Raw genomic sequence first — 43,147 nt, forward strand, 5'->3', positions numbered from 1 at the left:
ACCGTTTGTAGTACCGCAGGCCGACCTTCCGTCTTGCCAGGCAAACTCAAGAACATCCTCGAAAAATCAATTGAAAAACACCTTGAATTTGTTGGGAAGCCCTTGTAGTCAGACCTGACACCGGCGGCTGACACCGGGGGTGTGGTTATGGATGAGGCCGTGTCCGAATGTCAGACCTGACACCGGGGTGGGGGAGTGCATATGCAATCCGGTTGCATTTGAGCCCGGCTTGGGCTATGATTGTGTTTTGCAACACAGTTGCACCAAGCGGCAGCGATAGTCTGGTCAGGTCGATGATAAAACGAGTAATTGGAGTGGCGGACTACGCCGGGATGACGGCGGCCGCTTTGTGCCTGCTGCACTGCCTCGGGCCGCCGCTGTTGCTGGCCGCTTTTCCGCTGGTTAACTGGTTCCCGCATGACGATGGACTGCACGCGTGGCTGCTGATCCTCGTCGCGCTGCCGGCGCTGGTGGCTCTGGTGGCAGGCTTCCGCCAGCACCGGCGCTCGCTGGTCCTGGCCCTCGGTGCCTGCGGATTCGCCTGTTGCTGCGCGGCGGTGCTGGTCGCCGGTCCGCGGTACGGCCATGGCGCCGAAGCCGTCCTGACCAGCATCGGCGGTTTGTTCATCTTTGCCGCCCACCTCAAGAACCGCTCGTTCTGCAGCAGCTGCGTGATGGCCAAGAAGCCGGGCTGCTGCTGACCGCAGTCTAGCGAGCCTTCAACACGTCGCGCGGCGGGCGCCAGGATCGTTTGCCTGAAACCCCGGGAAGAATCTCAAACTCCAGCGCACCGCCCGCCGCAGGGCGTTCGGTACATCGTTGCCGGCACGGGGATAAGCGTGCCTCCGCGCGAACGAAACGCGCCGCGAAACGCCAGTATCCGACGACCGAGGCTGCCAGCCGTGCGATGTTCTTGTATGATAAGCGGCCTTGTTTTGCGGCCTGCACCGGTGGAGTATGCGGCGCCGTCACCTGACAATCTTTACAAGAAGAGGAAGCCTCGGATGGTGCGTGACCGACGTTGGATCGCCGCGGGATGTGTGATCGTGATTGCGTGCGGCATGGCCACGCGCAGATATCCCTCGGTGCTGTCGCACTACTTCGGCAACTACCCGGGCGATGCGCTGTGGGCTTTGCTGGTGTTTTTGCTGTGGGCGTTCTGCCTGCCGCGCGCTAAAACCGGCACCCTGGTCGTGCTCGCTCTGGGCACCGCCTTCGCGGTCGAGTTCTTGCAGCTGTACCAGGCCCCGTGGATCAGGCAGCTGCGTGCCACCAAGGTGGGCTACCTCGTGCTCGGCAGCGGCTTCGACTGGCGCGACCTGGTCGCCTACACGGTGGGGGTGGGCATCGGCGGCTTGCTGGACCGGGTGCGCGGGATGCTGCGCTAAGTAAGTGCGCAGAAATTCTTGTCATTTCCAGCTTCCATAAGCGGCGCCTTGCTGCGTTGCCCACCGCTAGCAGTGCTCGCACCGCGTCGCGGCGTGCGCCTTGCCAGGCATCCGCTTCTGTTCGCTATAAATCAGAATATATTCTGCACACTTACTTAGCCAGCCGCCTTGCCCTTGGCGGGCGGCTCCTGCAAACGCTGCTGCAAGAACGCCACCACGGCCGCTTCTTCGGGCTGCAAGTCGTGCAAATCCTCCACCAGCTCGCGCCGCGTGCTCTCGCGCATGGCGTCGAGCACGGTGCCATCGAGATACGCCTCCAGGATGGCCGGGTGCACATAGCACTTGCGGCAGATCGACGGCGTGTTGCCCAGCTTTTCGGCCACCGATTCAATCGCCCGCACGATATTTTTCTTGGCCTGCGCCTCGGAATCGAACTTTTCGAATTCCTGCAGCGCCAGCGCTGCCAGCACCGTGCCCGACCAGGTGCGGAAATCCTTGGCGGTGTACTCTTCGCCAGTGATCTCGCGCAGGTAATCGTTCACGTCGGACGAATCGACCGTGTGCGCATTGCCGTCGTCCTCGTAATGAAACAGCTCCTGCCCCGGCAGGTCGCGGATGCGGCGGATGATGCGCGCCAGGCGCTTGTCTTCGACCTTGACGTTATGGAACACGCCGCTCTTGCCCCGGAAACGGAACTCGACCGCCTTGCCGTCGATGCGCACATGGCGGTCGCGCAGGGTGGTCAGGCCGAAGGATTTGTTGGTGCGCGCATATTCCTCATTACCGATCCGCATCATGGTCGCTTCCAGCAGATACACGATGGTGGCGAGCACCTTTTCGCGCGGCAGGCCGGGGCGCTTGAGGTCGGCGTCAACGGTGCGGCGAATGGCGGGCAGGGCCTTGCCGAAGCTGATCATGCGTTCGTATTTGACTTCGTCGCGCAGGTTGCGCCACTTGGCGTGGTAGCGGTATTGCTTGCGCTGCTTGGCGTCGCGCCCGGTCGCTTGCAGGTGGCCGTTGGGCGACTTGCAGATCCATACGTCGTTCCAGGCCGGCGGAATGGCGAGCGAACGGATCCGCGCCAAGGTGTCTTCATCGGTCACCGGCTCGCCGGCGGCATCGAAGTAGACCACATTCTTGCCGCGCGCCTTGCGCGTGATGCCGGGCGCGCTGTCGCTGACATAGCGCAATCCGGCGGATTTGGCGGCGGCGAGCACATCGCCGGACGGGGCCGCACTCGCGGCGCTGGGTTCGTCTCTTTTCATCGTTGACTCGGTCGTGGTGGAAACATGCCGAATGGCCGTCGGCAGCAAGCCAAATACTACACGCGGCTGCCATGGACAAGCGCTTCGCTTGGCAGCAGTGCGCGGGGCGCCATGGCGGCGCCAGTCTCCACGGTGTGCTACATTGCTTCCCCGCCTTTTTGTGAAGTGTGCGCATGCGCGTAGGCGACCTTGACCTGAACGTCCGCTCGGCCGGCAGCGGTGCGCCTTTCCTTTGGGCGCACGGCATGCTGTCCTCCATGCAGGCGGAAGACGCGCTCGATCTTCTCCGGTGGCGCGCGTTTCCCGCCGCGCTGCGGCTGGTGCGCTACGACGCGCGCGGCCACGGCGCCAGTGCGGCGGGCGCGCCGCCGACCTGGCACGATCTCGGGCACGACATGCTGGCGCTGGCCGACGCCATCGGCGAGAACCGCTTCATCGGCGGCGGCTGGTCGATGGGCTGCGCCAGCGCGCTGCACGCCGCCCTGCAACAACCGGACCGCGTCGACGGCCTGGTGCTGGTCCTGCCACCCACCTTGTGGGAGGCCCGCGTCGCCCAGGCCGCGCTGTACCGGCGCGCCATCGCCCTGGCGCACGCGGCTGGCCCGGCGCGCTTCGCCAGGATGGTCGCCAGCCAAGGCGCCGGACTGCCGCCCTGGCTGCTCCACGCCGCGCCGCAGCTGGCCGCGGCCGGCGTGCGCTACCCGGAACCGTCAGCCATGCTGGCCCTGTACCAAGGCGCGGCATGGTCCGACCTGCCGCCGCGCGCGGCCCTGGCCGCGCTGTCCGCCACCCCGGCGCTGATCGTCGGATGGGCGGGCGACGCGGCCCACCCGCTGGCCTCGGCCCACGAACTGCACCGGCTGCTACCCATGTCAAGCTTGTTCATTGCGCATGATTATCAGGACGTGCTGAGCATTCCGGCGCGCCTGCGCCGGTTCGTCGAGGCCGTCGCCGCCCTTCGCTGATGATCCAGGATTGCGATTGGGCAATACCCATCCATGAAATTGTTGTTGTTCCGTCCCGTGGTGATATTTTCCATAGGAAATAATGTACACTTCAAAGCATGAGTACTTCGGCGCCACACTCCCGCGCCGGCAGTGCACGGGGCGTGCGCAGACGCGGCGGCTACCCGATTTCCCCCGGCCCAGCCCCGCCGATTCGTCGTCCATACCAACTCGTCCGACAATCGCCAAGCCCATGTTCAACCGTCGCCGCTGGATTCCTGGCCCTGTCTCGCTGAAAGCGCGTTTTTCGCTCGCGGTGGGCATGCTGATCGTCCTGACCGCCACCGTGCTGACCGTGGCGGCGGTGCTGATCGTGCAGCGCGGCATCGAAACGGTGGTCGGCGAGCGCGAAGTCTCGCTGATCAGCCAGGTCGCACGCGGCCTCGACAACAAATTCATGATCCGCCAGCAAGCCCTGGTGCGCCTCGCGCGCGACCTGGAGCGGCGCCGCCATCCGTCCTCGGCCTTCCAGGACAAGCTGGAGGAGCACCACAGCATGGATGGCTTTTTCAGCAACCTGTCGGTGCTCGACGCCCAGGGCGAGCATGTGGCCGACATGGACTATCCGGAGACGCGCGGCCAGGCTAACTTTTCCACGCGCGACTACTTTGTCGATACCATCCGCAGCGACGGCCCGATCATTTCGCGTCCCCTGCGCAGCCAGCTCAGCGGCCGCCCGGTGGTGATCATGACCGCGCCCATCCACGACCAGGAGGGCCGCATCAGCCACATCCTGATCGGCACCATCGACCTGGCCAAGGACAGCTTCATCAAGGAACTGTCGATCGGGCAGGTCGGCAAGACCGGCTACTTCTATATCCTGAGCCGCGACGGCGAGTTCGTCTCGCACCCCGACGAGCGGCGCATCCTGCAGCACATCGGCCAGGGCGGCAAGCGCGCGCCCTCGGTCGACCAGGCCATGGCCGGCTTCGAAGGCACCTTGCGCTCGACCGCCGAGGACGGCGCCGACGCGCTGGTCTCGTACAAGCGCCTGGCCAGCACCGGCTGGCTGCTGTGCGGCGTGTATCCGACCGCCGAAGCGTTCGCCTTTGCCAACCAGATCCGCTGGAACGCGGCCATCATCGCCGCCTTGCTGCTGCTGGTGATCGGGCCGGTGGCCTGGCTGCTGATCGATCGCCAGTTGCGGCCGCTCAAACGCCTGGGCCAGCAAATGGCGGCCGGGCGCGGCGCGGTGGGACCCGCCGGACCCTACGCGGACGATGAAATCGGCGAGCTGCGGCGCGCCTTCGACACCCTGATGGCCGAGCGCGACCGGGCCGAACGCGCCGTCGCCGACAGCGAACGCAACCTGCGCCTGGTGGCCGACAACGTGCCGGCCCTGGTCGGCTATGTCGACAAGCACGAGCGCTTCGTCTTCGGCAACGAGCGCTACAGCGCCTATTTCGGCATCTCCGCCGCCCAGATTCCCGGCAAGAGCGTGCGCGAGGTGATCGGCGAGGCGATCTACAAGGTCAGCAAACCCTACCTGGACGCGGCCCTGAGCGGACGCGCGGTGCGCTTCGAGCGCCAGGTGCAGCGCCACGGCGCGACCCAGTGGGACCGGGTCGCCTACAATCCCGACATCGACGCGCACGGCGTGGTGCAGGGCTACTTCGTGCTGGTCGACGACATCACCGAGCTGAAAGCGACCCAGCAGGTGCTGGCGCTCAGCGAAAAGCGCATCCGCACCATCGCCGACAACATGCCGGCCCTGATCGGCTATGTCGACACTGACTATCGCTACGCCTTCTGCAACCGCGCGTACGGCACCATCACCGGGATCGCGCCGGAGACGATCGTCGGGCGCAGCGTCAGCGAGGTGTTCGGGCCGAAGGTGTTCGCGGCGGTGGCGGCGCAGATGGCGGCGGCGCTGGCCGGACGGCGCATCTCGTTCGAGCGGCCCGCCGTCGAGCTCAAGGGCAACCGCTACCTGCAAACCGAGTACATCCCCGACATCGGCCTGGACGGCAAGGTGGCCGGCTTCTATACGATGGTGATGGACATCACCGAGCGCAAGGCGGCCGAGCTGGCCCTGGCCGCGCAGCAGCGCCTGCTGCACACGGTGACCGACAACCTGCCGGCGCTGGTCAACTTCATGGACCGGGACGGGCGCTTCGGCTTTGTGAACCGCCACCACGAAAGCTGGTTCGGCGTGCCGCTGGCGCGCATCCACGGCAGCCTGGTGAGCAGCCTGTTCAGTGAAGCGGAAGCCGAAGTCCACCAGCGCGCCTTCGACGAAGCGATGACCGGGCATACCGTCAAGTTCGATTTCGCGCGCATGCAGGGCGGCGACAAGCGCCACTACCACGCCACCTACATCCCGCAGGTCGATTGCTCCGGCCACGCGGTCGGCGTCACCGGCCTGGTCAACGACGTGACCGACGCCAAATTGCTCGAAGAACAACTGAGCGCGCTGGCCCGGTTCGACGCGCTCACGGGTTTGCCGAACCGCACCCATCTGACCGAGCGCATCGGCCGCGCCCAGACCCGCAGCGCCCGCAACGGCAGCGTGATGGCGGTCATGTACCTCGACCTCGACAAGTTCAAGTCGATCAACGACAGCTTCGGCCACAGCGGCGGCGACACCGTGCTGATCGAGTTTGGCCGCCGCCTGAGCGCCTGCGTGCGCCAGAGCGACACGGTGGGCCGCCTGGCCGGCGACGAATTCGTGATCCTGCTCGAAGGCTTGCAGAATGTGGCCGAATGCGCGGTGGTGGCGCGCAAAATCATCAAGGTCATGGAAAAACCGTTCGATATCGACGGCGTGGCGCGCATCGTCAGCACCAGCATTGGCGTGGCCACCGCCGAAAACGGCCTGGCCGGGGTCGACACCTTGCTCAAGCATGCCGACGACGCCCTGTACCGCGCCAAGGATTCCGGGCGCAACCGCTATGCGATAACGTCGGTGAAGTAAATGCAGCGGGTTTGCGATTATCCAGCCGGAATGATTTCTGATGTTTTCTGCAAGAAATTGGATATTCAGGCATGCTGCCATCCTGATCACCGGTTTGCAGGCTCCCCATGAATTACCTTGCCCATATTTACCTGGCCCGCTACAGCGACGAGGCCATGCTCGGCGCCTTGCTGGGCGACTTCGTCAAACCGAGCGCGGACGGCCAGTTCAGCGCCGTCACGCAAGCCGAAATTTTGATTCACCGCAAGGTCGATACCTTTACCGACAGTCACCCTGTGGTGTTGGCCGCCAAAAGCCTGTTCGATGGACCGGGGCGGCGCTATTCCGGCATTTTGCTCGATGTGTTTTACGACCATGTGCTGGCGCAGCAATGGGCGCGCTATTCCGAGGTGCCGCTGGCCGATTTTATCGCCGGCTTTTACGGCACCCTGAGGCGGCAAGCCGCCGTGCTGCCGCCCAAACTGGCCGAACTGGCGCCCCATATGATCGAACAGGACTGGCTCGGTTCGTATCAAAGCTATGCCGGCGTGGATCGGGCGGTGCGGCGCATATCGACCCGGCTGTCGAAAAACGGCGACCTGATGCGCGCTGCGCTGGACGACCTGGAACGGCATGCCGCGGCGATTGCCGGCGGCTTCGACGTGTTCTTCCCCGAATTATTCACTTTTGTAGAAAGCCAGCGCCATGAAAGACAATAAACACTACGCGGCGATTTGCCAGTTTTATGGGGATAAGCGCGCCGAGCGCTCGGGCGTCTTGCTGATCGCGCATATCGACGAAGGCCTGGCGCTGCTCGACGCCATCGGCGCGCCGCAACGGGCCAAGGAAGCGTTCTGCCTGCATCCGCTGCTGCAGGACGACGCAGCCTTACTGGGTGCGCTGGCGCCCGATTCGATGTTCGCCGAATCCCGGCCCGACCCGGTGGTGGTGTTGCTGGCGATGGAATACCGGCGCGTGGCCAACGACTATCTGTCGCACCATTGCGAAGGCGAGGGCGATCCGATCGCACTGAGCTGCGTGGACGAGGTGAACCAGATGCTGATCGCCGACAAAATCCAGAACCGCAAGGATTTCGAGCGTTTTCACCTCGGCACGCATGCGCGCAGCGATCTCCTGGCGCTGTATTTCGCCAACTGGCTGCGCCGGCTCGGCGTGTCGGAGCAGCGCTACGCGCAATTATGCGAGCGCGTGTCGCACGCCGCGCCGCAAGCGCTCATGTCGGACGTGGCGGCGGCACAGGGTTGAATTCCATCGACCGATCACCGAATTGATTTTCCACAATCCGGTGTCAGGTCTGACAATCGGACACGAACTCATGCATGGATTTCTCATGCATGTCGTCGAGCCCGTGTCCGAATGTCAGACCTGACACCGAAATGCCGACACCGAAATGCCTCAATGACACCGAAATAGGTGCCTATTTCGGACGTGGCGGCGGCAGCACAGGGTTGAATTCCATCGACCAGATCACCGAATTGATTTTCCAGCCCTCGTCGGTGCGCACCATGTGCCAGGCTTCCTGGCCCCAGTTCTGCTTGTAGCCGTCGCGCACGTAGCTGTAGTCGAACCAGATCTGGGCGACATCGCCGTTGGAATCGATGCGCACGTTGTCGACCGTTTCTTCGATCGCCTGCTCGCTCTCGACAATATGATCGATGAACTCGGTGGCGCTGCCGGTGCCCGACACCTTCCTGATACCGGGGAGGGACTTTGCCTTGCGCCGCTCGTTGGCCATCTTGACGCTGCTGTCGGTCGCCACGCCGATCCACGGAATCGTGGGCGAATACAGCAGGCCCATGAAGGCCGGTTTGTCCTTTTTGATGATGGCCACGCGAAAGGTGTCGACCACTTTTTCGAGCGCCGCGATATCGGCTTTGGGCGTGGTGCCGGTGGCCGTGGCCGGGGCGGCGAATGCCGGCGCGGACGAGAAAACCAGTGAGGCGAAAATCCAGTGTTTCATGACATCCTTTGCGTTCGAATCGCGATGGCGGATGCGCAATGTAGCATGAAGCTTGCCGGCAAGATTGACTTTCTGATATGCATATCTGGGCCGCTCATCGCCTCCGCACGCGGCGCGAAAAATTCAGCGCCACGGCCAGCAGCCCGAGCGCGCCGCCGGCCAGCAGCGCCGCCGTCCCCGCGTGCGCCAGCAGCAGCCCGGCCAGGCCCACGCCCATGGCCTGGCCCATGAAAAAACACGATGCAAAGGCCGACACCGCCGCGCCGCGCCGTTCGGGCGCCATCTGGGTCGCATTTGTCTGCAAGGTGTTGTGCAGCATGTAAAAGCCCAGGCCGGCGCAAAAACTGGCGGGCATGGCCAGCCACCACACGGGCGCCAGGCCGACGGCGGCCAGCGACACGGCCAGCAGCACGCCGCCCGAGCGCGCCAGGCCGCCTTCGCCGAGGCGGGCCAGCATCGCTTTCGAGCCCATGGCAAAGGCAAAGCCACCGAAACCGAACAGCATGATCACCGCCCCGGCCACGGCCAGCGAGATGCCGTGCCGCTGGTGCAGGTGGCTGGCGATGAAGGCAAACGGCCCGTACAGCAAGCCGCCTTCCAGGAAAGCCGTCAGCAGCACCAGCCTGGCCCAGGGCAGGGCGGCGATGTGGCGGAATTCGGCCAGCATGTGGCGCACGGCGCCGCCGGCGATCGGACGCACGCTGTTGGCATGCGGCGGCAGGCGCCGGTTGAGCGCCAGCAAACCCAGGCCAACCAGCAGGAAGATCGCCGCGACCAGCAGGAAAGGCAGGCGCCACTGATGGGCGTCGGCCGCGAAGCCGCCCACCAGCACGCCGGCCGAGACGCCCAGGATTTGTCCGATCAAGAAGCGCGCCAGCACCGGCTGGCGCTGTTCGTAGTCGATCACGTCGCCGATCCAGGCCATCGACAGCGGGATGATGGCGGCGGCGGTGGCGCCCGCCAGCAGGCGCACCGCCAGCAGCGCCGGCAGGCTGGTGGCGGCGGCGCACAGCAGGGCGGTGGCCGAACTGGCCAGCGCCGCCAGCGCGATCACCAGGTATTTACCGTAGCGGTCGCCCAGCGGGCCGAAGCCCAGCTGCGCGACGCCATAGGCGATCGAGAACACCGTGATCACCAGCGAAGCGTCGCCCAGCGGCACTCCGAACTCGCGCGACAGCAAGGGCAGCAGCGGGTCGGCGGCGCGCATCGAAATGCCGCTGCCGAAGGCGGCCAGCGACAGCAGCGGCACGGCGCTGGCGGGAATGGGGGAGGGCTGCGTCATCGGCTCGGCGTGCTACGGCTGTTTCAAACGTGCAATTATCCACCCAATCGGGCGCGCTTGCATCGGACCGCGGGCTGGCGCTAGACTGCTGCGTACGAGGACTGTGGCGGTGGAGGAGACGATGAACTTGCAGGGTGGATGTTGCTGCGGCGCGGTGCGCTACGAAACGTCGGGGCCGGTGTTCCATGAAACCATTTGCCACTGCCCGACCTGCCGGCGCGCCAGCGGGGCGCCGCGCGTGGCCTGGTTCAGCGTGGCGCGCGCCGCTTACCGCATCACGGCCGGCACCCCGGCCCAATTCGCGTCCAGTCCGGGCGTGACGCGCGGCTTTTGCCGCGCCTGCGGCACCCAGCTGACTTACGCGCGCAGCGACAGTCCGGACGAGATCGACATCACCACGTGCAGCCTGGACGATCCGGAAACGGTGGTCCCGCGCGACCACACCTTCAGCATGTATCGCTTGCGCTGGGACCGTGGCGACGACGGCAGGCCGCACTATGCGCGCCTGCGCGATCAGAACGAATAGACCAGCGTCAGCGAGGTCTGGGTATCGGTGTTTTTCTTGTCGGATGGCACGTTGGTATCGTTACGGGCGCTGAAGGCCGCCTTCATCTGCATGGTGCCGTTGATCTTGGTGCTCAGGGACGACTCGGCGATCGAGTGGACGTTCGAGGTACCGCGCTCGACGCTGACCACTTGCGAAAACTGGGCGCTCGGGCTGACCTGCCAGCGCATGGCGGCCGCGCCGCGCACGGTAAATCCGCTTTCCGGCTCGCCCGTGGCGCGTTCGCCGCTGAAATAGCCCGGGCCGATTTCGACATCGACACTGGCCGCCGGCGACTGGTACCAGCGCGTGCTGCGCCCGACCGCCATGGTGGTGTAGGTGGTGTAGGCCCCGAATTTGTCGCCCACGTGGGCCGCCAGCACGAACAGTTTTTCGTGGTCCTTGACCAGTTTGTAGGCCGCCTTGGCCGACAGCGAATAGCGTTCGGCCGAGCGGGCCGAGCTGCGCTTGCCCTCGCTGTCGTTGACTTCGTCTTCCTTGAAGTGGCCGGCCACGATGTACTGGTTGCTCCAGTCGTCGAGTTCCTGGCGCGCATCGATCTTGCCGGAGACGGAGGTGCCGGCGGTGTTGCCGGAGGTACTGATGGCGCCCAGTTCGGCGGAGGTGTGCCAGCTGTCGTCGATGCGGTCGCTGGCAAGGGCGGGGGCGCAGGCCACGGCCAGTGCGATGAGCGGTAAGAGTTTCATGAGCTTGATGCGGGTGAAAGATTGCCCACATTGTAACCGAGCCCGCTTTTGTCCGCCCGCCCGGCTACCGGTCCGGGCCGGGCCGAGCGGCAAAACCCCTTGGGTTATTGCAAGCTGGCCAGGCGCTGCGAACGGGCGGCCTGCGCCGCGCTGTCTTGCAGCATCAGGCTGTGGCGGGCCGCCTTGAGCGTGGCCACGTCGCGCGCCAGCGTGCCGCTCGCATGCTTGCGCACACCCGGCAAGTCGCGCTTGGTCCACACCGCCGCGCTGCTGTAGCGCTCGATCTTGGGCGCGCTCACGACGACCGCTGGCTCCGGCTCCGAAGCGTCGCCGCCGCTGAGCGCCAGCGCGTAGTCTTCCTCCGCCCCGGAGCCCGGTGCGTCGTCGGCCGTGGCCGGCTGCGCGCCGCCGGCCACCACCGCCACCACCATCTGCGCCGAGGCCGGGCAGCGGGCGTCGGTCAGGGTTACTTTGCCCTCGGCGTCGATGCATTTGACGATCTCGGCGTCGGCGAAGACGCTTGAGGACAACATCAGGCCGGCGAAGAAGATGCTGCGGGAAAGGGCTCGGTGAATCATGGTCATGCTCCTGTTTGCGAATGAATCCATTGTGCGCAGTTCGTCGTCCCTTATCTGTTCGTTACCACACGCTGTTGTTTTTGCATTGAACTTTCACCGATGAAATTATTATTCTGTCGCAAAAAGTCGCGCACGGTTGGGCGTGGCGACAAGGAGCCTGATAAGGAAAGTACAATGTTTACACAAGCGGACTCAGCTACCGCATTCATTACAGGCGGCAATTCGCATGCACATTCGCGCTTACCTGTTCCTGATGGCCGCCGGCATTCTGGTGCCGGTGATCGTGTTCGCCGGGCTGGCCCTGGGCATGCTGCAAAACGCCGAGCGCGACGCGGCCCTGCGCGGTCTCAAGGAAACCACGAACAGCATCGCCCTGCTGGTCGACCGCGAGCTCTACAGTGCTGAAGCGGGCTTGCGCGTGCTGGGCGGCTCGCCCTCGCTGGCCGAGGGCGACCTGAAAGCCTTCTATGCCCAGGCGCGGCGCGCCAACCGCGGCAGCACCGGCTGGACCGTCCTGTTCGATGCGCAGGGCCAGCAACTGATCAATACCTATCTTCCCTACGGCAGCGAACTGCCCAAGCCGCACGCCGCCGACCTGGTGCGGCAAGTCATCGCCACCCAGAAGACCTATGTGTCGGATGTGATTCCCGGCCCGGTTGCCAAGGGACTGGTGACCACGGTGACGGTGCCGGTGCCGCTCGACGATGGCAAGCGCTACGTGCTGACGGTGGCCTTTGCGACCGACCATTTCACGCGCCTGATCGCCAGCGTCGACGTGCCGCCCGGCTGGGTGGTGGGCATCATCGACAGCGAGGGGCGTTTCATCGCGCGCAGCCAGAATCCGGGGGCGCTGATCGGCAAGCAGGCGCGCCCGGAACTGGTGGCGGCGGCGGCCAGGGCGCACACCGGGCAGATCCGTCACAACACGCTGGAGGGCACCGAAGCCTACGACGTCTTCACCCATTCCGGCCTGTCCGGCTGGACCCTGGCCGTGGCCGCGCCGGTCGAGCTGATCGAGCGCTCGGCGCGGCACGCCTCGTTTGTGGCCGCCATGGGGCTGCTGGCGGCCATGCTGTGCGCGGCGGCGCTGGCCCTGTATTTCGGGCGCCAGCACGTGCGCTCGATCGCGCGCGCGGTCAAGGCCGCCACCGACCTCGGCGCCGGCCTGTCGCCGCAGCCGGTCCGTTCGCGGGTGGTGGAAATGAACGAATTGCACACGGCCCTGCACGCGGCCGGCGAGCAGATGCTGCAGGCGCAGGCCTACCGGCGCCATGCCGAGGCCGACCGCCAGGCCTTGCTGGAAGGCGAAAAGAAGGCGCGCCAGATGGCCGAGCAGCAAAACAGCGCCAAGGACCAGTTCCTGGCCATGCTCGGCCACGAGCTGCGCAATCCGCTGGCGCCGATCAGCACCGCCGCCCAGCTGCTGCGCCTGCAACCGGGCGACGCGCGCCGGGTGCGCTACGCCAGCGTGGTGATTTCGCGCCAGGTCGAGCACATGAACCGCTTGCTGGGCGACATGCTCGACGTCTCGCGCGTCACGCGCGGACTGGTCACCCTGAACCTGGAAGATATCGAACTCGACGCCGTCATCGAGCGCGCCCTGGAACAGACCCACAGCCTGGTCGAGTCGGCGCAGCACCGGGTCGAGCTCAACTTGCCGCCGACGCCGATTCGCATGCGCGGCGACAAGACGCGGCTGGTGCAGATCTTCGCCAACCTGCTGGGCAACGCCGCCAAGTACACCCCGCCCAACGGCCGCATCGGGATCGAGGCGCGCCTTGAGGGCGAGCACGTGGTGGTGGTGGTCAGCGACACCGGGGAAGGGCTGGCGCCGGAACTGGCGCCGCGCGTGTTCGAGCTGTTTTCGCAGGGCGAGCGCAAGCCGGACCGGGCCCAGGGCGGACTCGGCCTGGGGCTGGCCCTGGTGCGCAGCCTGGTCGAGCTGCACGGCGGCACGGTTGCGGCGGCCAGTCCGGGGCCGGGGCAGGGCAGCAGCTTCACCGTCACCCTGCCGTGCGAGCCGGCGGCGCTCGGACCGGTGATCCCCAAGCGCCGCCGCGGCGACGCGCGCGGCCCGTCGCTGCGCGTGATGATCGTGGACGACAATGTCGACGGCGCCATCAGCCTGTCGCTGTTCCTCGATGCGGCCGGCGGGCACAATGTGTGCACCTATTACGACGCCGGCGCCGCGCTGGCCTGGGCCGAATCGGAAGCGCCGGACGCCTTCATCCTCGACATCGGCCTGCCCGACATCACCGGCTACGAACTGGCGCGGCGCCTGCGCGCCATGCCGCGCTTCCGCACCTCCCTGTTCATCGCCCTGACCGGCTACGGCCAGCCGCAGGACCAGCAGCTGGCGCGCGACGCCGGTTTCGACCATCACCTGGCCAAGCCGGCCGATCCGCAGTACGTGCTGGAACTGCTGCGCCTGCCGCGCAAGGGGGGCACCCGCCGCGCCGCCGGCAAAAGGGCTTAGCAACGGCGCTGCCAATTTGTTACCATGTGCCCTCATTAGCCACCGATTCGTCTCCCCATGCCCAAAAACAAGCGCCCCGTCCCCCGCAAATCCGCCGTTCCGCCGCAGGAGGATGACGATGTGCTGGCCCAGCAACTGGCCAACGCCGCGCTGGCCCTTGCCAATGAAGAAGGCGATGCCGCCGCCATTGCCCTGCGCGACCTCGAGTTCGGCCGCCTGATACGCAATTCCTTGCGCAAGAAGAACGACGACGTCCTGTACGGCGCCATCGAGCGCGCGCGCTACACCGACCCGGTGGCCTACCAGTTGCTGCGCGAGCGGGTCGAAGAAGCGGCCGGCACCGTCGCCTTGCGGCGCGAAAACGGCCCGGAGATGGAAATCAACGCCTTCGCCCTGCCGGTCTTCGTGCACAGCACGGGCGGGCTGAAGGAAGCGGAAGGCTTCAGCGACGGCGACGCCTTCGAGCAACTGGTCGAGAGCATCAAGCAGGGCGGCCTCGAAAGTCCGCAGGCCACGGTGGTGATGATCAGCCACGCCTACGACCTGGACGAAGTCGACGCCATCACCTACAGCCACCTGAACGACATGGTGCGCGACGCGGCCGGCTCGATGACCGAGAAAAAACTGGTGGCGCGCCCGGCGCTCGAACGCAGCATGACCGGCTGGGCCGAGACCCATTTCGGTGCGGCCGACACGGCGGTCGAACTGCGCTTCCTGCTCGGCTTTGCGATGAAGCGCGCCGACGACCCGTTTTACGCCGCGCCGCAGGGCGAGGCGGCCGACGCCTGGTTCGAGGCGCGCATGGAACGCTACCGCGCCTGGACCGTGGCGGCGGGGCCGCTGGTCAAGCGCTGCCTGGCGCTTGACCCGGCCTCGGTCGCGCTGCACTTCCTGTACCAGGACCTGTTCTACGGCGCCAAGGAACAGGGCGTGGCCGAACTGGCGATGCTGCAAATGATCAGCGACGTCAATGCCGCGCTGGAAGAGAGCGGGGTGCCCGCCGCCGGGGTGCGCGCCGTGGTCGGTCCGGCCGCCGTGGAAGACGAAATGGTGATGCGGGTCAACCTGAGCGATGCGGTCGGCGTGTTGCTGGCGTCGCTGGAAAAGCCGCTCGACGTGGCCGCCGACCTGCGGGGCGAGGTGGACGATGTGTGCGATGCGCTGGCCTCGCTCGGGATCACCTCGGCCTGGGTCGCGCTGCGCTTCGGGGAAGACGGCCAGCCGATGGAAGCGACAGTCTGGGAAGCGTAAGCTTATTGCATCCTTGCATTGGCCAGGAAAGCCCAGGCGACCAGCATGACCACCATGCCGGTCGTGGTGAGGCAGGCGCAGGTGAAAAACCAGGCCGGCCACAGGCTGGCCTGCATCGACCGTTCGAACAGGCAACCCATGCCGAACCCAAACAGGGTCAGCACCGACCAGCGCCGCAGGTAGGTCGGGAAAAAGCGGCACATGGCGCGGTTGTGCTGGAGCGCCGCGTGCCGCTCGTAGACATTGCGCGCCGCGCCCAGGTCGGCGAACAGCCAGTCGAAGAACAGGAAGCGATACCAGAGCGTCAGGAAGGGGAGCTCGCCGTCGGCGCCATGCTCGGAGGTGGGCGTAGTTGCCATGGTGGGGCCTTTGCTGGACGGTCGACGCGGCGGATCGGGGTTTCCCGACTATATACCGATCCGCGCCGGCCCGGTGCGCGCCAGCTCAGGGCGTCAGCGGGCGCGGCTTGCCGACCCAGTAACCTTGCGCGAAATCGACTCCGATCGCTTTCAGGCTCGCCAGGATGGCCGAGTCGGTCACGTATTCGGCAATCGTCTTGCGCCCCATCATGTGGCTGATGTCGTTGGTAAAGCGCACCATTTCAAAATCGACCTGGCTGGACGACATCATCTGGATGAACGAGCCGTCGATCTTGATGTAGTTGACCGGCAATTGCTTCAAATACGAAAAGGACGTCATCCCGGTGCCGAAATCGTCCAGCGAAAAGCGGCAGCCGCGCGCCGACAGCGCTTCGATGAAGGAAATCGTCTTTTGCATATCTGCAATCGCACCGTTTTCCGTGATCTCGAAACACAGCTTGCCGGCCGGTACCTCGGATGCATCGATCAGCTCGGCCGCGAATTTGTGGAAACTGGGGTCGCCCAGCGACCGGCGCGACAGGTTGATGCTGCACATTTCCAGCGCCTCCGTATGGTCCGGGTTGCTGGACAGCCACTCCAGGGTGCGGGTCAGCACCCAGCGGTCGATCTTGACGATCACATCGTAGCGCTCGGCGGCCGGCAGGAAGATGCCCGGCCCGATCGGCCCGTTGCGGCCGTTGCGCATGCGCAGCAGGATTTCGTAGTGGAGTGGGCCGTCGCCGTCGTCGAGCGGCAGGATCGGCTGGTAGTACAGCTGCAACTGCTCATTCTGGAAGGCGTGCGTCAGGCGCGTGACCCAGTGCATGTCGCTGCGCCGCTGGGCAAAGTCGAGGTCGCCCTTGTAGTGCACGTAAATGCGGTTGCGCCCGCGGTCCTTGGCGATATAGCAGGCGTGGTCGGCGCGCCGCATGGCTTCCTCGACGCTGATGGTGCCGCCGTCGATCGGCGTGAGCCCGATCGACACGCCGAGCTGGAACACGCGCCCCTTGCACACGTAGCGAAAGGTGCGCGTGGCGTCGAGGATTTTTTGCGCCACCGCCATCGCTTCGTCGACGCCGCAGTGCTCGATGATGAGCGCGAACTCGTCGCCGCCGATGCGCGCCAGGGTATCGCGCTCGCGCACGTGCTCGCTGTAGGTGCCGGCCAGGCGCTTGAGCAGGTCGTCGCCGGCCTGGTGCCCGCAGGTATCGTTGACTACCTTGAACTGGTCCAGGTCCATGTACAGCAAGGCCGCGCAGGCCCCGCCCGGATGCTGGGCCCGCTCGATGGCGCGCTGCAGGCGCAGTTCGAACTCGCGCCGGTTGACCAGGCCGGTGAGGGCGTCGTGGCTGGCTTCGAAGCCGAGGCGGCGCAGCAGGCGTTTCGATTCGGTCACGTCGTGCATGATCAGTACCGCGCCGATCAGCTCGCCGTTATCGAGGATCACCGGGGCCACCGCGTTCTCGACCGCGAAACGGGTGCCGTCCTGGGACACCAGGGTGGCGTGCGGCAAGCCGTCGGTGGTCTGGTGCTGGCCCAGGCAGCGCTCGATGGCGCCGAACGTGGCCTCGGCCGCGGCCGGCTCCTCGATATGCAGCAGCTCGCGAAAGCGCAGCCCGCGCGCGGCGTCCCCGGGCACGCCGAGCATGCGCTCGGCGGCCGGATTGACGGTCATGATGGCGCCGCCGCGGTCGGCCGTGATCACGCCGTCGGTGAGCGCCGCCAGGGTGACCAGGGCGCGTTCCTTTTCGGCGGCGGCGGCCATTTCGGTGTGTTTCAGCTGGCTGACATCGTGCAGCACGGCAATGGCGACCCGCGCCACGCCATCGCTGTCGACGATCGCGGCGGTGGTGACATCGATATGCAGGCGTTCGCCGTCGGCGCGTTCGTAGATCAGTCCTTCGGTGCGCGGCCCGTCATGGCCGCGCACGGTACGCGCGAGCGGCAAGTCTTCCGATGCGATGCGCACGCCCTGGGCGTTGACGAACACATAGTCGCGGTAGTCGTGATAGCTGTCGACCCCGGAAAAATCGCGTCCCATCATGCTGGCGGCGGCCCGGTTCTGGTAGGTCAGGCGGCCGGACGGCACGTCGGCCAGCACCACGCCCGAGGGCATCTGCTCGAGAATGTCGGAAAAGCGCGAGCGTTCCTGGCGCAACTGCGACAGCAGGCGCTCCTTTTCTTCCTCGGCCGACTTGAGGCTGTCGATGCCGACGCAGGCGCCGAGGAACTGCATCGGCCCGTCCTCGATGCTGCGATGCCAGTTGGCACGCAGGAAAAACCACTGGCTGCGGCCGTCGTTGCGCAGCAGGCGCAGTTCGGTTTCGATGGGCGCCGTCAGTGGATCGCGGCAAGTCGCTTCGAGCAAGCCGCGAAAGCGCGCGCGATCGTCGCCGTGCACGATATCGAGCCAGGCGTCGAAGCCGAGCTGGCGCGGCTCGCCATCGTAGCCGAGCAGCACGCGCAGGTGGGGCGAGAGCTCGACCTGGCCGCTGTCGACATGCCACTTCCAGGTGCCGGCCTGGGCCGCGCGCAGGATCAGGTCGATTTCCTGTTTTTCTTTTTCGCACGCTTCGAGCAGCTTGTGATGGGTCAGGTCCATGGTGATCTTGGAAAACCCCAGCAGTTGCCGGTCGTCGCCGCGCAGGGCGGTGAGGGCGATGTGCGCCCAGAACAGGCTGCCGTCCTTGCGCTGGCGCCAGGTTTCCTCGCTGTAGAAGCCGTTCTCGGCGGCCTTGGCGAGGTTGTGCTGCGGCCAGTCGCGTTCGCGGTCCCGGTCTGTATACAAGAGCGACAGATGGCTGCCGATCGCCTCGTCGGCGGTATAGCCCTTCATGTCCTGCGCTCCCCGGTTCCACACGGTGATAAACCCGTTCGTATCCATCAGGAAGACGGCCACCTCGCGGATGCCAACCACCATCAACCGGTACAGCTCGGCGGCTTCATGCTGCGCTAATGCGGACGCCAGGAATCGTTCGGACATGCCTATCCCCCACCTTGCGAAGCTGCAAACAGCGTTGGAGAGAGGTCGATTGTGGTAAGTTCCCGGACTTCATAAATATTTTTTTGTTGTTGCACAATTGACTTTTATTCATCCTCGGCCTACATTGCGCTCTTGACCTGGGCGATCGCCACGAGGCACATCGGACACCCCATGCTCAACCAGAACAGCACGCCCCAGGCCCAGATCGAAGGCAGAATCAATATCCTGCTGGTGGACGACCAGAGCGCCAACCTGCAAGTGCTCGAAGCGGTACTCGCCGAACTCGACGAGGTGCTGGTCAGTGTATCCTCCGGCGAGCAGGCGCTGCGCGAGCTGCTGGTGCGCGAGTTCGCGGTGGTGCTGATGGACGTGCATATGCCGACCATGAGCGGCTTCGAAGCGGCCGCGCTGATCCGCAGCCACCCGCGTTCGCGCACCGTGCCGATCATCTTCCTGACCGCCGCCGGCGACGACCGCGCCCACATCGAGCAAGCCTATGCGCTGGGCGCGGTCGATTACCTGACCAAGCCGATCAGCCCGGTGATCCTGCGCGCCAAGGTGGCCGTGTTCATCGACCTGTACCGCAAAACCGCCGAGATCGCCCTGCATGCGCAAGCGACCCACCTGGCGGCGCTGCGCACGCGCGACGAGCGGATTCGCCTGATTCTCGACAACACCCGCGATTACGCCTTCATCGGCACCGATACCGACGGCATCGTCACCGAATGGGAAGGCGGCGCCGAAACCATCACGGGCTGGTTCGCGGCCAAGGCCTGCGGCGAGCCGAGCGCGATCATCTTCACGCCGGAAGACCGCGCCGCCGGCGTGCCGCAGCACGAAATGCGCATGGCGCGCGAGACCGGGCGCGCCGACGACAAGCGCTGGCACGTGCGGCGCGACGGCACCCGCTTTTTCGCCGACGGCGTGATGGTGCCGCTGTGGGACGATACCGGCAAGCTGCGCGGCTACGCCAAGATTTTCCGCGACGCCACGGCCGAGCGCCTGGCCGCCGAGCAGCTGGAAATGTCTGAGCTGCAACTGGGCGAATCGCGCCAGCGCTCCCAGCGCGCCGAGGAAGGCATGCGGCGCCTGGCGGCGGTGGCGGCGCAATCGTCCGACTTCATCGGCATCGCCAGTTCGGAAGCGCGCACCAGCTACGTCAACCCGGCCGGGCGCCGCCTGGCGGGGCTGGCCCCGGACGCGGCGCTAGGCGACGCGCTAGGCGGCGCCGTGGACGCCTACCGCATTGGCGACTTTTTCGCGCCCGACTGCCAGGCGTTTGTCGAGGCCGTGGTGTTGCCGGCCGTGCGCGGCCCGCAGGCGCGCTGGGAAGGTGAACTGCGCATGCGCAATTTTCAGAGCGGCGCGATCCTGCCCGTCTATTACAAGGGCTTTGCCGTGTTCGACGATGAAGGCCAGAACATCGGCCTGGCCTCGATCATGCGCGACATCACCGCCCAAAAGCAGGCCGAAAACGACCTGCGCCGGGTGGCGGCCGACCTGGCCGAGGCCGACCGGCGCAAGTCCGAGTTCCTGGCCACCCTGGCGCACGAGTTGCGCAACCCGCTGGCGCCCATCCGCACCGGGCTCGACCTGATTCGCATGGCGCTGCCCGGCGCCCGGAACATGGCCAAGGTGCACGAGATGATGGACCGCCAGCTCGGCCATCTGATTCACCTGGTCAACGACTTGCTGGACGTGGCGCGCATCACGCGCGGCAAGATCGAGCTCAAGCGCGAAGCGAGCGACGTCGCCACCCTGGCCGCGATGGCGATCGAAACGAGCATGGCCGCGCTCAACGCCGGCGGCCATACGCTGAGCGTCGAGGTGGCGCCTGAAGCGCTGCCGCTCGACGTCGACGTGACCCGCATCGTGCAGGTGCTCAGCAACCTGCTCAACAACGCCGCCAAGTACACCCGGGCCGGCGGGCGCATCGTGCTGCGCGCGGTGCGCGACGGCGACGACGCGCTGCTGTCGGTAAGCGACAACGGGGTCGGCATTTCGCAGGAAGACATGGCCACCCTGTTCGACATGTTTACCCAGGTCGGACGCAACCTCGACCGTTCGCAGGGCGGGCTCGGGATCGGGCTGTCGCTGGTGCGCCGCCTGGTCGAGCTGCACGGCGGCAGCGTCAGCGCCGCCAGCGCCGGCCGCGACCAGGGCAGCACCTTCACCGTGCGCCTGCCGCTGTACCTGGGTAACGCGACAGCGCTGGCGCCGCTGGTGTCCGGCGCCAGCGCCGGCGGCGCGCTGCGGGTGCTGGTGGTGGACGATAACGTCGATGCCGGCGAAACCCTCTCGACCCTGCTCGAAGCGCTCGGCCACAGCACCCGGGTGGCGCTCGACGGCGAACAAGGCCTGCTGCTGGCCTGCGCGTTCCGCCCGCACCTGGCGTTTCTCGATATCGGCCTGCCCGGCATGAGCGGACACCAGCTGGCGCGCGCGATCCGCGCCAACGGCGAGCTCGACGGCATGCTGCTGGTGGCCCTGACCGGCTGGGGTGCGCGCGCCGACGTGGTGATGTCGCAGCAGGCCGGCTTCGACCGCCACCTGACCAAGCCGGTCGACATCGCCGCCCTGACCAGCGTGCTGGCGGCCGCCGCGCATCCCGATCCATCCCTTGCCAAGGAGCAGCCATGAACAGCGGCATTCCCGTGATGGTCCCCGCGCGCGCGGCGCTGTCGGCCGTGTTCGGTCCCATCGACGACCTCAACGAGGCGCTGGGCGCCCATGCCATGAAGGAGGAGGAAATGCTGGCCCTGTTTGTGGAGGGCGACTGGTCCTGCACCGGGGCGGGGCCGATGCACATGGAAGAGCTTTTCGCCGAGCTGGTGGCGCAGGCGCCCGCCGACAAGATCGTCTGCGCGGTCGTCATCACGGGCAACCTGGATGCGCCCGCCGCCATCCTGGTCGACCGCGACACCGACTGGGCGCCCGCCCTGATTGTCGGCGGCAAGCTGGTCGCGCACAGCCTGTGCCTGGGCGGCGGCGCGACCCAGATCGTGGGCGACCTGGCGGTGCACGCCACCGTCTATGGCAAATACAACCACGGCTCGCTGGAGGTGGGAGGCGACACCCGTGCCGACACCATTTTCAGCTGCGATTTCGACATGACCTTTCACGGCGAGGTGGCGTGCCCGCACGTGATCAGCGCCCTCGGCCACATGAACATCCCGGCCCACTTCAGCGGCGCGGCGATCGGGCGCATTCTCGCGCCGCGCTTCGTCGACGACGACGGCGATCCCATCGACGAGCGGATCCTGGACGCGGTCAACGACGGCTTGTCCCTGCTGCGCTGATCCGATGAGTACGCCAAAGAAAATACAAACGGTGTCGTGCGGCACCCTGGTGGTGAATCCGTCCGGTCAATTGCTGCTGTGCCACGTGACCAACACGCCGAGCTGGGACATTCCGAAAGGCATGCAGGACCCGGGCGAAACCACCCTGGAATCGGCCATGCGCGAACTGCGCGAAGAAGCCGGCATTGCGTTTGCGCCGGAGCGTTTCGACGACCTGGGCGGGTTTGCCTACCGCAGCGACAAGCGCCTGCACCTGTACCGGGTGCGCGCCGGCGCCGAGTTGAGCAGCCTGGCGCACCTGGTGTGCACCAGTTTCTTTCCGCATCCAGTGACCGGCGAACCGACCCCCGAAACCGATGCGTTCCGCTGGGCCGCGCGCAGCGAACTGAGGCGCCTGTGCTGGCCGCGCATGGGCAAGTTGCTGGTCACGCTGGACTGGTAGCGGTTTGGCGCGCCGGACGCTTCAGCCGTTCGATGCCTCCGTCATCAGCGATCGCGGCCAGGATCGACGCCGGCGCGACCATATCGAAGCGAGGCGGGGATGTGCTGGCTGCGTTCCGGTTCGCGGCGCTGCTCGTCGTCATTGTTCATGGTGTCGCCAGCGCAGCGGCGCCGGCATGCTGCGCGTGTTCGGCCAGCAAATCGGCCAGGGAGGACAGGTCGACCGGCTTGGTCAGGTGCACATCGAAGCCGGCCGCGCGGGTGCGCTCGCGGTCCTCGCCGCTGCCCCAGCCGGTCAGCGCCACCAGCAGCACGCCGGCGTGGCGCCCGTCCTGGCGCAGCGCCTGCGCCAGCGCGTAGCCATCCATGCCGGGCATGCCGATGTCGAGGAACATGACGTGCGGGCGCAGCCGGGCCGCCATGGCCAGCGCGGCCGGGCCGTCGTTGGCCACGTCGACCTCGTGGCCGACCAGCATCAGCAGCTCCGCCAGGGTGGCGGCGGCGTCCAGATTGTCATCGACGACGATCACGCGCAGAGCCGTGCCGGCCGGCGCGGCGCTGCCGGCCGTGGCGGGCGCGTGTGTGGCGGCCGGCGCGCCGGGGGGAGCGAGCGGCAGGCGCACGCTGAACACGCTGCCCTTGCCCAGTCCGGCGCTGGCGGCGCCGACCTTGCCGCCGTGCTGTTCAGCCAGGCTGCGCACCAGCGACAGGCCGATGCCCAGCCCGCCCGACTGATGCGCGCTGCGCCCGACCTGGGTAAACATGTCGAATACGGCCGCGAGCTGGTCGGCGGCGATGCCGATGCCGTTGTCGCTCACCGAGATCAGCACGTCGGCGCCGTCCTGGCGCGCCGACAGGATGATGCGGCCGCCATGCGGGGTGTACCTGGCGGCATTGTTGAGCAGGTTGTTGACGATCTGGCGCACCCGGGTCGGGTCGGCATACAGCGCCAGCGGCTGCGCCGGCAGGTCGATGCGCAGCTGGTGCCCGGCGCCATCGATCAGCGGGCGGCTGGTGTCGACGGCGTCGGCGACGATCCGCTGCACGCTGGTCCACTCGGGCTTGAGCGCGATCTGGCCGCGCGTGATGCGCGCCACGTCGAGCAGGTCGTCCACCAGCGCCACCAGGTGGTCGAGCTGGCGGTCCATGATGTCCTGCACGCGCGCGGCCACCCTGGCGTCGCCCGCGTTCAGGCGCATCACTTGCAGGCCGCTGCGGATCGGCGCCAGCGGATTGCGCAGTTCGTGCGCCAGGGTCGCCAGGAATTCGGTCTTGCGGCGGTCGGCCTCGGACAGGTCGGCCGCCAGGCGGCGCAGTTCGGTGTCGGCCGCAACGCGCTCGCTGATGTCGGTAAACAGCACCGCCACCAGGCGGCTGCCGGGACCGCCGGCGCGGGTGGCGTACACATCGAACCAGCGCCCCATGGCGCGCGCTTCCTCGACCATGCGCACCGGCACGCCGCTGGTGGCGACCTGGCCGTAGGTGGCGAACCAGTGGCTGTCGTGGCCGGGGACCATCTCGAGCACGGTCTTGCCGGCCGCGTCGACCAGCCCGGTGTGCTTCACGAACGCCGGGTTGAGCTCGATGAAGCGGTAGTCGTATGCGGTCTCGCCCTCGAACAGGATTTCGATGATGCACACGCCGGTATCGATCGAATCGAACAGGGTGCGGTAGCGTTCCTCGCTGGCGCCGAGCCTGGCCTCGGCCTGCTTCTGGCGCGTGATGTCGATCACCACGCCGCGCAAGTGCCGGCCCGGCGTGGCGGCGTCGCCCACGACCTGGCCGCGCGCGATCACATTGTGGTACAGCCGGTCGCTGCCGCGCACCCGGTATTCGACATCGTACGGTTCGCCGCTGGCCAGCGCGTCGTCGATCCGGGCCGTGGCGTGGGCCAGGTCGTCCGGGTGGATCGCGTCCAGGTAATGCTGCACCGGGCCGCCGGCGGCAATCTCGGGCGGGACGTTGAACAGGCGCGCCATGGCGGCGTCGGCGGTGACGCGGTTGGCCGCGACATCCCAGGTCCAGGTGGCCAGTTCGGCCGCCGCCACGGTGATTTCGAGGCGGGCGCGGGTGTCGCGCAGGTCGCTGTCGCTGCGGCGCTGGCGCGTGGCGGTCTGGTGCGCGTCGATCAGGAAGGCCAGCTTGGCCTTGAGCGCCACCGCCAGCACCGGGCTGGGCAGCACATCGATGGCGCCGGCCGCGTACGCTTGCGCGAGCGGGAAGGATGGGTCGCCTTCCGGCGCGATGACGATCAGGGCCAGGCCGGCCAGGCCGGGCGCGGCGCGCAGACGGCCGATGAGCGCGACGACCTCGGCGGCATGGGCACTGGCGGCGCCGGCACCGGCAGGCGTCGCGCCGGCATCGAGGACGATCACGGCAAGGTCGGGACTGGCGGCATGGGCGGTGGCCGCGTGCGCATCGAGCCGCAAGGGCGCATGGCCGAGCTCGCTTAGGAGATGCGCCAATGCCTCGCTGGCGGCGTCTTGCTGGTTGACCAGCAAGACGCTCGCGGAGTTGCTTGCCCTCATCGTGCGATCCGCTCCGTGGCGATGGTCGTGTCGGGAGCGAATGGTATCGGCATTGCGTGCTTTTCGGTGGTGGAAGACAGTTTGTCAATGTTGGGGCGTCACTCTCCGAAAGTCAATCGAACACAGCCCGGTGTGGCGGGGCGACAGCAGACCGGCAGGCCGCAGGATGGCCATCGCCGCTCCGGCAGCCGGCCCGCATGCCCCATGCCGGCTGTGGGCACAGCGGCAGATTCACATCGGACTTGCGCGGCGGCGCCGTGTGGGCAGGCGCGCGTTTCGGGCGCGCGAAATCCGGCGTCAGGACAGTACGCTCTGGCTGCGGGGCGGGATCAGGGCGTGGCGTCCTTGGGGGGGACGGGCTGGGAACGGGCGCTCCCGTCGGAGCGCACCTCCGCCGCCTCGGGCTTTGCGCCCGTCGGCGCGTGCGCTTCGGTGCCGTGGTTGTCGCTGTGACTGGCTGGCATGATGGCTCCTTCCGCTTGCGATGATCTCGGTTAGAGACTGTGCCAGGCCGGAAGTTCAGGCCATTGCGCCCTATTCGACGGCCTTTTTGCGTGGCCAGTTCTTGCAAGCAATCGCCCACAGGATCAGGCAGTACGACAGCAGGCGCAGCAGGAAGTGGAAGGGCGAATCCTCGCTCATGCCGGGCTCCAGGCTGGCATAGATGCGATGCCCGCCTTCGATCAGGAAAGAGAGCGCGAAATACAGGAAGAAACGGTCGCCCGAAGTGCGCCAGAAGCGCAGGAAAAACAGCCCGATGACCATCGAACCCATGGCGCCGGCGCCGGCCAGCATCAGATCCATTGTTTACTCCTTCTCGTAGACCAGTCCGTACAACAGCAGGGCAACCGAGATCAGCGCCGTCACCAGGCGCAGGGTCAGCAGGTCCACCTTTGGGAACACCAGCTTGTCGAGGATCAGGATCAGATTATTCAGGGTCATGCCGCAAAAGCACAGGCCGCTCCAGAACAGCAGGCGGTGGCGGGTGCGCGCGTAGCTGGCCAGCAGCAGCCAGGCGCAGGCAAACGAGGTGAGCATGCAAAGGCCATAAATGAGGGTTGGCCGGGATTCGTGTAAAAATACCCAAATCATCTTGTAACCGATTGAATTTATGAGATAACTTCTGATTCTATCAGCTTGATTGGACAGCGCGATCGTGGCTCAGAATCATGTAGACCTACGGAGCCTATTTCTGCCTTATGGAGCAAATTGGGAGCGCCTTATTCCTGCGTTCTTGGCATGGGAAGCAAACTCAGCGCGTCGTCGTATTCCGCAGGACGTAACTTCCATTTTCCGCAGCGACTTCACTAACGTGAGTACTGCAATAGCGGCGCCCAGTTAATCTTGAAATTGCCTCAGTGAGCCTTGTCAACTCATTGGCCATCGCCGCCTCGTTCCGTATTTTCTTGCTCTGCCAAATGATTGCGCAACGCCGCAATAATCTCATTCTGCGATGCCAGAGTCGCTTGCGCCGTGGCGAGCGATACTTCCAACCCATGCGCACGCGTAAGCGAAGCTTGCACATCTTTTGCGGCTGCCTTCTGTTGCGTTCTGAGCGCCGAAACCTGCGCTTCCAGGGCCGCCAGCTGAACCGCCATGACCTTGGACTTCTGTGCGCCCTCCTGCAGGACCTCAATCTGCTGCGCCCGTTGGCGTCCCAGCAGTTCCTGATCGTACAGCGACTTCTGCGCATGGGCAATATCAGCCACCAGACGCGCCCCATCCTGGTTCAAACGGGTTATGTCCTCCTGTTTTACGACAAGGCCCTGCTGTAGCTGGCGCATTTCGGTGTGTAGTTGCTGAATCTGCTGCTCGTGCCGGCGCTGGTCCTGGTCACGCTGCTCCTTAACCGACTGGCGATAGTGCTCGAGCGCTTCACGCGCGTGAGTATGTTTTTCTTCGAGTGACTGCCTGTGCGCATCATTCTCAAGTAGGCGCAGCTTCAAGCCGGCCACCTGCTCCTCGGCAGTGTGACGGGCAATCGCCTCCGACTGCAACGCGGCGCGTGTTTGGCAGTGCTCAGCCAGTTCCAATTGCGCGGCGGCTTCGATAAACTCGCGTTTTGCGGTGGCTGCTTCCCTCTCCGTTTGTAAGGTGGCCAGCGCCTCGGCATTCACCCGGCTTGACTCCAAGGCGCGCACCTCAACTGCGTCGATCCGCGCATTTGCCTCTTCGTGGAGTCGCGCTGCCAGGCGCGAAACGAGATCCTGCAACGCTTCGCTGACCGCCCCCTTCTTCCCGGCGCCGCCGTCTTCCTCCTCCAGTTCTTTCAGGTACTTATGGATAGTTGTCTTAGACCCAGTGTTGCCTAATGCGACCCGCACGGCATCCACGGACGGGTGCCGTCCTTGCGCTGTGAGCGCGTCGCGCGCTTTCTTCACTTCCGATAGATACAGACCGGTGCGAGCCATCAGGCCTCCATGAAATAAGATACCATATTACATACCACGTAATTATGTACTAAGTTTCACTCTAAAAGTCGGCATTAATATAGTTTTGTGATATTTGATAATGAGCACTTATCCCATGTGATGGTCGAAAAAGCGTATTATTTGCATGATCCGACCTGTACGGGCCGCTCATCCTCAGCAAATTGCTATGAGTAAACTAGATGCTTACCTGCATGCCGCGACCCGCGACAACACCCGTCGCAGCTATCAAGCCGCGGCCCGTCACTTCGAAGTCGAATGGGGCGGTTTCTTGCCTGCGACGGCGGACGCGATTGCACGCTACCTCGTAGACTATGCTGAATCGTTGGCGATAAATACGCTACGCCAGCGTCTTGCAGCCTTGGCGCAGTGGCATCTCGACCAAGGCTTCCCTGATCCGACCAAGGCACCCGTTGTGCGCAAGGTGCTCCGCGGCATACAGGCACTGCACCCTGGTCGAGAAAAGCAAGCGCGTCCACTACAGCTCGATCAGCTCGAACAACTTGCGCAATGGCTGGATGCGGGAATTACAGAAGCGGTGGTGGCCGGCAACAGGCCTGCGCACCTGCGCCACACCCGCGACAAGGCTATGCTCTTGCTCGGCTTCTGGCGCGGCTTTCGCGGCGACGAACTTACGCGGCTGCAGGTCGAGTATATCGACGCGGTGCCGGGCGAAGGAATGACGTGCTTCCTACCGCATACCAAGGGAGATCGGCGATACAAGGGCACGAATTTTAAGGCGCCAGCGTTGGCGAAACTGTGCCCGGTCAGCGCGTATATCGAATGGGTTTCGCTGGCGGGTCTTACCGAAGGCGCAGTGTTCCGCGGCATAGACCGCTGGGGCCACGTGCGCAGTGGCGGCTTGCATATCAACAGCCTAGTGCCGCTGCTTCGCTCGCTTTTCTCGGACGCCGGCATTGCGGTCGCCGAGCAGTACAGCGGCCACTCGCTGCGGCGAGGCTTTGCCCAGTGGGCGACTTCGAATGGCTGGGACATCAAAATGCTGATGCAGTACGTGGGCTGGAAGAACGTTCAGTCCGCACTGCGCTATGTCGAGGGCGCAGATCCCTTTGCACGGCATCGGATCGGCGTAGATTCCCGTGTTGTGAATTAATTGCCATTTCCGCCCATGTTGAAATTGGTGCGTGGAAGTCGGTCCGCGTCCATCCTCTAACGGATCTTCGCCCGGCGAAGATCAAGCTTTCCTTAGAGAACTCGATGCGCCAACCGTGCTGGATGAGTTTTTACGCCAATCGGCGCAGATCATCCTCGTTGCGGGCACCACGCCCAATTTATGCTGTGCAGCGCCACCGTGTCGCCGTCGCACACAGATGACAGTAAGGGATCGAGCCATGGCGGTTGAGACGCAGGGGTATCCCGGGACTACGTGTGATTTGCAGGCACAATTGGAGGCTCGAATGCGCCGAAATCGCCGTGTTGGTAAGCCGCGATGGCGGCAGCAAGCGCCTCGGGCGAGGCAAGTGCCATCGGCCCTCGCCAGTACACAGGCTGCTGCAGTGGTAGACCAGAAAAGACGACGGCTTTGATTTTACCTTGCGTTGCTGCGAGCGAGATTGAATGTGGTGTTGCCTGTGCCGGAAAGACCGGCAGCATAAATTGGTCGAGTTCGTAGTGCTGGCCATTGACCGCCAGCTTGCCGTAGATCGGCATGACGAAAGCACTCTGACCTGCCGGGATAGGCACCGACAGTTCTGCACCTTCATCAAGGCATATATCGAGCAGGGATACCTTGGTCGGCGGTATCAGTGGCGACCCTACCTCTCCGAAACTGCCTAGCGGTACGCGAATCTTAATGCCTGGCAATTGCACGACCGGCACATCTTCCGGGGCCAGACTCAATGCACGTGGCGCATCGCTCTGCCTTTCCTGGGCGAGATTGACGAAGATTTGCAGCATGTGGACGGTCTTGCCCGTCTCGGAGGGAAACTCTTCGTGCACGACACCTCTGCCGGCGGCAGTCCAGTGCAGGCCGCCCGGCGCGATCAGGTGATGGTTGCCCAGCGAATCACGGTTATGGATGCCGGTTTCCGAGTCGAGAAACAGATACGAGACGGCCGAGAACCCGGCATGCGGATGCGGCGGAAAAGTGGGCGCGCTGATCCAGGCATGATCGACACCGAGGAAGGGGTCGATCGGTTCGGCCGCCTCGCCACCACGCAGCGCGTAGGCACGGAAGTGGCTGCCGGAATTCATCGGTTGCAAGCGAACGATGGTGGGCATGTTGAGATTCTCCATTACTGCGCCTGATTTGCGCCCAGGGCCGGGTAATCGGTATAGCCATTGGCACCCGGGGAATAGAACGTATTTTTGTCCGGCGTATTGAGCGCCGCGCCTTGGCGGAGCCGCTCGGGTAAGTCCGGATTGGCAAGGAAGGCTGAGCCAAATACCGTTGCATCGGCCTTACCTTCGGCAATCAGTGTCTCGGCTTGGGTTTGGTCAAGGCCGCCGCCTATCAGGTAGGCACCGTCGAAACGTGGCCGCAGTAGCGCGTGATAATCAGTGCTTGTGCCGAACAGGGCAACGTGCAGGTAGGCGAGCTTGAATTCGCGCAGTTGCTCGACCAGCGTGGTATAGGTTTCCTGCGGCGCGGCGTCGACGATATCGTTGAAACCCATCTCCGGCGAAATTTTGATGCCGACGCGATCGCTGCCGGCTTCGGCAACCATCGCGGCCAGCACTTCCAGAACGAAGCGCGTGCGCTTGGCAACAGAACCGCCGTATTCGTCCGTGCGGTTATTGCTACCCGAGGACAAAAACTGCTCTGGCAAGTAACCCGATGCGGCGTGCAGCTCGACACCATCGAATCCGGCGGCCATGGCGCGACGCGTCGCCAGGCCGTAATCGTAGACAATGCGGGCGATCCCGGCGACATCGAGGGCTTGCGGTATCATGAACTCTTGCATCCCGGCGCCGGTCCATGCCTGACCAGCTGGCTTGACGGCTGACGGTGCAAGGGGTTGCGCTCCTTCCGGGAGCAGGGAAGGATGGGAGATGCGTCCGCAGTGCATCAATTGCATAAAAATGCGACCGCCACGCGCATGTACAGCCTCGGTAACTTTCTTCCAAGCGGCGACCTGGGCATCGTTCTCGATTCCCGGGGTCCGCACATAGCCTTTGCCCATCGCGTTGGGATAGACGCCTTCGGTGATGATCAAGCCGGCGCTGGCACGCTGCGCATAGTAGGCAACGACCAAATCGCTGGGCACGCCAGCATCATCGGAACGCGAACGGGTCATCGGCGCCATGACCAGACGGTTGGGCAGTGCCAGTCGGCCAATATGGACAGGGGTGAATAGCTGAGTCATGTGGTGCTCCTTGGTGGTGACGAGCAATCATTGTGCGCCGCATCATTTTTTTGATAAATAGCGGAAAATACATTTCATTGATCCATTTGTGGCACAGTCACCATGAAAATACTGAATGACATGGCGCTTTTTGTTGAGGTCGTCAAAGCGATGAGTTTTCGCGGTGCAGCTGACGCGATCAATGTGCCAAGCTCAACCTTGTCCCGGCGCGTCAGCGCGCTGGAAAAGTCAATCGGGCTGCGGCTGCTGCATCGCACGACGCGCAAGATCGAGTTGACCGAAGCCGGACAGCTCTATTTCGAGCGCTGCAAGCGCATCGTCGATGAAGCCAGTCTGGCGCATGAGCAACTGGGCGAAATGCTGGCCCAGCCGAGCGGGGTATTGCGCGCTTCAATGCCGGAAGGTTTCGCCAACATCTTCCTGGCCCCGCTGGTCGCCGACTTCGCCCGCAGTTATCCCGGCATCCGTTTTGAACTCGACCTGTCCCCTCGGCCTGTCGATCTGGTCAGCGAGCCGGTCGATGTGGCGATTCGCATGGGGGCGCCGCCGAGTTCAAACCTGATCGCCCGCCAACTCGCCACGCTGCCGCGCTATCTCTACGCTTCGCCCGACTACTTGGCCAATGCCGGGGAGCCGAGCGAGCCGGCTGACCTGGCCCGGCATGAATGTCTCAGATTGCGAACCGTGGAGTCCGACAAGTGGGCGTTGCTGCAAGGAAGTGAAAATGTCGAGATCATGGTTGGTGGCCGCTTTCTGCTTAACAGTGTCGGCATGATCCAGCGTCTTGCCACGCTGCATATGGGCATTGCGGTACTGGCCAAGGATATTGTCATGGATGACGTGGCCAGCGGAAAACTGCGTCGCGTGCTGCCTGACTGGCAAGCCACGCCGATACCGGTCTACGCCATTACCGAGACGCGCTTGCTGCCAGCGAAGACGCAGCGCTTCATTGATTTCTTGCGGGAGCATCTGGCGAGGATTTAAGCGCGCTCGCTTACGGGGCGCGGCAAAGTTGGTGCTTCGCACTTGCTATAGGACGCGCCATTTTACGCCCGTTCGAAAAGAAATAGCCGTATGTTGTTTTCTATTTGTTGCTGATAAAGTTTTCTTGATGTTTGGGAAATTTCGGGCTAGCCTGACTTGCCCAGTTCAAGGATATTTTCGTTCATAAACGGAGACGTAAAATGCGCAGAGAACACCTTTTCATACCGCTTTTCTTGTTCGTTCCATTTATGGCACAAGCAGCGGACTCGCCCAAATTACTGCATTTGGCCAGCCTCGAATGGCCGCCGTTTGCCAGTGCGGCCTTGCCTAACAACGGTGCGAGCGGTGCGGTGGTCGACGCGGCAGCCAAGTTCATGGGCAGTACCGTGAAGGTAGAATATTTTCCATGGAAGGACACGGTAGCGAAAGGTTCAAACGATCCCGCCTTCATCGGATATTTCCCGGTGTTTATCACGGAAGAACGGGCCAAAAGCTGTTACTTTTCAGCGGTGATCGGGAAGAGTTCGACCGGCATTGGTTTTCTCAAGGACACGCCGATCACATGGAAAACGATACCCGATCTGGCATCGATCAAGCTAGGTGTTGTAGAAGCTTACGCCAACGGCGACGCCTTGGATGAAGCAATCAAACAGGGCAAGCAACAAGTTGAAGTAACCACCAGCGACACGAATAATGTGCGCAAGCTGGTGAGCAAAAAATTGCCTGCTATTGTCGTCGATAAAGCCGTCTTGCGCTACATGACACTCAATTCTGCGGCCAAGGACAGCGTTATGTTCCATGAGAAAATGTTATTGGAACGGAGTCTGAACGTTTGTTTCCAGCGTACCCCGGCAGGCAAAGCCGCCCAGGAATCCTTTGACGCCGCCCTCAAAAAAGTGAATGTCGCCAAGATCGAGGAAGCCTATTTCAAGTCTCTTGAGGAGAAAAAACAATAATCAATGGGCCGCAAAAAACGCCCGTTCAGCTCCGGCCTGCAAGATGGGAAATGGAATCAAGATTATCGGATTCCAAAGAGGAAGCGTGGGCATCTTTCCACGCGTTCTTGTCCCAAAATTCGCAAACGATAAACAATCCTCGAGGATGTGCATATGCAACGCCGTTCCCAGCTTGCCCGAGTCTGCTGTACTGCCCCATTGCGTTTGCTCATATTGATGATACCCCTGAATGCGTATGCCGCCGATGTCGTCATGTACGGCTATCTCGATCTCGGGGTAGTCAAAGAAACGGGCACATCGACGCGACTCGATCGCGGTTTCTTCAACTATCTGGGTGTTCGAGGCGAAGAAGATTTGGGCGCCAAATCTTCGGCGACGTTTAATTTGCAAATGCGTTTTAGTCCTGACACCGGCATGCAGGAACGCAGCACAACTTTGTTCCAGGGGGAATCCACAGTTGGTCTAAAAAACGCCGCACTCGGACATTTGCGCCTGGGCCGTGCCATGACTCCGCTGTGGCAGGAAAAATGGCGATACGATCCTTGGTATGACTCCGCGAGCATGGGCTCCCTTGAGGTTTATAACGGTGACTTCAATAGCGATGGCTTGCCCACGGTGGACTATCACAATTACTCGCGCGTGGGGAACGGCGTGTTCTACACCTCGCCCTCCGTTGGCGGGATCAGGTTTAACGGCATGGCGGAGGCACAGCTCGCCGCTGGAGCGACGGCGCGCTCGCGAGGCATGGCGGTGAACTTTGGGGAGGAGACACTCACCGCGATGATCTCCTACGAAAAGAATCACCTCTCCGACAACATCCTGTATGCGGCTGGCTCCTACCGGATGGATCAATTCACCATGATCGGTGCATACTCACGGACCGATTTTTCAGGGGGGGGCGCCAGTCAGCGCAGCATGTTGTTGGCCGGCACCTACGCCATCAACCTGAATCTACTACGCTTCGGTTATGGCCGCCTGAACGGCAGTCTTGGCCGGAAAACCAGCGTCGGGTACATCTACGGTTTGTCTAAACGCACCAACATATACAGTGACGTGTATCGAGAGAAAATTTCGAGCAGTAAAACCGGTTTGGCGATCGGTTTCACTCATTCGCTGTGACCATGTCCAAGCGGTCAATGCTGATAGGGGATTCATCAGCTGGCGCCAGCGAATCGGACGGTACCCGGCTCTCGGTGGCGCAATTGTATGACAAAAATTCAGCGACTTTTGCCGAGGCGGAGGGATGGGATTAACAACCATGATCAGGTCTGTAAAATCTGGCATATGGCTTTTATGCGGATGTCTTGGTTTTCCGGGCAGCGCGTTTGCGGCGCCGCAATTGAGCCTTTATACGTTGGAATGGCCCCCGTTCTCTTCCCATGACACAAAGCGGGGCAAGGTGATTGGTATATCGTCCAACATCGTAACTGAACTCTTTCGTCGTTCCGGAATGGCGGTTCCGAAACAATCGCTTGTGCCATGGGCGCGTGGCCTCGCGATAACCGCTTCGAGCAAGAACACATGCTTGATGCCGGTAGCACGGGTTCCTGAGCGCGAGGCCCGCTATCGTTGGATCGGTCCGATCGGGAGCAGCGAATGGGCGTTGTTTGCACGCACTGAGGACCGGATTATTCTCAATGAAATCGACGACGCAAGGCGCTACAGAATAGGAACATTAAATGGCGACTTGTCTGTATCCTATTTGATTGCGCACCAGATTCAGCCAGCCGTCGTGTCGGACGACAAACAAAACATACGAAAAATGCAAATGGGTCGTATCGATTTATGGTCCACTGGCCGCATTGCGGGACAGGAACTGATAAATCAGTTGGGCGTCAAAAATATCGAGCCGGTACTGACGTTTATGAACGTTCAACTATATCTAGCGTGCTCCCTAGATATGGGAGATATTGAAGTGGAGCGCCTGAATAGCTTACTAAAAGCGATGCTTTCCGATGGGACGATCAAGCAAATTTATCGCCAACACGGGTTTGGCGAATACGCTCCGGCAAGCACCTCTTCATTAAAATAGTTTTAGTTGGGGGGGCAAGGAGCGCTTCCGTGCCTGAAAATTCTGTCCGTCAATCAACAAGGAGCCGGAAGTGAAAGGCAACGCAAACCGTATGACATTTTCGAAGCTGGTTACATGGTTGACTGGCGTGGCAGTGGCCTGTCTTTTTTGCATGGTTGCGCTGTTTTGGGAGTCGCGCAACCTGGATCGGACACACCAGATTCAAGAAAACTCGGCCGCTTTAGCGAAGGAGTTTCGCCAAGCGTCGGACGATATGACCCGAACGGTTCGCCTGTTCGTTGTGACAGGCGATCAACGATATAAGACCGTCTACAACACGATCGCTGATATGCTCGACGGCAAGGTTCCGCGACCGACACAGCCTGAGCGCATTTATTGGCCTTTCTTTGAAGTTAGCGGGGTCAAACCCTTACCGGACGGCGCTGCGGCTGCAATGATTGATCTGATGAAAGAGGCTGGCTATACGTCGGCTGAGCTGGCCAAACTGGAGCAGGCCAAAGCCCTATCTGACAAACTGATCGTCATCGAAACAAAGGCCATGGAACTTGCCACAAAGAGCGATGAAGACAAGGCCATGGCGCGCGAACTCGTGCACGGAAAAGAGTATCAGCGACAAGTTGCCTTAATTGACAAGCCGGTAGATGAGTTCCTGGTCATGCTAGGAGTTCGCACGTCGCAGGCCGTGGCGAACTCCAAACGCAATCAGGTCGTACTTTCCATGCTGATGGGTGCCATGCTCTGCTTGCTCTTCGGTATGATGATCTATGCCTCGCGACTGTTGCGCAGTCAAGTGGGAGGCTCCTTGGACATCGCCAATGCCGCCATCCATGCCTTTGCTGCGGGCGATTTCAGACAAACCGTCGATGCGCAATCCCAGGGCAGTATGTTGGGTGGGCTGGAAACCATGCGGGTCAGCCTGTCACAGGTGGTGGCCCGAGTGCGGCTAGGAGCGCAAGGAGTCCTGAGCGCAAGTTCCGAAATTTCCCAAGGAAATCAGGACCTTTCATCGCGCACTGAAGCTCAGGCCAGCGCCCTGGAACAAACCGCCTCAAGCATGGAAGAACTGGGCGACACCGTCAAGCGAAATGCTGAGAATGCCGAGCAGGTAAACCTGCAGGCGCTCAGTGCGTCCTCGGTAGCGGAACAAGGGGGAAAGGTGGTCGGCGAAGTTGTGCAGACAATGATGGGAATCGAAGCGTCTTCACGCAAAATTGTCGACATCATTGGCGTTATCGATGGCATCGCGTTTCAGACCAATATTCTGGCGCTCAATGCCGCCGTTGAGGCCGCCCGCGCAGGCGAGCAAGGACGGGGGTTTGCCGTTGTCGCATCGGAGGTCCGCTCCCTTGCGGGGCGCAGTGCCGATGCGGCCAAGGAAATCAAGAGCCTGATCGTTGACAGCGTTGCGCGCGTCGATCAGGGGCGCAAACTAGTGGACCAAGCGGGAGGCACGATGGCCAAGGTGGTCGATGCGATTCGACAGGTCACCGACATTATGGGCGAGATCAGCACCGCCAGCAGCGAACAGTCCAAGGGTGTCTCTCAGGTTGGCGAGGCTGTGACGAACATGGACAGCGCAACCCAGCAAAATGCCGCCTTGGTGGAACAGATGGCCGCTGCCGCTATGAGTTTGAATGGACAGGCTCAACTCCTTGTTGAAATAGTTGAGGAGTTCAAGCTCGCTTGAGGCCGGCCGCCAACAATGCGCCCCATCGAAAGGGAGTCAGCCAGCTAACTGGCGCCCAGATGATATTCCGGAATACGCAAGCGCAACGGGCGCTGTCGTGCTGTGTTCAAACGGCGGAGTTTTCCGCAAAGGGTGCTGTACGCTCCCCTTAACACGTCCCAAGGTCAACATTTATTGCACACGAAACATTTCAGGCTGTTTCAGCCTCTCAAACTCGATGACCGCGATCACGAACGTAGGCGCTGCCGTCACAGCAGCAATGGCCCAGGCCAACGGCAAGCCGAGCGCCACCGCAGCCACGACGGCTACCAAAATGAGTAGTGCAATACCCCACGCCCAGCCCACTTGCGCCAAGCCACGGGCGATGTGGCGGTGTAGCCACCACAGTGTTAGCAAGTAGACACCTACGGCCGCCGCCACAAGGCCAATAGCCAATGTAGGTGCGACGGCGTGATATGCGGAACTTCCTTTGAACCCATCTGCAACAACCTCCAAGAACGCGCCCAAGGCGGCCAATGAGCCAAATACTACAAAGTGTCCGTAGCCCCAATTGAACGCACGTTCGCGGTGGTGATGCAGAGTCTCTGCGTTGGGCACCAGGAAGTAGACCCACCAAAGGGACAGAATTAAGCCGACTGAGCCCAAGCCAACCATTGCCAAGTCGAGCGACCAGCCTTGTACTTCGATCAAGCCAGCCACTGCGTTGAAGGCACCAAGCACACATTCGCCCAGCACGATGATCGTGAACAGCCCATATCGTTCTGCGATGTGGTGCACATGCCAGGGAGTGTGGCCCGCCTTGGCGGCCCAGATCGGAACAGACAGCTCCAGTAACATGAGCATAAGGAAGCTCGGCAGCGACCAAGCACCGGATAGTGCTAGGCGAGCGAGCCACAGAAGCTGCAAGCCCCCGATGCCAATGGCCGAGCGTATCGCGGTCTGTCGCCGTTCTGGATGCTCGCGTGCGGCGCGCAGCCACATCGCCAGCAGACCAATGCGCATCACCGCATAGCCGATCGTTACGGCGATGAAGTCGCCCTCAGCGACCTTGGGCATGCCGGAGGCCAAAATCAGTACGCCGACCATCTGCACCATCGTCCATAACCGGTAGATGGAGTCGTCGGTATCGTAGGCGCTGGCAAACCAGGTGAAGTTCATCCAAGCCCACCAGATGGCTGCAAAGCCTGTGCAATATGCAAGCATCCCCACCGCTAGATGGTGTTCGCCAACGGCATGGTGCAGTTGCGAGGAGACCGCCGCGACGGCAACGACAAACGTTAGGTCGAACAACAGTTCCAGCGGGGTGGAAACGCGGTTGGTTTCGTGAATGTCACGACCTACCATGCGGCGCAGAACACGCGTGTGGGCCACAGGTGATTGGACAGGTGAAGATGGTGAAGTCATCCGGGCTCTATGGCAGAAAACGGGTCGGAAGTAGTCGATTCCCACGGCAGGAGCCTGAGTATTACAACCGACCCGGCGCTAAGGCAGAACTGCGGCCGTAACAAGGCTACTGCAGTGCGCGCTGGCGTACTTGCGTCGCGGTTCAGGTCAGCAACGGGAACGCGACAGCACCCGCAGGACTCGCCCAGTTCTTAACCAATTCAGCCACTACCGCGCCTGTGCTTGTAAGGCGTACGCCAGCCCGCTCCATCCGACGCCAGGCCATTTCTTCGGCAATCGGATTCGACGAACCACAGGCGTCGCACACTACCTGCACGTTAAAGCCTTCCTGCAGCGCGCTGATGGCGGGCATGACCATGCAAATGTCCGTCGTGACGCCCGCCATCACAAAGTTGCGTTTGCCGGTGGCCCGGCATGCGTTGGCAAAGGCCTCATCGTCCCAGGCGTTGACCACACCTTGGCGTTGGATGCGCGCGGCAAACGCCTCGGGCAGTATGTCTTGCAGCTCGGGCATCAAGGGACCCTGGACGTTGACATTGGTCTCTTGGCTGGAGGTCAACACCACCGGCATGCCTGTGCCTTTGGCGAATTTGGCCAGAACGATCACATTGCGCTGCAGCAGCGCCAGCGGCGTTGTGGAAGCCCAGGTGTTGGTGCCGACCTGGTGGTCGATCAGGATCACGGCAGTGTCTTGGAGATTGAAGCTGTGCATGGTGTTGCCTTTTAAAGGTTGGGGTTTAACGAAGAGAAGTAAAAACAACTGACGGCGATTAACTTGGTCAACGCGCCCGACGCTTAAGCCACGGGCGCGTTGACATGCAAAACCATTTTCCCGCGCGCTTTGCCTGACTCGCCCAGGCGGTGGGCCAGCGCTGCGTCGGCCAAGGCAAACTCCTGCCCCACCAAAATACGCAAATGCCCTGAGTCCACCAGTGCTGCCAGCTGCGCCAACACCACGCCGCGTGGAGGCGTGAAGACAAAGGCCGCGCGCACGCCAGCAGCTGCGGCTCGCTCGGGCGATGGGGGCGTAGCCGTGGCAACTAGAAGACCGCCTTTTCGCAGCGTGGCCCATGAAGCCTCTTGCGTAGCGCCACCCAAGGTGTCCAGTACCACATCCAAGTTGCTCGCCAGTTGCTCAAAGCGCTGTGTGCGGTAGTCAATGACTTCGTCCGCGCCCAAGCTTTTGACCAAAGCCAAGTCGGTTGTGCCAGCCGTGGCGATGACGTAAGCGCCTTGCAGTTTGGCCAGTTGCACGGCCACACTGCCCAAGGCACCCGCACCGCCGTGCACCAGCACGCGCATGCCGCGCTCCAGCTTTGCAGTTTCCATCAGGGCCGTCCAAGCGGCCTGAGCGGGTGTCGGCATGGCAGCCGCAGCCGCAAAAGAGACCGTGCGGGGCTTGAGCGCCACTTGGGAGGCATTGACCGCCACGTAGTCGGCATAGCTGCCGCCACGGGCAAATTCGGCATAGAAAAAGACTTCGTCACCCGTCGCAAAGCCGCTGACCGCACTTCCTACGGCAGTGACCACACCTGCGGCGTCTGAGCCCAAAGCGAATGGGAACGTCTTAGGTATGCCGTGCGCCATGGCGCCGCTGCGCAGCTTCCAGTCAATCGGGTTGACACCGGCGGCGACCACGCGCACTAGTACATCGCCAGCGTCGCAGACCGGGACCGGTGCGTCTTCGAGTTGCATTTGACTGGCATCGCCGTAGGCGTGAATTCGAATGGCTTTCATATTATTGTCTTTCTGGAGTGGAGGTTGGTAATGGTCAAATAATAGACTTTTCCAAAAAAAAATAAATAGCAGTAAATGAATAATACTTTTCCATTTATGGGATACTGGGCAGATGGAAAATCTGTCTGCCTTGCACGACATGGCCTTGTTCGTTGAAGTGGCTCGTACTATGAGCTTTAGTCGCGCTAGCACCAAGCTCGGTGTGCCGGGTGCGACGTTGTCGCGGCGCATTGCTGCAATGGAACGCCATTTCGGCGTGCGCTTGCTAGACCGCAACACGCGCAAGGTAGCCCTCAGCGAAGCTGGGCAACGCTACTTCGAGCGCTGCGCCCACCTGGTGGACGAGGCACGGGCGGCGCAAGAGGCACTGTCCGACACCGTCAATCGCCCTATCGGCCATGTGCGCGTGTCTATGCCGGTCGATTTGGGGCTGACCTACATCGGCCCTTTATTGCCCGACTTTGCCCGCCAATACCCCGGCATCAGTTTGGATTTGGACCTATCGCCCCGTCATAGCAATCTCGTTACTGAGCATGTGGATTTGGCGATTCGTCTGGGTGAGGTCGTGGGCGATCAATTGGTGGTGCGACGCCTAGGGAGCCTCGAACACTTTCTTTTTGCTGCCCCAAGTTACTTGGCTCTGCACGGGCAGCCGCAGCAGCCCGCTGAACTGGTTGAACACACCTGCATCACAACCGGCAGTGCGCAGCAAGCTAGCAATTGGCACTTGCAGCGCGATGGGTGCGGTATGGATGTCCAGGTGCGCGGTCATTTCGGCATTAACAACCCTGGTTTGATCCGCCTGCTGGCAGAACGGGGTTTGGGTATTGCGGCTTTGTCACACAAACTGGCGCGCGAGGCCGTCAGCGCCGAGCGCCTAGTCCGCGTGCTACCCGATTGGTCTTTCAAGCCCGTCCCGGTAAGCGGCGTTATGGCCACGCGGATGCAGACTGCCAGTGTGCGGGTTTTGGTGGAGTTTTTGGCAGCGCGACTGTCGCTGGAGTGACCAAGGAGCACTGCGCGAACAGCGATGGACCATGTTGCCCGGGCGGTTGCCATCAGCGCTGGCGCCGCGCAACAAATCGACAAGCGTAACGAGGTGGCTTCGCCCCCAAGGGAGACCGGGACTTGAGTAGCATCCATGAGACTGCATATCCACGCTTTAAGCCCGACCTGACACAACGTGAGCTCGAAGACGTGTACGCGCCTAGTAACGATGACAGCAAATTCATTCGCCGTAACGCCAAGACGGCGGCTGCCAAGCTTTACCTCGCGCTGCTGCTCAAAACCGTCATGAGGCTGGGATACTTTCCGATGCTTCACGAGATTCCGGCACCTATCGTATCCTTCATTGGAAAAAAAATAGGCGTGGGCTCTATTCCGGCGCGCGATCTTCTTGAGGAAGAGAAGCGACATCACTCACGCGTAAGATGCATGGAATCGATTCGGGCTTACGTCAAGATCCGGCCTATTACCGGCGAGACCCACACCGCCATCTTAAGCGCCGCGACGGAGGCTGCCCAGACCAAACAAGAGCTGGCCGATATTATCAACGTCATCATCGAAGAACTGGTACGCCAGCGGTTCGAGCTACCGGCGTTCACCACGCTCAATCGAAAGGCCTTTGCGGTACGCAGCCAAGTCAACGACCGCTATTTCCGAACGCTTGCCAGCCCTCTGCCAGAGGCCGTCATTAATCGATTTGACGAGATGCTGACACCCGCCCCGGTCCGGGGGATGAGCGGATGGCAGCAGATGAAACAGGATCCCAAAAAGCCGACCAACACGGAAGTGCGGATATACCTTCAGCATCTGCAATGGCTCAAGAGCTGGTCGACCGAACTGCCTGCGGTTGCCCACATCCCCGTGGTAAAGCGCAGCCAGTATGTGCACGAGGCACGCGCCCTGGACGTAGCAGACATGAAGGCCCTGAAAAAAGATAAGCGCTATGCGCTGATGGTATTGCTATTCCATGCACAGTTGAGCAAGTCGCTCGATGACGCGATCGAGATGTTCATCCGAAAGCTGCGCAAAATTCACAACGGCGCCGAAGAGCAGTTGCGGCAGTATTATCTGGAGCACCAGAAACGGGCGGAGAAACTGATCATCCAGCTGCGTGACGTCTTGGAGGCTTTTGTGGAAGGTGAAACGGACGCGGACAGGGGCGCGCGTATCGCCGCGGCCTTCCAGGATGAGCCAGGCAACCTGCTGATCGAATGCGACGAACACATTGCTTACGCCGGCAATAACTACTTGCCGTTCATGTTGGCGCCTTATCAGGCGCAACGGCCGCTGCTTCTCAACTGCCTGAGCCTGCTTAATCTGGAATCGACGTCGGCCGACCGATCCCTCATTGACGCGATCCATTTCGTGCTGGCGCACCGACAAAGCCACCGCGATTGTCTGTCGATCGCCGGGACCAACCTGAGCTTGAAATGGATTCCGGAAAAATGGCGCAGACTTGTCACTGGACAGCGCTCCGGAACTGTCACGGAGGTAAGCCGAAAATATTTTGAGCTATGCGTGCTCACCGAAGCGATGCAGGAGCTGCAATCGGGTGATCTGTTTGTTGCCAATAGCGATCACTTCAGCGACTACCGCACGCAGTTGGTCGATTGGGATCAGTACCAGGCCGAAGTCGGGGAGTACGGCGCCATGCTCGGGCTGCAGACGGACCCCAAGGCATTCTCCGCAGCACTCAAGAAGTCGCTTGGGGAGACCGCCGCCCGTGTGGATGCAGGCCTTCCGGATAACGAGCATGTGGACTTGGTAGGTACCGAGCTGATCATGCGAAAACACGCCAAGGACGCCCAACCTGATGCACTTGCAAAGATCGATAAGATCCTCACAGCGCGGCTACCTGAAAAGAACATCCTAGACATCCTAGTGGAATCCGAAGGATGGCTGGATCTGCATAAACATTTCGGCCCACTATCTGGATTCGACTCGAAGATCGACGATCCGCGTAAACGCTTCATCACCACGCTGTTCTGCTATGGATGCAATCTTGGCGCCACGCAGACCGCCCGTTCGGTCAAAGACTTGAGCCGCAAGCAGGTGGCCTGGCTCAATTTGCACCACATCACGGAAGAGCGCTTGGAAAAAGCCATCGTCCAGGTCATCAATGCCTACAACAAATTCCTCTTGCCTAAATACTGGGGTTCAGGAAAGAGCGCTTCGGCGGACGGCACCAAGTGGAACATGTACGAGCAGAATCTCCTTTCCGAGTACCACATTCGCTACGGGGGCTACGGCGGCATCGGGTATTACCACGTGTCTGACATGTACATCGCGCTATTTAGCCATTTCATTCCGTGCGGCGTGTACGAGGCGATATATATTTTGGATGGTCTGATCAAGAACGAGTCAGACATTCAGCCTGATACGCTGCATGGCGACACGCACGCGCAAAGCGCACCTGTGTTCGGCTTGGCCTATTTACTCGGGATCAAACTGATGCCGCGCATACGCAACCTGAAAAGCCTTGTTTTTTACAAACCAGACCGCGGTACGCGCTACGAGCACATCAACGGTTTGTTCAGCGAATCAATCAACTGGGAACTGATCGAAATCCATCTGCCGGACATGCTGCGCATCGCGCTATCCATCAGGG

The 43,147-nt window shown here is 62.7% G+C and carries 36 protein-coding genes; 20 read left to right on the forward strand and 16 right to left on the reverse strand.

Features of this window, described 5'->3' with window-relative positions; genetic code table 11:
• Nucleotides 1–314: 314 nt before the first annotated feature.
• Nucleotides 315–701 carry a MerC domain-containing protein gene (locus F2P45_RS29010; protein ID WP_166881691.1) on the forward strand — a complete coding sequence of 129 codons (387 nt, stop codon included), beginning with the start codon at nucleotides 315–317 and terminating at the stop codon, nucleotides 699–701.
• A gap of 360 nt (nucleotides 702–1,061) precedes the next feature.
• Nucleotides 1,062–1,388, forward strand: coding sequence for a ribosomal maturation YjgA family protein (locus F2P45_RS29015; RefSeq protein WP_229505367.1), 327 nt, complete (start codon nucleotides 1,062–1,064; stop codon nucleotides 1,386–1,388).
• 155 nt (nucleotides 1,389–1,543) lie between these two features.
• Here F2P45_RS29015 and F2P45_RS29020 read toward each other — a convergent pair whose 3' ends face one another.
• Entirely contained in the window at nucleotides 1,544–2,653 is a 1,110-nt protein-coding gene (locus F2P45_RS29020) for a DNA topoisomerase IB (protein ID WP_166881693.1), read from the reverse strand.
• Nucleotides 2,654–2,826: 173 nt separating this feature from the next.
• Here F2P45_RS29020 and F2P45_RS29025 point away from each other — a divergent pair, with 173 nt between their 5' ends.
• The 4 genes from F2P45_RS29025 to F2P45_RS29040 all read left to right on the forward strand — a co-directional run bounded on the left by F2P45_RS29025 (nucleotide 2,827) and on the right by F2P45_RS29040 (nucleotide 7,816).
• The gene (locus F2P45_RS29025) at nucleotides 2,827–3,618 is read left to right on the forward strand and encodes an alpha/beta fold hydrolase (protein ID WP_166881694.1); all 792 of its coding nucleotides are present in this window, start codon (nucleotides 2,827–2,829) and stop codon (nucleotides 3,616–3,618) included.
• A gap of 232 nt (nucleotides 3,619–3,850) precedes the next feature.
• On the forward strand, nucleotides 3,851–6,571 hold the full coding sequence (locus F2P45_RS29030) for a sensor domain-containing diguanylate cyclase (RefSeq protein ID WP_166881695.1): 2,721 nt from the start codon (nucleotides 3,851–3,853) through the stop codon (nucleotides 6,569–6,571).
• 107 nt (nucleotides 6,572–6,678) lie between these two features.
• The gene (locus F2P45_RS29035; protein WP_166881696.1) at nucleotides 6,679–7,269 is read left to right on the forward strand and encodes an acyl carrier protein phosphodiesterase; all 591 of its coding nucleotides are present in this window, start codon (nucleotides 6,679–6,681) and stop codon (nucleotides 7,267–7,269) included.
• Nucleotides 7,256–7,816: a hypothetical protein gene (locus F2P45_RS29040; RefSeq protein WP_166881697.1), complete on the forward strand. Its 561-nt coding sequence runs from the start codon at nucleotides 7,256–7,258 to the stop codon at nucleotides 7,814–7,816. The genes F2P45_RS29035 and F2P45_RS29040 overlap by 14 nt, the downstream gene beginning before the upstream one ends.
• Nucleotides 7,817–7,988: 172 nt before the next feature.
• Here the strand turns inward: F2P45_RS29040 and F2P45_RS29045 are convergent, their stop codons facing one another.
• Nucleotides 7,989–8,531: a nuclear transport factor 2 family protein gene (locus F2P45_RS29045; RefSeq protein WP_166881698.1), complete on the reverse strand. Its 543-nt coding sequence runs from the start codon at nucleotides 8,529–8,531 to the stop codon at nucleotides 7,989–7,991.
• 94 nt (nucleotides 8,532–8,625) lie between these two features.
• Nucleotides 8,626–9,813 carry an MFS transporter gene (locus F2P45_RS29050; RefSeq protein ID WP_166881699.1) on the reverse strand — a complete coding sequence of 396 codons (1,188 nt, stop codon included), beginning with the start codon at nucleotides 9,811–9,813 and terminating at the stop codon, nucleotides 8,626–8,628.
• A gap of 121 nt (nucleotides 9,814–9,934) precedes the next feature.
• Here F2P45_RS29050 and F2P45_RS29055 point away from each other — a divergent pair, with 121 nt between their 5' ends.
• Nucleotides 9,935–10,339, forward strand: a complete 405-nt coding sequence (locus F2P45_RS29055) for a GFA family protein (RefSeq protein ID WP_166881700.1) — start codon at nucleotides 9,935–9,937, stop codon at nucleotides 10,337–10,339.
• Here F2P45_RS29055 and F2P45_RS29060 read toward each other — a convergent pair.
• Together F2P45_RS29060 and F2P45_RS29065 are read right to left on the reverse strand one after the other, a co-directional pair.
• Entirely contained in the window at nucleotides 10,327–11,064 is a 738-nt protein-coding gene (locus F2P45_RS29060) for a DUF481 domain-containing protein (RefSeq protein WP_166881701.1), read from the reverse strand. The genes F2P45_RS29055 and F2P45_RS29060 overlap by 13 nt on opposite strands.
• 104 nt (nucleotides 11,065–11,168) lie before the next feature.
• Nucleotides 11,169–11,642, reverse strand: coding sequence for a hypothetical protein (locus F2P45_RS29065; protein WP_166881702.1), 474 nt, complete (start codon nucleotides 11,640–11,642; stop codon nucleotides 11,169–11,171).
• Between the two features lie 226 nt (nucleotides 11,643–11,868).
• Between F2P45_RS29065 and F2P45_RS29070 the strand changes: the two genes are divergently transcribed.
• Together F2P45_RS29070 and F2P45_RS29075 are read left to right on the forward strand one after the other, a co-directional pair.
• On the forward strand, nucleotides 11,869–14,118 hold the full coding sequence (locus F2P45_RS29070; RefSeq protein ID WP_166881703.1) for a hybrid sensor histidine kinase/response regulator: 2,250 nt from the start codon (nucleotides 11,869–11,871) through the stop codon (nucleotides 14,116–14,118).
• Nucleotides 14,119–14,238: 120 nt separating this feature from the next.
• Nucleotides 14,239–15,369, forward strand: a complete 1,131-nt coding sequence (locus F2P45_RS29075) for a hypothetical protein (protein WP_370663325.1) — start codon at nucleotides 14,239–14,241, stop codon at nucleotides 15,367–15,369.
• Between the two features lie 2 nt (nucleotides 15,370–15,371).
• Here the strand turns inward: F2P45_RS29075 and F2P45_RS29080 are convergent, their stop codons facing one another.
• A complete protein-coding gene (locus tag F2P45_RS29080; protein WP_166881705.1) occupies nucleotides 15,372–15,728 on the reverse strand; it encodes a hypothetical protein in 357 nt (118 codons plus the stop codon).
• An 85-nt stretch (nucleotides 15,729–15,813) separates the two neighbouring features.
• Entirely contained in the window at nucleotides 15,814–18,711 is a 2,898-nt protein-coding gene (locus F2P45_RS29085) for a bifunctional diguanylate cyclase/phosphodiesterase (RefSeq protein ID WP_166881706.1), read from the reverse strand.
• Between the two features lie 171 nt (nucleotides 18,712–18,882).
• Between F2P45_RS29085 and F2P45_RS29090 the strand changes: the two genes are divergently transcribed.
• The 3 genes from F2P45_RS29090 to F2P45_RS29100 are packed head-to-tail and all read left to right on the forward strand — an operon-like array spanning nucleotide 18,883 to nucleotide 22,452.
• Nucleotides 18,883–21,351, forward strand: a complete 2,469-nt coding sequence (locus tag F2P45_RS29090) for a hybrid sensor histidine kinase/response regulator (protein WP_166881707.1) — start codon at nucleotides 18,883–18,885, stop codon at nucleotides 21,349–21,351.
• Entirely contained in the window at nucleotides 21,348–22,010 is a 663-nt protein-coding gene (locus F2P45_RS29095) for a hypothetical protein (protein ID WP_166881708.1), read from the forward strand. The genes F2P45_RS29090 and F2P45_RS29095 overlap by 4 nt, the downstream gene beginning before the upstream one ends.
• A gap of 4 nt (nucleotides 22,011–22,014) precedes the next feature.
• Nucleotides 22,015–22,452: an NUDIX hydrolase gene (locus F2P45_RS29100; RefSeq protein ID WP_166881709.1), complete on the forward strand. Its 438-nt coding sequence runs from the start codon at nucleotides 22,015–22,017 to the stop codon at nucleotides 22,450–22,452.
• Nucleotides 22,453–22,597: 145 nt separating this feature from the next.
• On the opposite strand, the gene F2P45_RS29105 is transcribed toward F2P45_RS29100, so the two are convergent.
• The 4 genes from F2P45_RS29105 to F2P45_RS29120 form a co-directional block, all read right to left on the reverse strand.
• Nucleotides 22,598–24,979: an ATP-binding protein gene (locus F2P45_RS29105; RefSeq protein ID WP_166881710.1), complete on the reverse strand. Its 2,382-nt coding sequence runs from the start codon at nucleotides 24,977–24,979 to the stop codon at nucleotides 22,598–22,600.
• A 534-nt stretch (nucleotides 24,980–25,513) separates the two neighbouring features.
• Nucleotides 25,514–25,783 carry a DUF5985 family protein gene (locus F2P45_RS29110; protein WP_166881711.1) on the reverse strand — a complete coding sequence of 90 codons (270 nt, stop codon included), beginning with the start codon at nucleotides 25,781–25,783 and terminating at the stop codon, nucleotides 25,514–25,516.
• A 3-nt stretch (nucleotides 25,784–25,786) separates the two neighbouring features.
• Nucleotides 25,787–26,071 carry a DUF5985 family protein gene (locus tag F2P45_RS29115; protein ID WP_166881712.1) on the reverse strand — a complete coding sequence of 95 codons (285 nt, stop codon included), beginning with the start codon at nucleotides 26,069–26,071 and terminating at the stop codon, nucleotides 25,787–25,789.
• Nucleotides 26,072–26,352: 281 nt separating this feature from the next.
• Complete coding sequence (locus tag F2P45_RS29120; RefSeq protein WP_166881713.1) at nucleotides 26,353–27,390, reverse strand: DNA-binding protein; 1,038 nt, start codon at nucleotides 27,388–27,390, stop codon at nucleotides 26,353–26,355.
• 187 nt (nucleotides 27,391–27,577) lie between these two features.
• On the opposite strand from F2P45_RS29120, the gene F2P45_RS29125 reads away from it, so the two are divergent.
• Nucleotides 27,578–28,522 (forward strand): site-specific integrase, encoded by a 945-nt coding sequence (locus F2P45_RS29125; RefSeq protein ID WP_166881714.1) that lies wholly within the window; start codon nucleotides 27,578–27,580, stop codon nucleotides 28,520–28,522.
• Between the two features lie 269 nt (nucleotides 28,523–28,791).
• On the opposite strand, the gene F2P45_RS29130 is transcribed toward F2P45_RS29125, so the two are convergent.
• Together F2P45_RS29130 and F2P45_RS29135 are read right to left on the reverse strand one after the other, a co-directional pair.
• Complete coding sequence (locus F2P45_RS29130) at nucleotides 28,792–29,649, reverse strand: pirin family protein (protein ID WP_166881725.1); 858 nt, start codon at nucleotides 29,647–29,649, stop codon at nucleotides 28,792–28,794.
• Between the two features lie 14 nt (nucleotides 29,650–29,663).
• Complete coding sequence (locus F2P45_RS29135; protein WP_166881715.1) at nucleotides 29,664–30,734, reverse strand: alkene reductase; 1,071 nt, start codon at nucleotides 30,732–30,734, stop codon at nucleotides 29,664–29,666.
• A gap of 102 nt (nucleotides 30,735–30,836) precedes the next feature.
• Here F2P45_RS29135 and F2P45_RS29140 point away from each other — a divergent pair, with 102 nt between their 5' ends.
• The 5 genes from F2P45_RS29140 (at nucleotide 30,837) to F2P45_RS37325 (ending at nucleotide 36,393) form a co-directional block, all read left to right on the forward strand.
• Entirely contained in the window at nucleotides 30,837–31,718 is an 882-nt protein-coding gene (locus F2P45_RS29140) for a LysR family transcriptional regulator (protein WP_166881716.1), read from the forward strand.
• A gap of 200 nt (nucleotides 31,719–31,918) precedes the next feature.
• A complete protein-coding gene (locus F2P45_RS29145) occupies nucleotides 31,919–32,674 on the forward strand; it encodes a substrate-binding periplasmic protein (protein WP_166881717.1) in 756 nt (251 codons plus the stop codon).
• A 153-nt stretch (nucleotides 32,675–32,827) separates the two neighbouring features.
• Nucleotides 32,828–33,793 (forward strand): porin, encoded by a 966-nt coding sequence (locus F2P45_RS29150; RefSeq protein ID WP_166881718.1) that lies wholly within the window; start codon nucleotides 32,828–32,830, stop codon nucleotides 33,791–33,793.
• Between the two features lie 124 nt (nucleotides 33,794–33,917).
• Nucleotides 33,918–34,706, forward strand: coding sequence for a substrate-binding periplasmic protein (locus F2P45_RS29155; RefSeq protein ID WP_166881719.1), 789 nt, complete (start codon nucleotides 33,918–33,920; stop codon nucleotides 34,704–34,706).
• 70 nt (nucleotides 34,707–34,776) lie between these two features.
• A complete protein-coding gene (locus F2P45_RS37325; protein WP_166881720.1) occupies nucleotides 34,777–36,393 on the forward strand; it encodes a methyl-accepting chemotaxis protein in 1,617 nt (538 codons plus the stop codon).
• A gap of 171 nt (nucleotides 36,394–36,564) precedes the next feature.
• On the opposite strand, the gene F2P45_RS29165 is transcribed toward F2P45_RS37325, so the two are convergent.
• The 3 genes from F2P45_RS29165 to F2P45_RS29175 all read right to left on the reverse strand — a co-directional run bounded on the left by F2P45_RS29165 (nucleotide 36,565) and on the right by F2P45_RS29175 (nucleotide 39,675).
• Entirely contained in the window at nucleotides 36,565–37,797 is a 1,233-nt protein-coding gene (locus F2P45_RS29165; protein WP_166881721.1) for a low temperature requirement protein A, read from the reverse strand.
• A 142-nt stretch (nucleotides 37,798–37,939) separates the two neighbouring features.
• Nucleotides 37,940–38,509: an isochorismatase family protein gene (locus F2P45_RS29170; protein ID WP_166881722.1), complete on the reverse strand. Its 570-nt coding sequence runs from the start codon at nucleotides 38,507–38,509 to the stop codon at nucleotides 37,940–37,942.
• Between the two features lie 83 nt (nucleotides 38,510–38,592).
• Complete coding sequence (locus F2P45_RS29175) at nucleotides 38,593–39,675, reverse strand: NADP-dependent oxidoreductase (RefSeq protein WP_222853139.1); 1,083 nt, start codon at nucleotides 39,673–39,675, stop codon at nucleotides 38,593–38,595.
• Here F2P45_RS29175 and F2P45_RS29180 point away from each other — a divergent pair.
• Both F2P45_RS29180 and F2P45_RS29185 read left to right on the forward strand, forming a co-directional pair.
• Nucleotides 39,647–40,540 carry a LysR family transcriptional regulator gene (locus F2P45_RS29180; protein ID WP_166881723.1) on the forward strand — a complete coding sequence of 298 codons (894 nt, stop codon included), beginning with the start codon at nucleotides 39,647–39,649 and terminating at the stop codon, nucleotides 40,538–40,540. The genes F2P45_RS29175 and F2P45_RS29180 overlap by 29 nt on opposite strands.
• Before the next feature lie 122 nt (nucleotides 40,541–40,662).
• The coding region (locus F2P45_RS29185) for a Tn3 family transposase (protein WP_166881724.1) at nucleotides 40,663–43,147 on the forward strand (2,485 nt) is incomplete at its 3' end.

Origin of the sequence: Massilia mucilaginosa, from assembly GCF_011682145.1 — a bacterium.
Classification (GTDB): Bacteria; Pseudomonadota; Gammaproteobacteria; order Burkholderiales; family Burkholderiaceae_D; genus Telluria_A; species Telluria_A mucilaginosa.

Bases quoted from the DNA above. Each gene is read 5' to 3' on its own strand.
- F2P45_RS29090 (WP_166881707.1), top strand. From the start codon at position 18,883: ATGCTCAACCAGAACAGCACGCCCCAGGCCCAGATCGAAGGCAGAATC.
- F2P45_RS29170 (WP_166881722.1), bottom strand. From the start codon at position 38,509: ATGCACAGCTTCAATCTCCAAGACACTGCCGTGATCCTGATCGACCAC.
- F2P45_RS29040 (WP_166881697.1), top strand. From the start codon at position 7,256: ATGAAAGACAATAAACACTACGCGGCGATTTGCCAGTTTTATGGGGAT.
- F2P45_RS29150 (WP_166881718.1), top strand. From the start codon at position 32,828: ATGCAACGCCGTTCCCAGCTTGCCCGAGTCTGCTGTACTGCCCCATTG.
- F2P45_RS29175 (WP_222853139.1), bottom strand. From the start codon at position 39,675: ATGTCGTGCAAGGCAGACAGATTTTCCATCTGCCCAGTATCCCATAAA.
- F2P45_RS29135 (WP_166881715.1), bottom strand. From the start codon at position 30,734: ATGACTCAGCTATTCACCCCTGTCCATATTGGCCGACTGGCACTGCCC.
- F2P45_RS29140 (WP_166881716.1), top strand. From the start codon at position 30,837: ATGAAAATACTGAATGACATGGCGCTTTTTGTTGAGGTCGTCAAAGCG.
- F2P45_RS29065 (WP_166881702.1), bottom strand. From the start codon at position 11,642: ATGATTCACCGAGCCCTTTCCCGCAGCATCTTCTTCGCCGGCCTGATG.
- F2P45_RS29080 (WP_166881705.1), bottom strand. From the start codon at position 15,728: ATGGCAACTACGCCCACCTCCGAGCATGGCGCCGACGGCGAGCTCCCC.
- F2P45_RS29070 (WP_166881703.1), top strand. From the start codon at position 11,869: ATGCACATTCGCGCTTACCTGTTCCTGATGGCCGCCGGCATTCTGGTG.
- F2P45_RS29180 (WP_166881723.1), top strand. From the start codon at position 39,647: ATGGAAAATCTGTCTGCCTTGCACGACATGGCCTTGTTCGTTGAAGTG.
- F2P45_RS29050 (WP_166881699.1), bottom strand. From the start codon at position 9,813: ATGACGCAGCCCTCCCCCATTCCCGCCAGCGCCGTGCCGCTGCTGTCG.
- F2P45_RS29115 (WP_166881712.1), bottom strand. From the start codon at position 26,071: ATGATTTGGGTATTTTTACACGAATCCCGGCCAACCCTCATTTATGGC.
- F2P45_RS29125 (WP_166881714.1), top strand. From the start codon at position 27,578: ATGAGTAAACTAGATGCTTACCTGCATGCCGCGACCCGCGACAACACC.
- F2P45_RS29145 (WP_166881717.1), top strand. From the start codon at position 31,919: ATGCGCAGAGAACACCTTTTCATACCGCTTTTCTTGTTCGTTCCATTT.
- F2P45_RS29105 (WP_166881710.1), bottom strand. From the start codon at position 24,979: ATGAGGGCAAGCAACTCCGCGAGCGTCTTGCTGGTCAACCAGCAAGAC.
- F2P45_RS29035 (WP_166881696.1), top strand. From the start codon at position 6,679: ATGAATTACCTTGCCCATATTTACCTGGCCCGCTACAGCGACGAGGCC.
- F2P45_RS29030 (WP_166881695.1), top strand. From the start codon at position 3,851: ATGTTCAACCGTCGCCGCTGGATTCCTGGCCCTGTCTCGCTGAAAGCG.
- F2P45_RS29025 (WP_166881694.1), top strand. From the start codon at position 2,827: ATGCGCGTAGGCGACCTTGACCTGAACGTCCGCTCGGCCGGCAGCGGT.
- F2P45_RS29155 (WP_166881719.1), top strand. From the start codon at position 33,918: ATGGGATTAACAACCATGATCAGGTCTGTAAAATCTGGCATATGGCTT.
- F2P45_RS29165 (WP_166881721.1), bottom strand. From the start codon at position 37,797: ATGACTTCACCATCTTCACCTGTCCAATCACCTGTGGCCCACACGCGT.
- F2P45_RS29055 (WP_166881700.1), top strand. From the start codon at position 9,935: ATGAACTTGCAGGGTGGATGTTGCTGCGGCGCGGTGCGCTACGAAACG.
- F2P45_RS29085 (WP_166881706.1), bottom strand. From the start codon at position 18,711: ATGTCCGAACGATTCCTGGCGTCCGCATTAGCGCAGCATGAAGCCGCC.
- F2P45_RS29100 (WP_166881709.1), top strand. From the start codon at position 22,015: ATGAGTACGCCAAAGAAAATACAAACGGTGTCGTGCGGCACCCTGGTG.
- F2P45_RS29110 (WP_166881711.1), bottom strand. From the start codon at position 25,783: ATGGATCTGATGCTGGCCGGCGCCGGCGCCATGGGTTCGATGGTCATC.
- F2P45_RS29045 (WP_166881698.1), bottom strand. From the start codon at position 8,531: ATGAAACACTGGATTTTCGCCTCACTGGTTTTCTCGTCCGCGCCGGCA.
- F2P45_RS29095 (WP_166881708.1), top strand. From the start codon at position 21,348: ATGAACAGCGGCATTCCCGTGATGGTCCCCGCGCGCGCGGCGCTGTCG.
- F2P45_RS29120 (WP_166881713.1), bottom strand. From the start codon at position 27,390: ATGGCTCGCACCGGTCTGTATCTATCGGAAGTGAAGAAAGCGCGCGAC.
- F2P45_RS29015 (WP_229505367.1), top strand. From the start codon at position 1,062: ATGGCCACGCGCAGATATCCCTCGGTGCTGTCGCACTACTTCGGCAAC.
- F2P45_RS29020 (WP_166881693.1), bottom strand. From the start codon at position 2,653: ATGAAAAGAGACGAACCCAGCGCCGCGAGTGCGGCCCCGTCCGGCGAT.
- F2P45_RS29060 (WP_166881701.1), bottom strand. From the start codon at position 11,064: ATGAAACTCTTACCGCTCATCGCACTGGCCGTGGCCTGCGCCCCCGCC.
- F2P45_RS29130 (WP_166881725.1), bottom strand. From the start codon at position 29,649: ATGCCCACCATCGTTCGCTTGCAACCGATGAATTCCGGCAGCCACTTC.